The organism is Serratia sp. CY27727, assembly GCF_052169275.1.
Lineage (GTDB): Bacteria > Pseudomonadota > Gammaproteobacteria > Enterobacterales > Enterobacteriaceae > Serratia > Serratia sarumanii.
Genome location: NZ_JBJNLB010000004.1, coordinates 1 through 57671, shown reverse-complemented (window position 1 = coordinate 57671; position 57671 = coordinate 1). Strand labels below are relative to the sequence as shown.

General features: G+C 61.6%; 45 protein-coding genes and 1 riboswitch (1 of these 46 running past the window's edge). Of the genes, 17 read left to right on the top strand and 28 right to left on the bottom strand.

Annotated elements, in window-relative coordinates; translation table 11 throughout:
* From ACJ8HB_RS12865 to ACJ8HB_RS12850, 4 genes are all read left to right on the top strand, one after another.
* Positions 1-1417, top strand: the 3' portion of a protein-coding gene (locus ACJ8HB_RS12865) for an efflux transporter outer membrane subunit (RefSeq protein ID WP_060428258.1). The gene continues 62 nt to the left of window position 1, outside the view; only the last 1417 of its 1479 coding nucleotides appear in the window; the start codon falls outside the window, past its left edge; its stop codon occupies positions 1415-1417.
* A 62-nt stretch (positions 1418-1479) separates the two neighbouring features.
* Positions 1480-4035 carry a heavy metal translocating P-type ATPase gene (locus ACJ8HB_RS12860; protein ID WP_094860085.1) on the top strand — a complete coding sequence of 852 codons (2556 nt, stop codon included), beginning with the start codon at positions 1480-1482 and terminating at the stop codon, positions 4033-4035.
* A gap of 12 nt (positions 4036-4047) precedes the next feature.
* Positions 4048-4518: a Cu(I)-responsive transcriptional regulator gene (gene cueR, locus ACJ8HB_RS12855; protein ID WP_047567418.1), complete on the top strand. Its 471-nt coding sequence runs from the start codon at positions 4048-4050 to the stop codon at positions 4516-4518.
* Between the two features lie 74 nt (positions 4519-4592).
* Positions 4593-4790 (top strand): heavy-metal-associated domain-containing protein, encoded by a 198-nt coding sequence (locus ACJ8HB_RS12850; protein ID WP_170943490.1) that lies wholly within the window; start codon positions 4593-4595, stop codon positions 4788-4790.
* A gap of 8 nt (positions 4791-4798) precedes the next feature.
* On the opposite strand, the gene ACJ8HB_RS12845 is transcribed toward ACJ8HB_RS12850, so the two are convergent.
* The 6 genes from ACJ8HB_RS12845 to ACJ8HB_RS12820 form a co-directional block, all read right to left on the bottom strand.
* Entirely contained in the window at positions 4799-5158 is a 360-nt protein-coding gene (locus ACJ8HB_RS12845) for a DUF1493 family protein (protein ID WP_047567415.1), read from the bottom strand.
* Positions 5159-5315: 157 nt separating this feature from the next.
* On the bottom strand, positions 5316-6758 hold the full coding sequence (locus ACJ8HB_RS12840; RefSeq protein ID WP_033634579.1) for an efflux transporter outer membrane subunit: 1443 nt from the start codon (positions 6756-6758) through the stop codon (positions 5316-5318).
* Between the two features lies 1 nt (position 6759).
* Positions 6760-9897, bottom strand: a complete 3138-nt coding sequence (locus ACJ8HB_RS12835) for an efflux RND transporter permease subunit (protein ID WP_094860086.1) — start codon at positions 9895-9897, stop codon at positions 6760-6762.
* A gap of 1 nt (position 9898) precedes the next feature.
* Positions 9899-11041, bottom strand: coding sequence for an efflux RND transporter periplasmic adaptor subunit (locus tag ACJ8HB_RS12830; protein ID WP_033634581.1), 1143 nt, complete (start codon positions 11039-11041; stop codon positions 9899-9901).
* Positions 11042-11256: 215 nt separating this feature from the next.
* Positions 11257-11937: a class I SAM-dependent methyltransferase gene (locus ACJ8HB_RS12825; protein ID WP_041035165.1), complete on the bottom strand. Its 681-nt coding sequence runs from the start codon at positions 11935-11937 to the stop codon at positions 11257-11259.
* 85 nt (positions 11938-12022) lie between these two features.
* Positions 12023-13153: an agmatine deiminase family protein gene (locus ACJ8HB_RS12820; RefSeq protein WP_043147488.1), complete on the bottom strand. Its 1131-nt coding sequence runs from the start codon at positions 13151-13153 to the stop codon at positions 12023-12025.
* A gap of 143 nt (positions 13154-13296) precedes the next feature.
* Here ACJ8HB_RS12820 and ACJ8HB_RS12815 point away from each other — a divergent pair, with 143 nt between their 5' ends.
* From ACJ8HB_RS12815 to ACJ8HB_RS12805, 3 genes are all read left to right on the top strand, one after another.
* Positions 13297-14160 (top strand): LysR substrate-binding domain-containing protein, encoded by an 864-nt coding sequence (locus tag ACJ8HB_RS12815; protein ID WP_033634584.1) that lies wholly within the window; start codon positions 13297-13299, stop codon positions 14158-14160.
* Positions 14161-14321: 161 nt separating this feature from the next.
* Entirely contained in the window at positions 14322-15995 is a 1674-nt protein-coding gene (gene ggt, locus ACJ8HB_RS12810) for a gamma-glutamyltransferase (protein ID WP_049196918.1), read from the top strand.
* A gap of 206 nt (positions 15996-16201) precedes the next feature.
* On the top strand, positions 16202-18496 hold the full coding sequence (locus ACJ8HB_RS12805; protein ID WP_094860087.1) for an FdhF/YdeP family oxidoreductase: 2295 nt from the start codon (positions 16202-16204) through the stop codon (positions 18494-18496).
* A gap of 72 nt (positions 18497-18568) precedes the next feature.
* On the opposite strand, the gene ACJ8HB_RS12800 is transcribed toward ACJ8HB_RS12805, so the two are convergent.
* The 3 genes from ACJ8HB_RS12800 to ACJ8HB_RS12790 form a co-directional block, all read right to left on the bottom strand.
* Complete coding sequence (locus ACJ8HB_RS12800) at positions 18569-19339, bottom strand: DeoR/GlpR family DNA-binding transcription regulator (protein ID WP_039566063.1); 771 nt, start codon at positions 19337-19339, stop codon at positions 18569-18571.
* Between the two features lie 112 nt (positions 19340-19451).
* Complete coding sequence (locus ACJ8HB_RS12795) at positions 19452-20675, bottom strand: FAD-dependent oxidoreductase (protein WP_094860088.1); 1224 nt, start codon at positions 20673-20675, stop codon at positions 19452-19454.
* Complete coding sequence (locus tag ACJ8HB_RS12790) at positions 20665-22068, bottom strand: NAD(P)/FAD-dependent oxidoreductase (RefSeq protein WP_039566058.1); 1404 nt, start codon at positions 22066-22068, stop codon at positions 20665-20667. The genes ACJ8HB_RS12795 and ACJ8HB_RS12790 overlap by 11 nt, the downstream gene beginning before the upstream one ends.
* Before the next feature lie 257 nt (positions 22069-22325).
* On the opposite strand from ACJ8HB_RS12790, the gene ACJ8HB_RS12785 reads away from it, so the two are divergent.
* The 3 genes from ACJ8HB_RS12785 to ACJ8HB_RS12775 all read left to right on the top strand — a co-directional run bounded on the left by ACJ8HB_RS12785 (position 22326) and on the right by ACJ8HB_RS12775 (position 25469).
* Entirely contained in the window at positions 22326-23786 is a 1461-nt protein-coding gene (locus ACJ8HB_RS12785) for an FGGY-family carbohydrate kinase (protein WP_094860089.1), read from the top strand.
* Positions 23779-25011 (top strand): ethanolamine utilization protein EutH, encoded by a 1233-nt coding sequence (gene eutH / locus ACJ8HB_RS12780; protein WP_039566054.1) that lies wholly within the window; start codon positions 23779-23781, stop codon positions 25009-25011. The genes ACJ8HB_RS12785 and eutH overlap by 8 nt, the downstream gene beginning before the upstream one ends.
* A 101-nt stretch (positions 25012-25112) precedes the next feature.
* Positions 25113-25469: a DUF1937 family protein gene (locus tag ACJ8HB_RS12775; RefSeq protein WP_039566053.1), complete on the top strand. Its 357-nt coding sequence runs from the start codon at positions 25113-25115 to the stop codon at positions 25467-25469.
* Positions 25470-25507: 38 nt separating this feature from the next.
* Here ACJ8HB_RS12775 and ACJ8HB_RS12770 read toward each other — a convergent pair whose 3' ends face one another.
* Both ACJ8HB_RS12770 and ACJ8HB_RS12765 read right to left on the bottom strand, forming a co-directional pair.
* The gene (locus ACJ8HB_RS12770; protein ID WP_094860090.1) at positions 25508-27433 is read right to left on the bottom strand and encodes a DUF3857 domain-containing protein; all 1926 of its coding nucleotides are present in this window, start codon (positions 27431-27433) and stop codon (positions 25508-25510) included.
* A gap of 123 nt (positions 27434-27556) precedes the next feature.
* The gene (locus ACJ8HB_RS12765; RefSeq protein ID WP_033634588.1) at positions 27557-28126 is read right to left on the bottom strand and encodes a helix-turn-helix domain-containing protein; all 570 of its coding nucleotides are present in this window, start codon (positions 28124-28126) and stop codon (positions 27557-27559) included.
* 129 nt (positions 28127-28255) lie between these two features.
* Between ACJ8HB_RS12765 and ACJ8HB_RS12760 the strand changes: the two genes are divergently transcribed.
* On the top strand, positions 28256-29149 hold the full coding sequence (locus tag ACJ8HB_RS12760) for a DMT family transporter (protein WP_094860091.1): 894 nt from the start codon (positions 28256-28258) through the stop codon (positions 29147-29149).
* Positions 29150-29358: 209 nt separating this feature from the next.
* Here the strand turns inward: ACJ8HB_RS12760 and ACJ8HB_RS12755 are convergent, their stop codons facing one another.
* The 4 genes from ACJ8HB_RS12755 to ACJ8HB_RS12740 form a co-directional block, all read right to left on the bottom strand.
* The gene (locus tag ACJ8HB_RS12755; RefSeq protein ID WP_033632999.1) at positions 29359-29964 is read right to left on the bottom strand and encodes a nitroreductase family protein; all 606 of its coding nucleotides are present in this window, start codon (positions 29962-29964) and stop codon (positions 29359-29361) included.
* A gap of 69 nt (positions 29965-30033) precedes the next feature.
* Positions 30034-31332, bottom strand: coding sequence for a c-type cytochrome (locus tag ACJ8HB_RS12750; RefSeq protein WP_094860092.1), 1299 nt, complete (start codon positions 31330-31332; stop codon positions 30034-30036).
* A gap of 27 nt (positions 31333-31359) precedes the next feature.
* The gene (locus ACJ8HB_RS12745) at positions 31360-33618 is read right to left on the bottom strand and encodes a xanthine dehydrogenase family protein molybdopterin-binding subunit (protein WP_094860093.1); all 2259 of its coding nucleotides are present in this window, start codon (positions 33616-33618) and stop codon (positions 31360-31362) included.
* Positions 33615-34088, bottom strand: a complete 474-nt coding sequence (locus tag ACJ8HB_RS12740) for a (2Fe-2S)-binding protein (protein ID WP_033634592.1) — start codon at positions 34086-34088, stop codon at positions 33615-33617. The genes ACJ8HB_RS12745 and ACJ8HB_RS12740 overlap by 4 nt, the downstream gene beginning before the upstream one ends.
* Before the next feature lie 486 nt (positions 34089-34574).
* On the opposite strand from ACJ8HB_RS12740, the gene ACJ8HB_RS12735 reads away from it, so the two are divergent.
* Both ACJ8HB_RS12735 and ACJ8HB_RS12730 read left to right on the top strand, forming a co-directional pair.
* Entirely contained in the window at positions 34575-35309 is a 735-nt protein-coding gene (locus ACJ8HB_RS12735) for a MurR/RpiR family transcriptional regulator (RefSeq protein WP_033648369.1), read from the top strand.
* Between the two features lie 130 nt (positions 35310-35439).
* Entirely contained in the window at positions 35440-36876 is a 1437-nt protein-coding gene (locus tag ACJ8HB_RS12730; protein WP_094860094.1) for a 6-phospho-beta-glucosidase, read from the top strand.
* Positions 36877-36946: 70 nt separating this feature from the next.
* Here ACJ8HB_RS12730 and ACJ8HB_RS12725 read toward each other — a convergent pair whose 3' ends face one another.
* The 3 genes from ACJ8HB_RS12725 to ACJ8HB_RS12715 all read right to left on the bottom strand — a co-directional run bounded on the left by ACJ8HB_RS12725 (position 36947) and on the right by ACJ8HB_RS12715 (position 41214).
* Positions 36947-38125: a 4-hydroxybenzoate 3-monooxygenase gene (locus ACJ8HB_RS12725; protein WP_060428237.1), complete on the bottom strand. Its 1179-nt coding sequence runs from the start codon at positions 38123-38125 to the stop codon at positions 36947-36949.
* A 4-nt stretch (positions 38126-38129) separates the two neighbouring features.
* Entirely contained in the window at positions 38130-39485 is a 1356-nt protein-coding gene (locus ACJ8HB_RS12720; protein WP_094860095.1) for an MFS transporter, read from the bottom strand.
* Between the two features lie 385 nt (positions 39486-39870).
* On the bottom strand, positions 39871-41214 hold the full coding sequence (locus ACJ8HB_RS12715; RefSeq protein WP_094860096.1) for a D-serine ammonia-lyase: 1344 nt from the start codon (positions 41212-41214) through the stop codon (positions 39871-39873).
* 81 nt (positions 41215-41295) lie between these two features.
* Here ACJ8HB_RS12715 and ACJ8HB_RS12710 point away from each other — a divergent pair, with 81 nt between their 5' ends.
* A complete protein-coding gene (locus tag ACJ8HB_RS12710; RefSeq protein ID WP_170943488.1) occupies positions 41296-41478 on the top strand; it encodes a hypothetical protein in 183 nt (60 codons plus the stop codon).
* On the opposite strand, the gene ACJ8HB_RS12705 is transcribed toward ACJ8HB_RS12710, so the two are convergent.
* From ACJ8HB_RS12705 to ACJ8HB_RS12695, 3 genes are all read right to left on the bottom strand, one after another.
* Complete coding sequence (locus ACJ8HB_RS12705; protein WP_033634598.1) at positions 41475-41948, bottom strand: VOC family protein; 474 nt, start codon at positions 41946-41948, stop codon at positions 41475-41477. The genes ACJ8HB_RS12710 and ACJ8HB_RS12705 overlap by 4 nt on opposite strands.
* Before the next feature lie 11 nt (positions 41949-41959).
* Positions 41960-42310, bottom strand: a complete 351-nt coding sequence (locus tag ACJ8HB_RS12700; RefSeq protein WP_094860097.1) for a DUF1428 domain-containing protein — start codon at positions 42308-42310, stop codon at positions 41960-41962.
* A 105-nt stretch (positions 42311-42415) separates the two neighbouring features.
* On the bottom strand, positions 42416-43858 hold the full coding sequence (locus ACJ8HB_RS12695; RefSeq protein ID WP_094860098.1) for a GGDEF domain-containing protein: 1443 nt from the start codon (positions 43856-43858) through the stop codon (positions 42416-42418).
* 632 nt (positions 43859-44490) lie between these two features.
* On the opposite strand from ACJ8HB_RS12695, the gene ACJ8HB_RS12690 reads away from it, so the two are divergent.
* Complete coding sequence (locus tag ACJ8HB_RS12690; protein WP_223307152.1) at positions 44491-44658, top strand: hypothetical protein; 168 nt, start codon at positions 44491-44493, stop codon at positions 44656-44658.
* 48 nt (positions 44659-44706) lie between these two features.
* Here ACJ8HB_RS12690 and ACJ8HB_RS12685 read toward each other — a convergent pair whose 3' ends face one another.
* On the bottom strand, positions 44707-47136 hold the full coding sequence (locus ACJ8HB_RS12685) for a DUF3772 domain-containing protein (RefSeq protein ID WP_170943487.1): 2430 nt from the start codon (positions 47134-47136) through the stop codon (positions 44707-44709).
* A 450-nt stretch (positions 47137-47586) separates the two neighbouring features.
* Here ACJ8HB_RS12685 and ACJ8HB_RS12680 point away from each other — a divergent pair, with 450 nt between their 5' ends.
* Positions 47587-49317, top strand: a complete 1731-nt coding sequence (locus ACJ8HB_RS12680) for an ABC-F family ATP-binding cassette domain-containing protein (protein ID WP_047567374.1) — start codon at positions 47587-47589, stop codon at positions 49315-49317.
* Positions 49318-49505: 188 nt separating this feature from the next.
* On the opposite strand, the gene ACJ8HB_RS12675 is transcribed toward ACJ8HB_RS12680, so the two are convergent.
* Both ACJ8HB_RS12675 and ACJ8HB_RS12670 read right to left on the bottom strand, forming a co-directional pair.
* Positions 49506-50138: a TetR/AcrR family transcriptional regulator gene (locus tag ACJ8HB_RS12675; protein ID WP_047567372.1), complete on the bottom strand. Its 633-nt coding sequence runs from the start codon at positions 50136-50138 to the stop codon at positions 49506-49508.
* A gap of 22 nt (positions 50139-50160) precedes the next feature.
* Entirely contained in the window at positions 50161-53265 is a 3105-nt protein-coding gene (locus tag ACJ8HB_RS12670; protein ID WP_047567371.1) for an efflux RND transporter permease subunit, read from the bottom strand.
* A 178-nt stretch (positions 53266-53443) separates the two neighbouring features.
* Between ACJ8HB_RS12670 and ACJ8HB_RS12665 the strand changes: the two genes are divergently transcribed.
* Complete coding sequence (locus ACJ8HB_RS12665; RefSeq protein WP_047567369.1) at positions 53444-54289, top strand: inositol monophosphatase family protein; 846 nt, start codon at positions 53444-53446, stop codon at positions 54287-54289.
* Here the strand turns inward: ACJ8HB_RS12665 and ACJ8HB_RS12660 are convergent.
* From ACJ8HB_RS12660 to ACJ8HB_RS12645, 4 genes are all read right to left on the bottom strand, one after another.
* Positions 54232-55608, bottom strand: a complete 1377-nt coding sequence (locus ACJ8HB_RS12660; RefSeq protein ID WP_047567368.1) for a cation diffusion facilitator family transporter — start codon at positions 55606-55608, stop codon at positions 54232-54234. The genes ACJ8HB_RS12665 and ACJ8HB_RS12660 overlap by 58 nt on opposite strands.
* 26 nt (positions 55609-55634) lie before the next feature.
* A complete protein-coding gene (locus tag ACJ8HB_RS12655) occupies positions 55635-55814 on the bottom strand; it encodes a hypothetical protein (RefSeq protein ID WP_033634607.1) in 180 nt (59 codons plus the stop codon).
* A 109-nt stretch (positions 55815-55923) separates the two neighbouring features.
* Entirely contained in the window at positions 55924-56007 is an 84-nt protein-coding gene (gene mgtS, locus ACJ8HB_RS12650) for a protein MgtS (protein ID WP_369803928.1), read from the bottom strand.
* 140 nt (positions 56008-56147) lie between these two features.
* Complete coding sequence (locus ACJ8HB_RS12645; RefSeq protein ID WP_033653108.1) at positions 56148-57170, bottom strand: magnesium transporter; 1023 nt, start codon at positions 57168-57170, stop codon at positions 56148-56150.
* Between the two features lie 77 nt (positions 57171-57247).
* Positions 57248-57421, bottom strand: a riboswitch (M-box (ykoK) riboswitch).
* Positions 57422-57671 lie beyond the last annotated feature (250 nt).

Sequence of the window (57671 nt, the reverse complement as noted above, 5' to 3'; positions counted from 1 at the left end):
TGCGGCGGTGGGCCCCGATTACTCGCCGCCCGTCGCCCGTCACCCTGCCGGCTTCGGCCAACCACCGGCGGGGCTGAGTGCCGGAAATGTCGAACTCGCCTGGTGGCGCCTCTTTGACGATCCTGCTCTCACGGATTTGGTTCAGCGCGCGTTGGCGGCGAACCATGATGTCGGCATCGCCGTCGCCCGAGTAGACGAAGCCAGAGCCCTGTTGCGTGAACAACGGCAGGATTTCCTGCCGCGCGCCGGTGCCGCGCTGAGTTATGAGACGCGGCGACTGGGTGAAGCGGAGAAGCTGGCCGCCCAGCCACGCCATACGCAAACCTATCGCGGTGCGATTGATTCGACATGGGAAATCGATCTCTTTGGACACGTTCGGCGCTCGATTGAGGCCGCTCAGGCGCTGGCGGGAAGCCGCGTAGCGTTGCTGCGTGGCGTTCAGGCGGGCGTCGCTGCGGAAGTGGCCGCCACCTGGCTAGAACTCCGAGGTTTAGACGCCGAACTTAAGATGGTCGCCGAAATTAGCCACAGCCAGCGTGAAAGTTTGGTGCTGGTAAAAAAACAAATGAGCGCCGGTGTCGCCAGCGAATTCGACCGATTGCGCGCCGAGGCGCTATTGCGCAACGTCGAAGCGGCGACGCCAGAGCTGGAACGCCGCCGAGCCGCCGCCGTCAACGCATTGGCGACGCTGCTTGGCGAAATGCCCCAGACATTCCGCCCCCCTTCCGCCGAATGGGGAAGCCAGCCGCCAGTGCTGCGGACGATCGCCGTGGGCACGCCCGGCGCCCTGCTCGCCCGGCGCGCCGACATTGTGGCGGCTGAACGGGAACTTGCGGCAGCCACCGCCATGATTGGCGTGGAAACGGCGGCGCTCTACCCGCGTATCGAAGCGCGAGGTTCGATCGGGCTGGTCGCCGGCAACCTCGATGCGCTGACTGGCGCCGGTGCGTTCTCCGGTGTGATCAGCCCAGTGATTCGCTGGGCATTTCTCGATATCGGGCGCGTACGCGCCCGGATCGCCGCCAGCGAGGCGCGAACACAACAGGCGCTGTTGATTTACGAGCGGACGTTGCTGAGCGCGCTGCGCGAAACGGACGATGCTTTCAAAACCTATGCTGAGGCGGTCAGCACGTTGGATCTGCGGTTACTTGAGGCGGCGGCGAATCGCGAAGCGGCCCGGCTCGCCCAGACGCGTTTTGCCGCGGGCGAAGGCATTTATCTGGAGGTGCTCGAGGCAGAACGGGCCGACTTCGCCAGCCGGCGCGCATTGACGCAGGCCGGCACGCGTCAGCGGCTTGCCGTGGTAGGCATCTACAAAGCGCTCGGCGGCGGCTGGGAGACGTGCGCGGCGGCAAAAAACGATTGCCGCGGCGCGACCGGTTCGTTCATGACGGCAAAAATCGGCGATGAACCTTGACCTTCCCCCGATGGGAAGCTCTAGCCTTGCTGATACCAGCCACTCCTTTAAGGGCACATAACATGAATTCATCCAATGCCAACTTCCCCCAGCCTTCGTCCGTGCGTCTGAGTCTGCCGGTTGAAGGCATGACCTGCGCCTCCTGCGTCGGTCGCGTCGAGCGGGCCTTGACAGCGGTTCCCGGCGTGCAGGCGGCAACGGTCAATCTCGCCACCGAACGCGCCGACATCACGTTTACCGGCCAGGCGAATCCGCAGGCGGCGGCCCGCGCCATCGAAGGCGCCGGCTATACCGTGCGAGAAGAAACCACTGAGCTGGCGATCGAAAATATGACCTGCGCCTCCTGTGTCGGGCGGGTGGAGAAAGCGTTGAGCCAGGTCGCCGGCGTTACCGAAGCCAATGTCAATCTGGCGACCGAACGCGCGCGGGTGCGCTATCTGGCCGGCACCGTATCCCTGGAAGACCTCGCCGCTGCCGTCACCCGCGCCGGTTATACGCCTCGCCGCCTGACGGCGGATAGCCCCAGCGCGGACGACCAGGCCGCCGAACGGCGCGAAAATGAGTCACGCGCGTTGCGGCGCGCCCTGTTCGGCGCCGCCCTGTTCACCCTGCCGGTATTCCTGTTGGAAATGGGGTCGCACCTCATTCCCGCCATACATGAGTGGGTCATGGAGGGGTTGGGCGTGCAGACAAGCTGGTATATCCAGTTTGTCCTCACCACCTTGGTCTTATTTGGCCCCGGCCTGCGCTTCTTCCGCAAAGGCGTTCCTGCGCTGCTGCGCGGCGCCCCCGACATGAACTCGCTGGTTGCGGTCGGCACGGCGGCGGCCTACGGTTATTCGCTGGTCGCCACTTTCGCCCCCGGGGTGTTGCCGCAGGGCACCGCCAACGTCTATTTCGAAGCCGCCGCCGTGATCGTCACGCTGATCCTGCTCGGACGCGTGCTGGAGGCGCGCGCCAAGGGGCGCACCTCACAGGCCATCAAACGGCTCGTCGGCCTTCAACCCAAGGTCGCACGCGTTGAACGGCATGGCGAAACGGTTGAAATCCCTCTCGAACAGGTGGTTGCCGGTGATGTGGTCTTCGTCCGGCCGGGGGAGAAAATCGCGGTGGATGGCGAAGTTCTGGAAGGCGCGTCTTATGTCGATGAAAGCATGATCACCGGTGAACCGGTGCCGGTCGAGAAAACCGTGGGGGCCGATGTGGTCGGCGGAACCATCAACAAAACCGGCGCGTTCAGTTTCCGGGCGACAAAAGTCGGCGCGAATACCGTCCTGGCGCAAATCATTCGATTGGTGGAGGAAGCTCAGGGTTCCAAACTGCCGATTCAGGCGTTGGTCGATAAGGTGACGATGTGGTTTGTTCCGGCCGTCATGGCGGCGGCGGTACTGACCTTTCTGGTTTGGCTGTTCTTCGGGCCGTCGCCCGCGCTGACCTTCGCGCTGGTGAATGCGGTCGCCGTGTTGATTATTGCCTGCCCTTGCGCCATGGGCCTGGCGACGCCAACCTCTATCATGGTCGGCACCGGGCGCGCCGCCGAGCTGGGCGTGCTGTTTCGCAAGGGCGAAGCGTTGCAGGCCCTGCGCGATGTGGGCGTTATCGCCCTCGACAAAACCGGCACGCTGACCAAAGGCCGCCCCGAGTTGACCGATCTGGTGCCCGCTGACGGTTTCGAATACCACGAAGTACTGGCCTTGATCGCTGCGGTCGAGACACGGTCCGAACACCCCATCGCCGAAGCTATCGTCGCGGCGGCAAGAGAGCAGAATCTTACGCTCGCCGCTGTCGACAGTTTCGACGCCACACCCGGTTTCGGCGTAACGGCGCGCATCGGCCAACGCCGGATCTCCGTTGGCGCAGATCGCTTCATGATCAGGCTCGGGCTTGATGTGACACGTTTTCAGCCCGTCGCCGAGCGCCTCGGCGCCCAGGGGAAAAGCCCGCTTTATGCCGCCATTGATGGCCGTTTGGCTGCGGTGATCGCGGTTGCCGATCCGATTAAGGAAACAACGCCGGAAGCTATCGCTGCGCTGCATGCGCTTGGGCTCAAGGTTGCGATGATCACCGGCGACAATGCCGCGACGGCGGCGGCGATCGCCCGGCAATTGGGGATTGACGAAGTCGCGGCCGAAGTGCTTCCCGAAGGCAAGGTGGCGGCGTTGAAATCCTTCCGCAACAGCGGCGCGAAAGTCGCCTTCGTCGGCGACGGCATCAACGATGCGCCGGCACTGGCGGAGGCGGACGTTGGGCTGGCTATCGGTACAGGCACCGATGTGGCGATAGAAGCGGCCGATGTGGTGCTGATGTCGGGCGACCTGCGCGGCGTAGCCAACGCCATTGCGCTCAGCCAGGCGACGATCCGCAACATCAAGCAGAACCTGTTTTGGGCCTTCGCCTATAACGCCGTCCTGATCCCAGTGGCAGCCGGCGCGCTTTATCCCCTGAACGGCACGCTGCTTTCGCCTATTTTCGCCGCGGCCGCGATGGCGCTTTCCAGCGTTTTCGTCCTTGGCAATGCGCTGCGGCTCAAACGTTTCCAGGCGCCGATGGCCGTCGAGAGCCGCGCTGAAGCGGCGGCGGCAACCGCGCCACCCGGCGGAATATCGGCATCATCGTAACAGGAGGACAGGATGAACATCGGACAAGCAGCCCGGTTATCCGGCGTTTCGGCGAAGATGATTCGCTATTACGAGCAAATAGGCCTGATCCCGAGAGCGGCTCGCTCCGATGCGGGATACCGCCACTACGGCATGTCGGACGTGCATGGCCTGCGTTTTATCCGGCGCTCACGCGACCTGGGTTTTTCCGTTGAGCAAATATCTGCGTTGCTGATGCTGTGGCACGACCGCGAACGCGCCAGCGCCGATGTTAAAGCCGTAGCGCTATCCCATATCGCCGTGCTGAAAGCCAAGATTGCGGAACTGCAGACGATGGCGCAAACGCTGGAACGCCTTGCCGGCCATTGCCACGGCAATACGCGCCCCGACTGCCCTATTCTGGCGGGTTTAGCGCAACCGGTGGCGCTCATCGTGCCGCGCCAAACGCCGCATTTCGGGGTGATGCGCGAGCCGAAACCACGACGACCGAGTGAATCGTCATAAAAAGAGTTTGACCCTGTCACGCTGGCAAGCTTTACCGTTATCAAACACCGTAATCGACGAGGAGAGTAAAAATGATTCGTTTTCATATTCCAGCCATGACCTGCGGCGGCTGCGCCAGTTCCGTCACCCGGGCGTTGCTGAACGTTGACCCGCAGGCGCGCATTCAAACCGATCCGGCCAGGCGGGAAGTGTTCATCGACAGTGCGTTGCAAAGCGATGCCTTCGGCGCCGCGCTGGACGAAGCCGGTTTTCCTCCGTCCGAGCCGGATTAAGCGGCGCATCAGGCCTGGCGCAGCTGTTCGATAAGAAAGTGGATATCGTACAACCAGCGTTTGGCGCGCGCGGAACGCACCAGCATCGACACGCACAGTGGCCGGGGATGCTCTTTGCAGGCGGAGGGGGAAAACCAGCGGCCGGTGTTAGTCGGCGGCTGGAAATACAGCTCGTGGTTATAGTTGCCGCTGTCGACGCCGAAGGTATCGAAGTAGCGGCGCATCAGCGTATTGGAATCGCTGAACGACAGGTTGAGCGCGGTGTTGATCTCGGTTTCCGGGGTGATGACCACGCCCTTCTTCAGCCGCCCTGATGCGTTGAAGGCGGCGATAAGCGCGATGACCTGTTGCTGAATGTCTTCTGCCATGACGACCTCGAGCCGGTATGAATAAAAGAGGAATGCGGTTCTCTGTCTGACTCTGCCTGCCCCGGCGAGTTCTGGCCGCCGGCCGGGTTTTCCGTTTCTTTACACTTTCCATAAAAAAACCGCGCACAGCCACACTCCCGGCGCGCGCGGTTGACGGTTAGCGGCTGAGCGTCGTCTTGTCGGCGATGACGCCGTCCCCCTGCCGCTCGGCGGCAACGCCGCCGCCCAACACTTTATACAGGGTGGCCTGATTGTCATACGCGGTCTGCTGCGCGGCGATCAGCGCCTGCTGCGCCGTGTACAGCGTGCGCTGCGCGTCCAGCAGCGTCAGGTAGCTGTCAACGCCCTGGCGGTAACGCAGCTCGGCCAGGCGATAATATTGCTGCGCCGCCGCCACATAGCCGGTCTGCGCCGCCAGCTGCTCCTGCAGCGTGGCCTTGCGCGCCAGCGCGTCGGCGGTTTCCTGAAATGCCGTCTGCACCGCTTTCTCATAGGTGGCGACATACAGGTCTTTCTGCGCCTGGGTGTAGTTCAACTGAGCCGTGTTATAGCCGCCGCTGAAGATCGGCAGGCTGATGCTCGGTGCGAACGACCAGACGCCGGCTCCGTGACTGAACAACGAGGAGAGTTCACCGCTGCCCACCCCGCCGCTGGCGGTCAGGCTGATCGACGGGAAGAACGCCGCCCGCGCCGAGCCGATATTGGCGTTGGCGGATTTCAGGTTATGCTCGGCCTGCAGTACGTCCGGCCGCTTCAGCAACACTTGCGAAGAGACGCCGGCCGGCAGATCGCGCATGATCCCGCCGAGCGCCTCGATGCCGCTCGGCAGCAGGCTTTCCGGCACGCTTTGCCCCACCGCCAAATCCAGCGCGTTTTTCGCCTGCGCGGCGCTGGTAGCGTAGCTGGCGGCATCCGATCGCGCCTGCTGATAGACGGTTTCCGCCGACGCCACGTCAACCAGCGACGCAATCCCATGCTGTTGATTGTTGCGCGTGACGTCCAGCGACCGTTTGGCGCTCGCCATCGTCTGCTGCGCCACCGCCAGATTGCTGCGCTCGGCCGCCACCGCCACCCAGTCGGTGACGATATCGGCGATCAGCGTCAGGCGGGTGCTTTTCGCCGCCTCCGAGTTCGCCAGATAGGTTTCGAACGCCGCGCGCGACAGGCTGGCGTTTTTGCCAAACAGATCCAACTCGAATGCGCTGACGCCGGCCGCGGCTTCGTAGCTTTGGCTCAGCGCGGTGGCGTTGCCGCTGCCGGTCAGTGCCCGCCCACGGCTGCCGTCGGCGGTGGCGTTGATCGTCGGGAACAGCGCCGAACGCTGCTCGCCGTACAGGGCGCGCGCCGACGCGATATTGGCGATCGCCTCGCGCAGATCGCGGCTGCCGTTCAGCCCCAGCGCCACCACCTGGCGCAGCCTGGCGTCCTGGACATAGTCGCGCCAGGCGACGTCCGGGTAGCTCAGCGCCCGGTTGCCGCCGGCCTCGCCCTGCGGCAGGTTGGCGGGCACCGGCGCCGCCGGGCGCTGGTAGTGCGGATCCAGCGACAGACAGCCGGTCAGCAGCAGCGGTAAAGTTAACATCATGACTCGTTGCAACACGTTATTCTCCTGCCTGTGACGGCGGGTTGGCGGGCCGACGGGTAAACATGCGGCGCACCAACACATAAAACAGCGGGACGAAAAAGATCGCCAAGGCGGTGGCGGTGATGGTGCCGCCGATGATGCCGGTGCCGATGGCGATGCGGCTGTTGGCGCCGGCGCCGCTGGATACCGCCAGCGGCAGCACCCCGGCGGTGAACGCCAGCGAGGTCATCAGGATCGGTCGCAGGCGCATGCGCGCCGCGTGGACCGCCGCGCCAATCAGCGTTTCACCCCGCTGGTGCATCTCCTCGGCGAACTCGACGATCAAAATGGCGTTCTTCGCCGACAGGCCGATGATGGTGAGCAGCGCCACCTGGAAGTAGATGTCGTTTTCCAGCCCGCGCAGGGTGATCGCCAGCAGCGATCCCACCACGCCCATCGGCACCACCAACATCACCGCGAACGGAATCGACCAGCTCTCATACAGCGCCGCCAGGCACAGGAACACCACGATCAGCGAAATGGCGTACAGCGACGACGCCTGGCCGCTGGTCAGCCGCTCCTGATAGGACAGCCCGCTCCAGGAATAGCTGCTGCCGGCGGAGAATGTTGCCGCCAGCTTCTCCATCTCGCTCATCGCCGTACCGGAGCTGACGCCGGTGGCGCCCTGCCCGGTGATCTCGAACGACGACAGCCCGTTATAGCGCGACAGGTTTTCCGGCCCGTAGATCCAGTGCGAAGACGCGAAGGCGGAGAACGGCGTCATGCTGCTGGCGCCGGACGCGTTGGTGCCGCGCACAAACCAGCGGTCGAGATCTTCCGGCTTGGCGCGGTACTGCACGTCGCCCTGCATATAGACTTTTTTCACCCGGTTGCGATCGATAAAGTCGTTGATGTAGGTGCTGCCGAACGCGCTGCTGAGGGTGCTGTTGACGTCGGCGGCGCTCAGGCCGAGCGCCTGCAGTTTGCCGTTGTCGATCTCCACCTGCAGCTGCGGGGTATCCGGCAAGGTATTGGCGCGCACCGCCAGCAGCGCCGGGTTGTTGCTGGCAGCGGCAACGATCTGGTCGCGCATCGCCTGCAGCTCGGCGCGGGTGGTCGCCCCTTTGGCCTGCAGCTCGAAGGTGAAGCCGTCGGACTGGCCGAAACCGTCGATCGCCGGTGGGCTCATGGAGAAGACCTGGGCGTCGCGCAGCGTAGCGAAGTGCGCCATGGCGCGTTTGGCGATGGCATCGGCGGTGTTCGCGCTGCCGCTGCGCTGGCTCCAGTCTTTGAGGCTGACGAACGCCATGCCGGCGTTTTGCCCGCTGCCGCTGAAGCCGAAACCGTTAATGGTAAAAATGGTGCTGACGTTGGCCTTTTCCTGGTCGAGGAAATAGGCGGTCACCGCTTCGCTCACCGCCGAGGTGCGCGCGTTGGTGGCGCCGGCCGGCAAGGTGTACTGCACCATCACCGTGCCCTGATCCTCGTTGGGCAGAAAGCCGGTCGGCAAACGCAGGTACATCACGGCGGCGGCGATCAACAGCAGGCCGTACAGCAGCAGATAGCGCGTCGGCCGGTGGATCACTCCGCCGACCTTGTCGGCGTACTTCTCCTGCAGCCGGTCATAGCCGCGGTTGAATTTGCCCAGCCAGCCCTTGTCGGTCTGCGCGTCGTGCGCCGGTTTCAGCAGCGTGGCGCACAATGCCGGCGCCAGCGTCAACGCCAGCACCACCGACAGCACCATCGAGGAGACGACGGTGATCGAGAACTGGCGGTAGATCACCCCGGTGGAGCCGCCGAAGAACGCCATCGGCAGAAACACCGCCGACAGCACCAGCGCGATGCCGACCAATGCGCCGGTGATTTCACGCATCGATTTCTCCGTCGCCTCGCGCGGCGGCAGCTTATCCTCCCGCATCACGCGCTCGACGTTTTCCACCACCACGATGGCGTCGTCCACCAACAGCCCTATCGCCAACACCATGCCGAACAGCGTCAGGGTATTGATCGAATAGCCGAACGCCGCCAGCACGCCGAAGGTGCCCAACAACACCACCGGCACGGTGATGGTCGGGATCAGCGTGGTGCGCAGGTTTTGCAGGAACACGAACATCACCACCACCACTAACGCCACCGCTTCGAACAGCGTTTTCACCACCTCCTCGATCGAGATGTTGATAAAGTCGGTGCTGTCTTTCGGGTAGGCCACCTTGTAGCCCTGCGGCATCGCGCTTTGGTATTCCGCCACCTTGGCCTTCACCAGCTTGGCGGTGTTGAGGGCGTTGGCGCCCGCCGCCAGCTTGACCGCGATCCCCGCCGCCGGGTGGCCGTTGAGGCGCGCGCTGGCGGAGTAATCCTCGTTGCCCAGCTCAATCCGCGCCACGTCGCCCAGCCGCACCAGCGCGCCGCTGCTGTCGCTTTTCAGGATGATATTGCGAAACTGTTCCGGCGTTTGCAGCCGCGACTGCGCCTTTACCGTGGCGGTCAGCTGCTGATCGGCGGCGGCCGGCAGATCGCCGATCTTGCCGGCGGACACCTGGGTGTTTTGCGCTTCGATCGCCGTCTGCACGTCGGAAGGCATCAGCGCATAGCTCGCCAGCTTGGTCGGATCCAGCCAGATGCGCATCGCGTATTCCGAGCCGAACACCTGCACGTCCCCTACACCCTCGATGCGCGACAGCGGATCCTGCAGGTTGCTGACCAGATAGTCGGAGATATCGGCCATCGTCGCCTTGTCGCTTTCGTCATACAGCCCGACGATCAGCAAGAAGCTGCTCTGGGATTTCTTGACCGTCACGCCCTGCGCGGTAACCGCGCTCGGCAAACGGCTTTCCGCCTGCTGCACCTTGTTTTGCACCTGCACCTGAGCGATATCCGGATCGGTACCCTGATCAAAGGTGACGTTGATGCTGACCGAGCCGCTGGAGCTGCTGGTCGAAGAGAAATACAGCAGGCCGTCCAGGCCGGTGAGCTGCTGCTCAATCACCTGCGTGACGCTGTTTTCCAGCGTTTCCGCGTCCGCGCCCGGGTAGGTGGCGGAGATGGAGATCTGCGGCGGCGAGACGTCCGGATACTGCGAAACGGGCAACGAATTGATCGACATCAGGCCGCACAGCATGATGATGATGGCGATCACCCAGGCGAATACCGGCCGCCGGATAAAGAACTGCGCCATATCACTGCTCCCCGCGTTGGGTTTTGTCGACCGAAACCTCAACCGGCTTCACCGCGGCGCCGATCGTCACCTTGCTGGTGCCTTCGACGATCAGGCGATCGCCTTCGTTCAGCCCGCTGCCGATCAGCCAATTGCTGCCCACCACCCGTTCGGCGCTGACGGTGCGCTGCGCCACTTTGTTCTGTTCGTCCACCACCAACGCGGTGGCTTCCCCTTTGGCATTGCGGGTTATGCCCTGCTGCGGCGCCAGAATGGCTTTGGGATCGACGCCGTTAGCCACCGTGGCGTGGACATACATACCGGGCAACAATTCATGTTCGGGGTTGGGGAACACCGCGCGCAGCGTGACCGAACCGGTGGCTTCGTCCACCGCCACCTCGGTCAGCTCGAGCTTGCCGGCGTGAGCATAAGGCGTGCCGTCCTCCAGCTTGATGGCGACCGGCGTGACCGCGCCGCGCTGTAACGCCGCCTGCTGGCGCCGCAGTTTAAGCAGCTGGGCGCTGGACTGGGTCAGATCAACATAGATCGGGTCGAGCGCGCGGATGGTGGCCAGCGCATCGCTTTGGCTGGCGGTGACCAGCGCGCCCGGCGTCACCGACGAGATGCCGATACGCCCGGCGATCGGCGCCCGCACCTGGGTATAAGCGAGGTTGATGCGCGCCGTCTCCAGCGCCGCCTGATATTGGGCCACCGACGCCACGGCCGCCAGATAGGCGGCTTTGGCATCGTCCGCATCCTGCTGAGAAACGCCGTTCTCTTTCACCAGCGCCGCATAGCGCTGCGATTTGAGCCGGGTAGATTGCACCGTGGCCTGGGCGTTTTTCAGCTGGGCCGCGGCCTGATCGTAGCTGGCCTGATAGCTGGCAGGGTCAATTTGATACAATACCTGCCCGGCCTTGACCTCGGCCCCTTCGGTAAACAGCCGCTGCTTGATGATGCCGTCGACCTGCGGCCGCACGTCGGATGTCATGGTGGCGTTGACCCGGCCGGTCAACTCGCTGCTCAGGGTCACTGACTGGCCGCGCAGCGTGACCACGCCGACCTCCTGTTCTGCGCCCGCGCCGGCTGGCGCACCGGCGTTTTGCCCATCGCAGGCGGCCAACAACAGCGACAGCCCGAGCACCAAAAGCGTTTTCCTCTGCATTGCAATACGATCCTGTTGAGAATGACTATTCTCAATATATCGAATGCCGACATTCGCTTCTGAAAGGGTTGCGTAAGGATTCGGTAAAATCTTGTCGAAGTGGGAAACGGTGGAGCAATATCGCTTCAGCGTGGTTTCAGCAAACTGGCGCAGCGGTTTTTAGCCAATGCAATAAAGCGTTCCACTTCAGCCGAGGGCTGCGCCACGTAGGATTTTTAGGGTTTAAGCAGCCTGAACACCGTTTTGGTGTGCCAATAGTAGTCGATTGCCGCCGCGATATCCGGCATCCACCCGTCCGACTCATAGGGCACGAAGCCGGAAAAGCCCAGCCTGCGGGCAGAGACCTGGAACCCCGCGGCGGAGAAAATGCGCGCATAGTCGGCCAGCGACCGATCCTGCACCACGGTATGGGTATCTGCAGCAACCCGTTCACGCCACTGCGGCCACAGCGGGTTGCCGGTGTGGCAACCGGTCACCGCATAGTAAACGCCGCCCGGCTTCAGCACCCGCAGTATATCGGCAGCATGCTGGGCAATATCGTCGATCAGATAGATGACCTCATGACTGAAGGCGATATCGAAATGGTCGTCCCAGCCGTTCAGCCGCGTATCGGTTTGATAAACCACCGGCAGATGCCCTTTCAGCCGGTTGGCTTCATCGACGGACCGGCGAGCGATATCAACGCCAAGCCCCTGCTGAAATGGGCGGAGCTGGTACAGCAGGCGCAGAAAACCGCCCTGATTGCAGCCGAAATCCAGCACCTTCACGCCGGACAGTTCGTTTTCCGGTACCAGGCCGATAAGATGGCGCCAGATGGGCGCATGGCCATCGGCCATGGCCTCTTCCGCGCGCGGATCCCGATACCAGGTGGGAATGGTCGAGGGTGAATCGGTCATGATTTTCTCCTTGTGTCAGCGCTAAGCCAACCACAGCCGATCGTGACAAACAACCCGGTGCGCATTTTTTGAACATTGCGCGGTATTACCGACCGTGCCTTGGCAGTTGGCTGGTCACGCAGTGAATGCCGCCGCCGCCGGCCGCGATGGCGTCGATCTCCAACTGCACCACCTTGCGCTGCGGATAGAGCGCCGTCAGCAGCGCAAGCGCCGCCCGATCCGCCTGCGGATCGCCAAACTCCGGGGCGATCACCGCGCCGTTGATGACGAAATAGTTGATGTAGCCCGCCGCAAAATCCGGGTTGTTGCGGCTGAATCGGCTGTCGCGCGGCGCCAGCGGCGGCGAAAGCGTATGCACCTGCAGCCGGCGGCCGTCGGCGTCGGTCGCCGCCTTGAGGATCGCCAGATGTTGCTGGGTAACCGCATGGTCATAAGAGGCCGGATCGGTGTCCAGGTTGGCCACCACCACGCCCGGCCGCACGAAGCGGGCGTAAAAATCGACGTGGGCGTCGGTGATGTCCCGGCCTTTAATGCCCGGCAGCCAGATAATTTTGCGCAGGCCGAGCATCGCTTTCAGCTCCTGCTCCACCCGGTCCCGGCTCCAGCCCGGATTACGGTTCGCATTCACCCAGCTGCTTTCGGTCATGATGCCGGTGCCGTGCCCGTCCACTTCGATACCGCCGCCTTCGCCTGTCAGTGCGCTGCGGCGCAGTTGAGCGGCACCGTAGCGGTTGGCGGCAAACGCCGCCAGGCGCGCATCCCTGGCATGCCGCTGCTTATTGCCCCAGCCGTTGAAGTTGAAATCCACCGCCCCGAGTTCGCCGGCGCCGTTGACGACGAAATTGGCGCCGAAGTCGCGCACCCAGATGTCATCCAGCTCGGTGACGACATAGCTGACGTTGTGACTGCCGCAGGTGGCCTCGGCCAATTGCCGTTCATTGCCGCGGCAAAATACCGTCACCGGCTGAAACTCGGCGATGGCGCGGGCGATACGCCCCTGCGCCGCCTGCACATCCGCCGTGAATTCGCCCCAGATGGCCCGCTGCGCGCCGAAGGCGAGAAACGCCCGCTGCTGCGGTTCCCCTTCGTCGGGCATCCGCCAGGCCGGATTAAGCGCAGCTTCTGCGTGACTGCGTAACGGAATGCCTAACGAGGCCGTCAAACCGACCCCGGCAACGGCGGAAAGCTGTTTAATAAACACGCGACGAGTTGACATTGAAGACCTCTTTTAATCATTTATAATTCAAAAAGTTAAACGAATAATTCACGTTTATGCGGTTGAATCTTATGCTAGTCTTCCCCTGGCACCGCGACAAACGATATATTTAGCGGATATCTGATTAGACAGGCTTATCGATAATGTTAAAACACTGGCCCCCTTTGAGCGCGCTGCGCGGTTTCGAAGCGGCGGCGCGCCTGGGCAGTTTTCATCAGGCTGCCGAAGAGCTGCACCTTACCCAGTCGGCCATCAGCCAGCAGATCCGCAGCCTCGAAGCGTTTCTGGAGCAGCCGCTGTTCTTCCGCACCGGCCGCAGCGTGGCGCTGACCGACGCCGGCCACGATCTGTTCAGCACCGCGCAGGTGATGCTGCAACAGCTGGCGGTCGGCATTCGCCGTTTGGATCAGTACCGCAAACCCAACCAGCTGATCGTCAACACCACCCCGGCTTTCGCCCGCCACTGGCTGACGCCGCGGCTGGGCGACTTCAATCGGCAGCATCCGCAGGTCGACCTGTGGCTGTTCACCAGCTTTGAACCGCCGAATATGGCGACGGACAGTATCGATCTGGCGATCCGTGACGATCTCAGCGCGCAGGCGGACTGCACCTTTAACCTGCTCTGCAGCGACCGGCTTTATCCCGCCTGCCACCCCAGCCTGCTGGCGTTGGCGGCGGAGCAGCGCGTGACCCTGCACGGCGAACGGGAGATGGACTGGAGCCACTGGACGGTGGCGGGCGGCGCGCACGTCGGCCAGCGCGACAGCGGGCTGAACTTCTCCGATCCCGGTCTGCTGCTGGACGCCGCCTGCAATGGCCTCGGCATCGCGTTGGTCAGCCAACTGCTGGCGCAGCACGCGCACGACGCCGGGCTGCTGCAACCGTTAACCGAGCAACGCGTGCGCGGCGCCAACTGGGCGTGGCTGCTGCACCGCGACAGCGAACACAACCCGCTCGCCCGCCACTTCTGCCAATGGCTGCAGTCGGCGCTGCCCGCCGGCGCATAACGCGCCACGTCACGATTCGCTACTCTGGTCAGGCGGCCCCGCCTGACCGCTGCTACCTTCAATAAAGCGCCGCAACAGCCCGAAGAAAACGCGCTAACCTGCTGTTTCAAAATAATTAGTTGAATTCACCTGATAACTGAACATCGCTAAAAGGATCGTCTATGTCTGCCGGTTTATTGAAAACGATAGCTCTGAGCGTGGCCCTGGCCTGCCCCCTTCCCGCCGCCTTTGCCGCCGATCTCACCGCCGGTGCGGTCGCCGCCCCGGATCGGTATGGCGCTAACGTCGCCGCGCACATTCTGCAGGCCGGCGGCAACGCGGTCGACGCAGCGGTCGCCACCGCCTTTACCCTGGCGGTCACCTACCCTGAAGCCGGCAATATCGGCGGCGGCGGCTTTATGACGCTGTACGTCGACGGCAAACCCTATTTCCTCGACTACCGCGAAGTGGCGCCCAAGGCCGCCGGCAAGACTATGTATCTGAACGAGAAAGGCGAAGTGATCGAAAATCTTAGCCTGGTGGGCAGCCGCGCCGCCGGCGTGCCGGGCACCGTGCTGGGGTTGTGGGAAGCGCATAAACGCTTCGGCAAGCTGCCGTGGGCCGAACTGCTGACGCCGGCGATCGGCTACGCCCGGCAAGGTTTCACCGTGGCGGATCAGCAGTATCAGTACCGTGAAGACGCCAACAAGCTGTTCGCCGGGAAAACCAACTTCGGCGACTATTTCGGCGCCATGAAGCCCGGCGCGGTGTTCAAACAGCCGGAGCTGGCGGCCACGCTCGAGCGCATCGCCAAGTCGGGCGCCGACGATTTTTATCACGGCGAAACCGCGCGCCTGCTGGTGGCGCAAATGCAGCGCGACAATGGGCTGATCGGCGCGGCGGATTTGGCCGACTATCGGGTGAAATGGCGTGAACCGATGCGCATCAGCTGGCGCGGCAACACCGTATATACCGCCCCGCTGCCCAGCTCCGGCGGCATTGCGCTGGCGCAGCTGCTGGGGATAAAAGAGGATCGCGCCGCCGATTTCAAGGGGGTGCCGCTGAACTCGGCGCGCTATATCCACCTGCTGGCGGAAATCGAAAAACGCGTGTTCGCCGATCGCGCCGACTACCTCGGCGACCCGGATTTCACTCACGTGCCGGAAGCGCAGCTGATCGCCCCCGACTACCTGAAGAAACGCGCCGCCGAGATCAACCCGACGGCGATCTCGCCGACCGAACAGGTGCGGCCGGGGCTGGAAACCCACCAAACCACCCACTTCTCGATCGTCGATGCCGCCGGCAACGCGGTCAGCAACACCTATACGCTCAACTGGGACTTCGGCAGCGGCGTGGTGGTCAAAGGCGCCGGCTTCCTGCTCAACGACGAGATGGACGACTTCAGCGCCAAACCCGGCGTCGCCAATGCCTTCGGCGTGGTGGGCAGCGACGCCAACGCCATCGAGCCGGGCAAACGCATGCTCTCCTCGATGAGCCCGACCATCATCACCCGCGACGGCGAGGTCAGCCTGGTGATCGGCACGCCGGGCGGATCGCGCATCTTCACCTCGATCTTCCAGGTGATCAACAACCTCTACGATTATCACCTGCCGCTGGCGCAGGCGGTGGCCGCCCAGCGCGTGCACCATCAGCTGTTGCCGAAGGACACCCTCTACTATGACAGCTTTGCGCCGCTGACCGGCAAACCGGCGGACGAGCTGAAAGCCATGGGCTACACCCTCGAAGACCAAGGCTGGAACATGGGGGATATTCAGGCCATCCGCATCGATGGCCGCACGCCGGAAACCGCGTCCGATCCGCGTGGCCGCGGCGTCGGCCTGGTGGTGAACAAGTAACGCCCCGGCGGCCCGCCTCCGGTTAGACGGGCCGCCGCTCTCCCCGAACAGACTGCCGCTGCCTCCTTTTTCACTCATCTATACTGAATCGACAGGCCCGCGTTTAACGGCGACGGCGCCTGGGTTCCGTTTTGGACGATAAAGATAATATTCATGATAAATCAATCACCTGCAATTATCGTAAGCGATGTCGGAGGCAAGCAACCATGGCGAAAAGACGAGCAGTACCTGGAATTCATCCTTACGATGGGCCCGCCGGCGGTTGGGGCGCGCTGAAAGCGACGGCCATCGCCGTGCGCACGCAGATGGATACCTTGGAAGCGCCGGTGACGCTGATGCGCACCAATCAACCCGACGGGTTTGATTGCCCGGGATGCGCATGGCCGGATAAAGAACATCGCTCCACCTTCCAGTTTTGCGAAAACGGCGCCAAAGCCGTGACCTGGGAAGCAACCAGCAAACGCGTGACGCCCGAATTCCTGGCGCAAAACACCGTGACGTCGCTGTTGCAGAAAACCGATTATGAGCTGGAGGATTATGGCCGCCTGACCACGCCCCTGATCTATGACGCCGGAACGGACACCCTGCGCCCGCTGGCCTGGGACGAGGCGTTTCAACGCATCGCCGCCGTGTTGCAGACGCTGCCGCCGGAGCAGGTGGAGTTTTATACCTCCGGCCGGGCGTCCAATGAGGCGGCCTACCTGTTCCAGCTGTTTGCGCGGGAATTCGGCAGCAATAACTTCCCCGATTGTTCCAATATGTGTCATGAGCCGACCAGCGTTGGCCTGCCGCAGTCCATTGGCATCGGCAAAGGCACCGTCTCGCTGGACGACTTTGACAGCGCGGAGCTGATTATCTCCATCGGGCACAATCCGGGCACCAATCACCCGCGCATGATGGGCACGCTGCATGAGCTGGCGCGCAAAAAGGTGCCGATCATCGTGTTCAACCCGCTGCGCGAACGGGCGCTCGAGCGTTTCACCGATCCGCAAAACGTCATTGAAATGGCGACCTACAGTTCGACCCCTATCGCTTCAACCTACTATCAGGTCAAAGCCGGCGGCGACGCCGCGGCGCTGAAAGGCATTGCCAAAGCGCTGCTGCAGCTGGATGAAACACAAGGCAATGCCGTGGATCACGCCTTCATTGCCGAGCACACGGAAGGGTTTGCAGCTTTCGCCGCCGATCTGACGGCCACCCGTTGGGAGGGCATCGAGGCGGAGAGCGGCCTGACGCGTCAGGATCTGGAACAGGTCGCCGCCGCCTACGCAAAATCCAACGCCACCATCGTGACCTACGGCATGGGCATTACGCAGCACAATAAAGGCACCGCCAACGTGCGCCTGATCGCCGATCTGCTGCTGCTGCGCGGCAATATCGGCAAACCGGGCGCCGGCATCTGCCCGCTGCGCGGCCACTCCAACGTGCAGGGCAACCGCACCGTCGGCATCACCGAAAAGCCCTCGGCCGATTTTTTGGCGAAGCTGGAAGCGGTGTTTGGCTTCACGCCGCCCAAAGCCCACGGGCATGATGCCGTGAAGTGCATGCAGGCGATGATCGACGGCGCCTCGAAAGCGTTGATCTGCCTGGGCGGCAACTTCGCCGTGGCGCTGCCGGACCCCGAGCAGAGCTTCCCGGCGATGAAAGCGCTGGAATTAAGCGTGCATATCGGCACCAAACTCAACCGCAGCCATCTGTTGGTGGCGAAACAAACCCTCATTCTGCCCTGCCTGGGGCGCACTGAGCTGGACATGCAGGCCGGCGGGCGGCAATCGGTGACGGTGGAGGATTCGATGTCGATGGTGCATGCCTCGTCCGGCAAACTCAAACCGGCGTCGGAACTGCTGCGTTCGGAACCCGCCATCGTCGCCGGCATGGCCAAAGCGGTGATGCCCGCCAGCAAGGTGCCCTGGGATGAGCTGATCGAAGATTACGATGTGATCCGCGATCTGATCGAAAAAACCATTCCGGGCTTCGACGATTACAACGCGCGCATTCGTCAACCCGGCGGTTTCCGCATGCCGTTGCCGCCGACCGAACGCCAGTGGCCGACGGCGACGGGCAAAGCGATGTTTTCCGTGTTCAGCGGGCTGCATGAAGACGCGGCCATCGCAGAGAAAGACACGCTGCGGCTGATTACGCTGCGCAGCCACGATCAGTACAACACCACCATCTATGCCCTGGATGATCGCTACCGCGGGGTTTTCGGCCGGCGCGACGTTTTGTTCATGAATGACAGCGATCTGCAACGTTTGGGGCTGGAGCATGGCGACGTGGTCGACCTGGAAACGGCGCTGCCCGGCTGTACTCAGCGCCTGGAGGGCATCACGGTGATCGCCTACAACATCTCGGCCGGTTCGGTCGGCGCCTACTATCCGGAGGCCAACGTGCTGGTGCCATTGCATTACATCGATGAGGAGAGCGGCACGCCTTCGTACAAATCGGTGCCAGTTCGCGTGACGCTGAGATCCAAAGAGGTGCGTGAGGTCAAGATCGCCTAGCGGAAAACGGTTTGAAGGCCTTCTCCGGGTTGCTCGGCCCGGAGAAAGGCTGCTCATAACCCTTTATACCTGTTATACCTGTGCGACCAACACATTGACGTTGGCCGGGAAAACCAGCCCCTCCAGCGCGTTGCCGCTGTCGGAGGTCACCAGATAATCGATCTCGGGCCATTTGGCCACCAGGGTCATCGCATGCCCGCGCAGCTTGTTTTCATCCGCCAGCACGATGCATTTGCGGCTCTGCGCAATCATTTTGCGCGCGATGGCCGCCTCATTGACGTTTTGATCCATCACCCCGGTCTGCACATTGACCGCGCCGGCGCCGATGATGGCGTAATCGGCGAAAAACGCCTCAATGTTATTCAACGCGATCGCCCCCAGGCACTCCATTTTGGAGCCGATGAACTGCCCGCCGATCAGCACCACGTCGATGGAGTCATTTTCCAGACAGACGTTGGCGATCAGCGGCGAATTGGTGATGACCGTCAGCTGATCGACGGTCGCCAGCTGCCGGGCGAACTCCAGCGTGGTGGAGCCGAAATCCACGAACACCGTATCGCCCGGCTGGATCAGCGTCACCGCTTTCTCCGCGATGGCGCGCTTCTCGGCCTCGGCGATTTTGGCCCGTTCGTTGAATTCATGCTCGAATTTGAACTGGCTGCTGACCGCGCCGCCGTGGATCTTCTTGATCAGGCGATAATCTTCCAGCTTGTTCAGATCGCGCCGAATGGTTTCCTGCGAAACCTGGAATTTATCCGCCAGCTCATTCACGTAAACCCGGCCGTTGGCCTGGATCAGCGCCAGTATTTCATTGCGCCTATCCACGGAATTAGAGATATCCATTCACATTACACTCGCTGCCTTAAGTAAGAGTGACTGCCTCCGCCGGACTCGCGGCGTCAACTGACCGAATACTACGGGTTTCATGGCGTTAGACGCAAGCCGTTGCCGTCGTTCACCCGGCGGATTCGATGCTGATGTGCAGCGCGTCACGCTCGCCGTCGGCCGGCAAAGCGATATTGCGCAGCAGGATCCGCCGTTCCGGCAGGCAGCGATGCGTTTTGCGATACAGCACTTCCTCGCCCAGCCGCACCACCACCGAACCGGACACCGCCCGCTCTACCCGCATATTGATCGTGACCGTGCTGGGTTTGCCGATCAGCGCCACGTTGGCAGGCGCGATCAGGCGGATCCGCTCGTCGTGCCGCACCGGAAGCATTTGCCGCGCCGGCGGCAGCGTGCGCCGCAGCGAACGGGCAACGGCTTCGCCAACGCGCAACCCTTCCTGATAACACTGGTCGCCCATGTCCGCCGGATGCAGCATGTTGCCGACGGCGAAATAGGCGGCGTCGGAACAGCGGCCGAACTGATCGGTCAGCGGGCAGCCGCTGTCCGGCCGCTGCGCCAGGTGGCTCTGGCGGATCAGCGTATACTCCCCGGTGAAGCGGCCGGTGAAGATCAGGCTGTCGCAGGCGATGCGCCGTTTCTCCCCGCGGCGGTTCTCCACCTCGATGGATTCGACCCGATCGCGGCCGGCAATATCGGTCACCCGCGAATAATAATGAATCGGCACCCCCATCAGGCGCGCATAGAGCGCGCTCAGCCGCCAGGCGACGGGTCTGCCGCCGCTTTCAATCATGGCGACGGCGCGCACGCCGGCGTTGCGCAGCGTCCACAGCGCGGAGAAACTGACCAGCTCGGTGCCGACCACCACCGGCGCCTTGCCCGGCTGCAGCCCGCGCAGATAGACGAACTGCTGCAGCGCGCCGGCGGTCAGCACGCCCTGCGGCCGCAGGCCGCTCACCAGGCGCGGATGGCGCGGCGTCTCGCGCACGCCGGTCGCCAGGATCACCCGCTGCGCTTTCAAGGTGCTGACGCCGTGGCGATCCGTGATGGTCAGCTCGCCGTCCGGCTTGATGGCGAGCACCGTCACGCCGGTGCGGATCTCCACCTGCCCGGCGCGCGCCAGTATCTTATCGACATAGGTGGAGCCGAGCATCGGCCGGTAAAACGTTTGCAGCCCGAAGGTGGGGTGCCGGCAGTGTCTCGGCACGCCGCCCGCTTGCTGCTCCCGTTCCAGGAGCACCACATCCTCGATCCCCGCCTGCAGCAGCGCGGTCGCCGCGGCGATCCCGGCCGGCCCGGCGCCGACAATCGCCACCTGATACTCAGTTTTCATCAATGCTCCCTACGGCCAGCGTCTGGCCAAAACGATCGCCTACCATTTCCGCCACCCGGCTGCTGCAATAAAAACCGTTGCAGCGCCCCATCATCACGCGCGTGCGCCGCCGCAGCCCGCCGATGCACTCCGGCGGCACGGCGGAATCGAACGCCGCCTCGATTTCCCGCTGGGTCACCAGCTCGCAATGGCAAACGATGCCGCCGTTGTCCGGGCGCGCGTAATCGCGCAGCGCGTAGTCGGCAAGCATCGGCATCTGCGGCCAATGCACGGTCTGCGGCGCCGTCGGCGTGAAGCACGGCGTAAAATGGTCGCGGTAAAGCTGCTCCACATATTGCGCGATGCCGAGCGCCGCCGTCAGGCCGGTGGAACGAATGCCCGCCACGCAGATCCACTGCCGCTCGGGATAGTGCTGAATGCGATAGTGTTTCTGCTCTGTCGCCGGGCGCAATCCGGCATAGCTGGCGGTCACGCTGTAATTTGCCAGCGTGGGCAGCAGCCGCGTCCCCTGTTCGATCAGCTCGCGCATTTTGGTTTCGTCCACCGTCGCCGTCTCGCGATCCTGCTGTTCTTCGGCGGTCGGCCCCAGCAACAGATTGCCAAAGATGGTTTTCGACAGCAGCACCCCTTTGGTGATCGCCGTCGGTACCGGCAAGATGATGGCGTTGACCTGCCCGGCGGCGGCCTTGTCGAACACCAGGAACTGCCCTTTGCGCGGGCGGATTTCAAACTCGGGCTGATGGCAGAAACTTTCTACCCGGTCGCCCTGATTGCCGGCGCAGTTGATGACGATTTTGCCGTGAAACTCGCCCCGGTTGCTGGTTAGCCGCCAGCCGGTCGGCAAGCGTTCGGCGCCGGTCACCTCGGTATTGAAGCGATAGTCGCCGCCGTGTTTGACGCCCTGCGTCAGGTAAGCCAGCGGCGTGCTCCAGGGATCGATCACGCTCTCGCCCGGCACCTCTACCGCCGCCAATGCGCCGGGCGCCAGCTGCGGCTCACGGCGATACAGCTCGGCGGCGTCGATCTGCGCCACGTCCGGCACGCCGTTGTCATGCGCCTGCTGCACGATCGCGGGCAGCGCCGCCAACTGCTGCTCGTCCCAGGCCACGACCAGCGCGCCGGTGGGCAGCAGCGGCAGATTCATGCGCTCGCGGATGGCGATAAATTCCCGGTAGCCGGCCTGCATGCAGCGCAGCTCCAGGCTGCCGCTGGGCGCATCGAAGCCGGTATGCAGCAGCGCGCTGTTGGCTTTGCTGGCGCCGGACAGGATATCGCCCCCCTTTTCCAACAGCAGCGTACGGGCGCCCATCAGGCAGAATTTGCGGAATACCGCACACCCGACCACACCGCCGCCAATCACGACAATGTCCCAACCCGTTTGTTCTTCCATCATGCTGATGTCCCGTTTTGATGTGATAACCACAATAAAACCACACAATAACCGCATTTGAAATGACAAAAACAACATAACTCCCAAAAAAAAGCGGCAGAATGGGGTGATAAGCAAAAAGTATGAGGTCGATCACGCGGGGTTATTTTATCTTGTGATTTATGTTGCTTTAATGTGTGAAATTGAAGATAGATTATTAAAACAGTCACACAACCAACACCAGGCACAATAAAAAACAAAACCTATAAGAGAGCGAAGCAATGATGAATCAACGTTATGCCGCGATTGATCAGGGAACCACCGGCACCCGGGTCGTGGTGTTCGGCGAAGACGGCAGGCACCATTCGCCGGCCAGCATGCCGCACAAGCAGATCACCCCCAATCCGGGCTGGGTGGAACACGACGCCCTGGAGATTTTGGCGAATATCCGCCGCTGTCTCAGCCAGTGCGACATGGTGGACGCCATCGGTTTGGGGCATCAGGGCGAAAGCCTGCTGGCCTGGGACGCCGACAGCGGCCTGCCGCTGTACAACGCCATCGTTTGGCAAGATCAGCGCACCGAGCCGGAGATCCAGCGCCTGAAACGCGAAGGCGTCGAACCGCTGGTGATGGCGAAAACCGGCCTGCCGCTCGATACCTACTTCTCCGCCAGCAAGATGGGCTGGCTGATGAACAACGCCCCGGGGGCCAGGCAGCTGGCGCAACGCGGCCGCCTGCGGCTCGGCACCATGGACGCCTTCTTCCTGTTCCACCTGTGCGGCCGGCATCTCACCGACTATAACTCGGCCTCGCGCACCTCGTTGTTCAACATCCATACCCTGCAGTGGGACGAGGAGCTGTGCCGTTTGTTCGGCGTGCCGATCGACAGCCTGCCCGAGGTCAGAGACAACATCGGCCACTTCGGCGACGTGGCGCTCAACGGCAAGCCGGTGCCGCTGTCGGCCTGCATCGTCGACCAGTTTGCCGGCACATACGGCCACGGCTGCCATCAACCGGGGCAGATGAAGATCACCTTCGGTACCGGCGCCTTTTTACAGGCGATCACCGGGCCGCGCCCGATCGACGCCGGCGAGTCCGGCCTGTTGCCCACACTGTGCTGGAAGCTGCCCGGCAGCGAGCCGGTGTATGGCTTGGACGGCGGCGTTTATAACGCAGCCTCCGCCATTAACTGGGCGAGAAAGATCGGCCTGTTCAACGACTTCGATGAATTCGGCGATTTTCCGGCCCAGCCGGCCATCGCGCGCGGCCTGGCCTTTGTGCCCGCGCTTTCCGGGCTGGCCTGCCCGTATTGGGATCGCTCCGCCGCCGGGGTGTGGGCCGGCCTGTCGCTGGAAACCGAACGCAAGGATCTGCTGCAGTCGATCCTCGAAGGCATCGCCATGCGTTCCGCCGAGGTGATCAACGCCATGGATAAGTTGAAACCGATCGGCGACAGCATTTCGGTGGACGGCGGTCTGTCCGCCAACCGCTATTTCACGCAGTTCCTCGCCAACCTGATCCAAAAGCGCATCGTCACGTCCGCCAACAAAGAGATCACCGCTCAGGGCGTGGCGCAGTTGGCGCGTAAAGGGCTGGGTATGGAACAGCCGCTCAAGGTGCTCAACCGCTATGAAGTGACGGAGCCCGCCGAGGTCGATATGGCGGTCTGGTTCGCCCGCTATCAGGAAATCATCGCGCGCTCGCGCGGCTTACGTTCATCGCAGGAGGAGCACCATGGCTGAGTTCGGTAATTTCATCATCTATATCATCATGGCCGGCACCCTGATCGGCGCGCTGGCGTCGATCGTCAAACCGGAAGGTGAACTGGGGCGCGAGTTCGTCAACGGCATTCACGCCATCGGCCCGGTGTTTCTCGCCCAGGCAGGTATCATGGCGGCGATCCCGATCATCTCTTACCTGATCATGCACAGCATCGGCCCCTTCTTCTCGGCGCTGGGCTCCGACGCCTCAATCGCGGCGTTGGCGGTGATCGCCGTGGACATGGGCGGCTATCAGTTGGCCGACGCCATCGCCGCCAACCGCGACATGTGGATCGTCGCCATGCTGGTGGGGTACACCTCCGGCGCCAGCATCGTGTACCTGATCCCGGTCGGGCTTATCATGCTGAACCGCGACGACCATAAATATCTGGCGCTGGGCGCGATGGCGGGCCTGATCAGCATTCCGTTCGCCGTGCTGATCGCCCTGGTGACCATCACCTTCAATAACCTGCCGGTCAGGGAGATCATTTCCACCACCTCGCCCGCCGCGCACTACCTGCAGCTGGACTTCCTGCAGGCGCTGCGGCTGCTGTCGCCGCTGTTCGTCCTGTGTTTCCTGCTGGCGCTGGGCCTGAAGCTGCGGCCGGCGGCCATGGTGAAGGGGTTCCTGATCTTCGGCAAGGCGGCGGACGCCTTTATCAAACTGGTGCTGGCGCTGTGCATTATCGAGCATTTCACCGGCGTGTTTAAAAAGGTCTTCGGCGGCTGGGTATTCGATCCGTTATTCGCCGACAAAGACGAATTATTCCGCGCCATCGAGATTGCCGGTTACATCGGCATTATGTTGGCGGGCACATTCCCCATTTGTTATTTGTTCCAGCGCTATTGCCGCAAGCCGATGCATTTCATCGGCAAAAAACTCGGCTTATCAGATACCGGCGCGCTGGGCTTTATTATGGTGTTGGCCAATATCATCGCGGTTTATCACCTGTTCAAAGGCATGCGGGCGCGCGATAAGGTGCTGTGCGTCGCCTTCGGCATCTGTGCGCAGGCCACGTTGGGCGATCACCTGGCGTTTACCGCCAACTTCCAACCTTCGCTGGTGCTGCCGATCATGATGGGTAAATTCCTCGGCGGCATGATTGCCGTGCTGATCGCCATCAAGATCTCGGTGCCGGAAGCCGAATTGCTGGAAAAAGAACAGACGCAAAGGCAAGCGACGGCCATCGCCGCCGCCGCTCGCTGAATTTATCCCTGCACCATAAAAAATAAACGGGGCGCCGCCTCACGGGAAAGCTGCGCCCTTTTTTTCCCCCCACGTTCTAGTTATTGAGAGAGAAAACGGTAATGAGAAAGATATTTTTGGCCTGCCCCTACAGCCACGCCGACGCCAACGTCGTGCAGCAACGCTTTATAGCGTGCAACGAGGTCGCCGCCGCTATCGTGCGCGCCGGCAGCGCCGTTTTTAGCCAGGTCAGCATGTCGCATCCGATCAACCTGTGTTTGCAAGAGCTCGACAAAACCGCCATCGGCAGGCTGTGGGCGCCGATCGACGCCCTGTTCATGGCGGCGATGGATGAGTTGATCGTGCTCGATTTGCCGGGTTGGCAAGAGAGCGGCGGCATCAAGCGCGAAATGGACTATTTCGCCGCACGCGGCTGCCGCGTCAGCCTGTGGTCCGAGGTCGCGGGCGAGTTCAACTGAGGCGTGCGCCCCGCCGCTTAGCGCGACGGGGCATCGGCTTACTTGCCGGTGGCCAATTCGCCGTACACCACCTGGCCGCGGAAACCGCGCCGCACCTGCTGGAACAGCTCGCGGAACGCCGGGTAATCCTGCGCCTGGCACAGCGCCTCCTTGCCGCGAATGGCGTTCACCTGCAGCTGATGATTGACGATCACCTGCTGCCCGTCGCGCCGCCACGCCACGCGATAGTCGCCCGCCGCATTGCGGAACTGCCTGTCTTGCGGAATGGCGATGATCGGCACGTTGGCCGGCAGCTGCAGACGGTAGGTTTCGTCGTAGCGCTGCGCGCTGCAGTAGAACGGCGTTTCGTTGCCCGGCGCCGCCGTGGTGGTGTACAGCGTGCGGAACGATTTGCCGCCGGGCGGATTCGGCAGCGTCATGCCGCCCACCACGCCGAAATCGACGTAGTCGTCCGCCTTGAAGCGGAAGCGGTAACCGAACTGTTTTTTGAGATCCAGCGGATCGCTGTTCATCGCCACCTCGCCGCTGCCGTCGATGCCGGAGGCGGACATGATAGACGCTTCGGCCTGCGCCCGGTTCTGCCGGTTGATCTGCGAGAAGTAGCCCCGCAGATCAATCTCTTCCACTTCGCTCAGCCGACGCTCGGTTTGCCCGTGCAGATTGCCCGCTTTGTCGAACACGAAATCGACGCTCAGCGCGCTCTTGACCGGCTGCTCGTCGCTGCCCGGCGTACGCGCCAGTTTGGCGTCGCGCGTCAGCAGCACCGGCGCCCCCAGATCGCCTTCCGGCAGTTGCCCGAAGCGCGCCCACGGATTGGTGGAATCCAGGTACAGTTTGAATTCCGGCACGTAGGTGATGGCGTGATTAAAGCGGCTGAGCAGCGGCACTTTAGGCAGTATCGGGCCTTCGTCCATGCCGATCAGCACCGGCGAGCTTGCAATGCCTTTGGCGGCGAGCAGCGCCTCCAGGATCACCACGTGATCCTTGCAGTCGCCGTAGTGGTTGTCGAGAATGCTCTGCGCCGAATTCGGCTCCAGCCCGCCGTTGCCCAGATACACCGCCACGTAACGAATGTTTTGCGCCACCCAGCGATAGAGGGCCTCCGCCTGCTCGCGCCGATCGCTGATGCCGGCGGTGATGTTGTCCGCCAACGCCTGGATGCCCGGCGTCACCTGCGCCGCCGCGCCGGCCTTCAGCTGGTAGGCCTTGGCCAACTGCGGCCACTCGCGGTAGGTGCTGGCCATGATGGTCGGGCTGAAGGTCCAGCTGTCCGCCGCCCAGTTTTGCGATTTCATCGGCGCGCTGCGTGAATAATGCCAGCGCCAGTGCGCCTGCCCGTCACGGATCTGCGGCTGGTCTCCGCCCGCCACGCCGCGCGTGAAAATATGCATCGGCAGCTTGGCCGGCGCCTGCAGAGTCACTTCGGCATCGTCGAACTGATCGAAAACGCTGAACGTCTCCCACAGGCCGAAATAGTCGGGGAAATACGGCGTGTTTTGCGTGCGGCGCAGCTCATACACCACGCGCGATCCCGGCGCCAGGTTGGAGAACACGATGACGCGCACTTTACGGTCGGCATACAGCGGCGCCGTGGCGCTGGAGTAACTCTCCTGGGTATAGATGCGATCGGGCGCCACGTCGTGGCGCTGGCCGTCGGCGGTCAGCGTATAAGCGGCGACCACCTCCAGCGTTTCCATTTTTTCACTGTAGCTCAGGCGGATCTGGCTGAATTTCTCGACCGCCGCCTTGGTCTTCAGCAGCACTTCGTAGCTTTCCGTCTTCACGTTGGTGGCGTTGGCGTTGACGCGGTAATCCGCGCGATAGCGCACGAAGCTGAAATCGTTGTTGGCCGTGTCGTTCTGGCCCTGATCCGCCGCGGCGGGCGGTGCGACGGCCAACACGGTGGCCGGGTGCGTCGCCGTCAAACCGGCGAATAACAGCAGGGAAGGAATAGCGATTTTCATCTTCGGTCCTTGAAGGGCAATAAACGGCGACGCCGGGCTACGCGCCCGTCCCGGCGTCAAAACAGGCGGGCACACTAATATAATTGAGAATCATTTTCAATAAACGAACCGTCAACGCCCAGGTTAGCCCTGTTCGATCAGCATCACGGCGGTGGTCTCCGGCTCCAGCGCTTCGAAAACGTGCTCGCGATCGGCGGAATAGCTGATGTAATCGCCGGCGCTCAGCTCCTGCGGCTGGTCTGCCGGCCCCAGGCGCGCGCGCCCGCTGCTGATAATCACATGCTCGACGGTGCCGGGAGGATGCGGCCGGGAAAGCTTGGCTTCTCCGGGCTGCACCCGCAGCCGGTAAATGTCGCGCTGCGCCCCCGGCGGGCAGGTGGCCAGCAGCGTGGCGGCGTAGTTGCCCTGCTCCGACAGCGCCGGCGTACCCTCATGGGCGCGGATCACCTGCACCTGCCTGCTCGGCTGTGAAATCAGCCGGCTGACCGGCACATCCAGCGCCATCGCCAGCGCCCATAGCGTTTCCAGGCTGGGATTGCCGCTGCCGGCTTCCAGCTGCGACAGCGTGGACTTGGCGATGCCCGCGCGCTTCGCCAGTTCGGTGACGGACAGGTTCACTCGCTCCCGCTCGCGGCGGATCGCCGCCGACAAGAGGCCGATCGGCGTGATGTTCTGCATTAGGCTATCGCTCATTGTTCGCTATACCATCCATTTGTTCGACTTGACGAACGCTCGTATTCATGTTCATCATAATGTTCGATTGTTCATTTTAATGATTGAACCGCTTTGCCGCAAGTGCGGGCAGGCAACGAGGGAAACCACATGAAAACGAAAACGCGCGGCGCAGTGCAAATGATCCTCGCCATGACCATCTCCGGCACCGTGGGGTGGCCGGTGCTCGTTTTAGGGCAGCCGCCCGCGACGGTGGTGTTTTGGCGCTGCGCGTTCGGCGCGCTGGCCATGCTGGCGACCTGCGCCGCACTCGGTCAGCTGAAATCAGGCGCGATCAACCGGCGCCAGCTGAGCTTCGCCATTCTGGGGGGGATCGCCCTGGTGCTCAACTGGACGCTGCTGTTTGCCGCCTATGCGCATGCCTCGATCGCGGTCGCCACCGTTACCTACCACGTTCAGCCGTTCATGTTGGTGGCGCTGGGGGCGCTGCTGTTCGGCGAAAAGCTGACGGCTAATCGGCTGGGCTGGCTTCTGCTGGCGTTCGCGGGAATGGTGTTGATCGTCACCGGCCGGCAAAACGGCGGCGGCGATGACTATCTGCTCGGCGTGGCGCTGGCGTTGGGCGCAGCCCTGATGTACGCCATTGCGGCGGCGATCGTCAAACAGCTGGCCGCGCTGCAGCCGCAGCTGATCGTGTTGATTCAGCTGACCGTCGGCGCGCTGGTGATGGCGCCGTTCGCCGGCCTGGCCACGCCGCCTGCGGCCCCGATCGACTGGCTGCTGCTGGCGACCCTCGGCCTGGTGCATACCGGCTTGATGTCCACGCTGCTGTACGGCGCCATTCAGAAGATCCCCACCTCTCTGGTCGGCGCCCTGTCGTTCATCTACCCGGCGGTGGCGATCGTGGTGGACTGGGCGGCGTTCGGCCACCGCCTCAGTCTGTTACAGCTGCTGGGCACGCTGGCGATCCTGGGCGCCGCAGCGGGCATGAACTTCGGCTGGCGGCTCTCGCCGGTCGCCCGGCGGGCTGATAAAACCGGTTAATCCCGTCCGGCGGGCAAGCTATGCACAATAAGGCATTCGTCTTGCGCCCGGCGCGGTGTTATTTATTTACACCGTGTAGGGTAGAAGGAGTTGGCCATGTGGTATCACCGCCTGCAACGGCGCATCCGTTTCAGCTACTGGAACGAACTGTGCGTCGCAATAAAATAAGGGAAGGCGCAAGCCTTCCCTTTTGTCATTCACCGCCCAGCTCAGAAGCGATCGGTTTTCACCACCTCGTCGAACGGCAGTTTGCCGATGCGCGGATAAGGCTGCCCCGCCGCCTTGCCGATGGCGACCATCAGCGCGATCTGATAGTGCGCCGGTTTGTTGATGATCTCGCCCACGGCGTCGAAATCAAACCCGTCCATCGGGCAAGAGTCGTAGCCCTGCGCCTTGGCCGCCAGCATCAGCGTCTGGGCGAAGATACCGCTGCTGCGCATCACTTCGTCGCGCTGCACCTGCGGCTTACCGCGATAATACTGATCGACGGCCGGGATCATGAACTGCTGTACCGGCTCCGCCGCCTCGGCCCAGACGTTTTTTACCTGTGACTCCCAGCTCGACAGATCGCCGCACAGCACGACCAGCATCGACGCATCGGTGACCTGTGCCTGCCCCCACGCCGCTTCGCGAATTTTCTCGCGCTGGGCGCGATCTTCGATCAGCAGCGGGCGCCAGTGCTGCAGGTTAAAAGCGCTGGGTGCGCCCTGCAGCGCGATAGTCAGCAACGCTTTTTTCTCTTCGAGCGTCATCACGTGCTGCGCATCAAACTGTTTGGTGGCGCGGCGCTGGCGGATTGCGTCTAACGTATTCATTTTACTGCCCCTGTCCATGTGAAAGATCCTATTGTCGCCAACGCGACGCGGCTGTCCAGCCCCCGGCGGCTATTTCTGCGCGGTTTCGGCGCGCAAACGGCTGACCTGCGCGGTCAGATCGGGCCACGGTGCCTGACCGGCGTAGTGCTGCCGCAGATAGTTGAGCAGGATGGCGATCTGCGCGTCATCCAGGTTATGGCGGAAGCCCGGCATATAGCCCAGTTCGGCGTTCGCCGGCCGCTGTATGCCATCCAGCACCACGCGAATGGCGTTGTCCGGCGCCTCGGCGAACAGGTTGGTGTTCAGCGCCAGAGAAGGCCACACCCCCGCCATCTGCGCGCCCTTTTCCTGCGCATGACAAGCCATGCAGGCGCCGGAAAACAGCCGCGCGCCTTGCGAGCTCAGGGGCTCCACCTGCCGCTCCGCCTCAGCGTTCAACGTGGCCGCCGTCGCGCCCGCCGCCGTTTCAGGATGATAGCTGCGCAGATAGACGGCGATCGCCTGCAGATCGGCCTGCGGCAAGCGGGACAACCCTTCTTCGATCACCGGCGCCATTGGGCCGGCGGCCACGCCGTGGTTGGCCGAGTAGCCGGTACGCATGAAATCGACCAGATCCTGCTGCGTCCAATCGAGCGGCGCGGGCGAGCGGCCGGTCAACGCCGGCGCCGTCCAGCCTTCCGCCACGCCGCCGGCCAGGTGGTCGCTACCGGTTTTCTCGCCGAACAGCACGTTGCGCGGCGAGTGGCAGGCGCTGCAGTGCCCCAGCCCTTCGGCCAGATAAGCGCCGCGGTTCCAGGCGGCGCTTTGGGCCGGGTTTTCCTGCATCGCGCCCGGCGTCAGGAACAGCAGGTTCCAGGCGAAGATGCCCTGGCGGATATTGAACGGAAAGTGCAGATCGGTGGCCGGCGGCCGATAGTTGACCGGCGGTTGCGACATCAGGTAGGCGTACAGCGCCTGCAGATCGTCGTCACTCGTGCGGGTAAAGGCGGTATAGGGAAACGCCGGATAAAGGTAGCGGCCCTGGCGATCGACGCCGTGGCGCATGGCGCGTTCAAACGCCGCGTAGCTCCAGCTGCCGATGCCGGTTTCCACGTCCGGCGTGATGTTGGTGGTGTAAATGGTGCCGAAGGGGATCGCCATCGCCAGCCCGCCGGCGTTGCGCTCGCCGCCCGAACGGGTGTGGCACACCGCGCAATCGCCAAGATCGGCCAGCGTTTTGCCGCGCGCGATCTGCGCCTCGCTGAAACTGTGCGTCGCGTCGGCGGCGAGCGGCGCGATTTCCGGTTGCCAGCTGGCGACAACGCCGGCCACCACCACGGCGAGCACCGTAACCCCGCCCCACCCGGCGATCTTTTTCATCTTACTCATCTTTGCTGTCCTTGTTCGTGACGGGGATTAATGGCCGGCCTGGGCGCGCAGCGCGGCAAACACCCGCGCCGGCGTAAACGGCACCTCGCGCAGGCGCACGCCGAGCGCGTCAAACAGCGCGTTGCCGATCGCCGCCGCGCTCGGCACCGAGGCGGATTCACCGGCGCCCATCGGCGCTTCCTCCGAGCGATCGATCAGCTGGATATCGATCTGCGGCAGTTCGTCGAAGCGCAGGATCGGATAGCCGCCCCAGTCTAATGACGTCACCCCCGTCTCGTTGAAGGTCACAAACTCTTTCAGCACCCGGCTGGCGGACTGGATGACGTTGCCGTGCACCTGATGGCGCACCCCGGCCGGATTGATCATGCGGCCGCAGTCATGCGCCACGAAGATTTTATCGAGCGTGATCTGCCCGGAGCGGCGGTTGACGCTGAGATCGCACACCCAGGCCGCCCAGGCGGCGCCGAAGCCGGGGAATTTGCTGTGAAAATAGCGCGCATAGGCGAAGCCGCGGCCGCTCACCACTTCGGCGCCGGCGGCGCGCGAGCGGTGCGCCGGGCCGTCTTGCCAGTTCGCCTGCCGTTTCAGGGCTTCAATCAAGGCCACCGCGCGCGGATCGTTCAGATAGCGCAAACGAAACGCGATCGGATCCTCGCCGGCGCGCCAGGCCAGCTCGTCGATCCAGGACTCATGGGCGAACACGTTGGGCAGCGCAGAAACGCCGCGCATCCACGAAGCCCGCACGATCGGCGCGGCGTCCTGGCAGATCACCCGCATGTGCGGATACTCGTATTGCGGAATGGCGGTGCGATCGCCCATCTGCTGCACGTCGGCTCGGTTGGCTACTTTGCCGGTCAACACCAGCGGCAAGGTCACGGCATTGTTGGAGGGATAGCTGGTTTTCAATTCGTAGGCCGCCACCCGGTTTTGCGCGTCGAGGCCACCGCGCACCCGAATCAGCTGGCCGGTGCCCTTCGGCTCCCAACCGGATTCCTGTTCGCGCATCAGCTGCACGCGCACCGGCCGGCCGGTGGCCCGCGCCAGCAGCGCCGCGTCCGCCGAGACGTCGTCGGCGCAGTTGCGGCCATAGCAGCCGGAGGCCTCCATGCGGGTGATGTGCACCTGCCCAGGCGGCAGCTCGAGCAGCCTGGCGATGTCTTTGCGCAGATCGTGCGGGTTTTGCGTGCCGGACCACACCTGCGCCCGCCCGTCTTTGACTTCCGCCACCGCGCAGGAAGGGCCGATCGAGGCGTGCTGATGGTAAGGCCAGACATAGTCGGCCTGCACTGCGGTATGCAGCAATGCCAGCGCGGCGTCAGTGCCCGCGTCGTCGCGCAGCACGCGGTCGGTTTTCGGATTGGCCTCCAGCGCGGCGGGCAGCGCTTCCGGCGACAGATCCGGCAACCCGGCCCAGGGTTTCCATTCGGTTTTCAGTTGGCGCATGGCGGCGATCGCCTGCTCCTCGCGCTCGGCCACGATGCCGATGAAATCGTTGATCACCACCAGTTTCACGATGCCCGGCAGGTTCGCGATCGAGCTTTCATCCACCGACAGCAGGCCGCCGCCCAACGGCGCGCTGCTGTCGGCGCCTACGTATGGCGGGCGCACCACGCGGCCATGCAGCATGCCGGGCAAGCGCAGGTCGTGGACGTAGGTCAGCCCACCGCTGACCTTGGCCGGAATATCGACCCGGGGCACGGCGCGGCCCACATAGTGGTTCTGCCGTTCGCTGTTCAACTGCACGTTTTTATCCAGCATCACGTGCAGATTTTGTCCACTCGCCAGCTGCGCATAGCTCAGCGATCGCCCTGGGTTCCTGGTCACAAATACCTGCCCCGCCGCCGCCGTCAGCTGTTCGGCCGGCAGTTCGAAGGCTTTGGCCGCCAGCGCCGTCAGCAGGTGCCGCACCTGCGCCGCCGCCTGCCGCAGCGGCACTGAGGTCACCTGAAGGGTGGCGCTGGCGATGGTCGGCCCCTGATCCGGCGTGCGTTGCGTATCGCCAAGGATCATCGTGACGTGATCAAACGGCACGCAAATTTCATCGGCGACGATCTGCGCCAGCGCGGTGCGAATGCCGGTGCCCAGATCGACGTGGCCGTTGAACGCCGTCACCCGGCCGTCGGCGCTGAGGCTGATAAAGCTGTCCACCCGATCCAGCGGCAGATCGGCGGGCGATGCAACCGACTCGGCGGCGAAGGCGCTCAATGGCGCAGGCAGCAGGCTGCTGACCATCACCACACCGCCGGCCTGCAGCAGCTGGCGGCGGGTCAGTTCGAGGCGGCTCATGCTTGCCTCCGCGCGGCCAGCAGATCGCGGGCGCGCTCGGCGGCGTGCAAGATCTCGATATGCGTGCCGCAGCGGCACAGGTTGTAGGCCAATTCTTTCTTGATGGTTTGTTCGTCGGCCTGCGGCTCCCGTTCGAACAGCGCGACCAGCGTCATGATCATGCCGTTGGCGCAGTAACCGCACTGCGCCGCCTGCTCATCGATAAACCCTTGCTGTACCGGATGCGGCGCTTCCGCGGTGCCCAGGCCTTCCAGCGTGGTGACGGATTTGTTTCCTACGGCGGACAGCGGCATTGAGCAGGAGCGTGCGGCGACGCCGTCGATCAGCACCGTGCAGGCGCCGCACTCCCCCAGGCCGCAGCCGTATTTGGGGCCGTTCAATTGCAGATCGTTGCGTAAAACATACAGCAGCGGGGTCTCGGGCGAGATATCGCCGAGTGGAACCACCCGGCCGTTAACATTGATTTCCATGGTGAAACTATCCCTTAAGCAAACGGATTTAATCCGTAACATCACTGCGACGAATAATTGCACAGCGTGCTAATAATTATCATCAAAAGACTTGATAATGTTAAGGGAATGTAGCCGTCATGGCTTTAACGAAAAGTGGGTATTTTCTATAAATTTCCTATAGATAAGCTCGGTTTTATGATTGCTCCCCGTGATTATTGGCGTTCGCCAACGCGGCCTCGGCGCCATAACTTTGCCGATCTTTCACTTTAGAAAGCAGAAACCGGCATTTTGCCGCCGGGATCCGCTGACTTATGCTAACCCGGTGTGATGAAACGCGTTTTCATGGCATGTCTTCCGGAACGTTTTGCTTTATTTGTTCGTCGTGAACCCTGGGCCGCGCCTGACTGGTGCGGCTTTTCTTTTTGCCCGGCAGTGCCAGCGGCGGTGAATTTTGCTATGTTAAGCCGCAGATAAGCTTCCCGTTTTCAGCCGCCGGACCGACTCATGTTTACCCATAAAGCAATCGCCGAGCTCAACGCCCTGGAGCTGATGGTTTATAACTACGTCAGCAAACACAAGAATCAAGTCATGTACATGACCATCCGCGAGCTGGCCGAGGCCGCCGGCGTGTCCACCACCACCGTGCTGCGGTTTTGCAAGAAAATGGGCTGTGACGGCTATTCGGAATTTCGCATCCGTTTCAAGCTGTATCTCGAACAGAGCGATGCGCCGCCGGTCGATTCCGGCATCGGCGAAATCCTCAGCTTTTTTAAAAGCGTCAGCAACGATGAGTTTAATCAGCTGATCGATCAGGCGGTGCAGCATATCGCCGCCGCCGAGCGAATTATTTTCGTCGGCATCAGCACCTCAGGCGCATTGGGGAAATATGGCGCGCGCTTTTTTTCCAACGTTGGGAAATTCAGCACTCATATCGACGACCCTTATTATCCTGTCAACAGCGACATGTATAAAAACGCGGTGGCGATCGTGCTGTCGGTTACCGGCGAAACCGAAGAGATCCTGCGGCTGGCCAGCCAGTTCAGCCTGCACCACTGCAAGATCATCAGCATTACCAACAACGAAACCTCTTCGCTGGCGCGGCTGGCGGACTTCAACCTCTCCTACCACGTTCCGCAGCATTTGATCGGCGGGCATCACAATATCACCACGCAGATCCCCGTGCTTTACATTATTGAAACCATCGGCAAACGGCTTGGGCATATTAATTCGGCCAAATAAAACAGGCTGTTTTTTTATTGTGACAAATCACTTTCCACGGTAATTTGTTATATCGTGACATTTCTTTCGCTCTTGCTACTCTATTCTCAACGCAGCGTTATTACCCTTCATTAAATAAACCGATGAGACATTGACGATGAAACAGTTGCCGAAGGATTTTCTGTGGGGGGGCGCGGTCGCCGCGCACCAGGTTGAAGGCGGTTGGGATCGGGGCGGCAAAGGGCCCAGCATCGCCGACGTGCTGTCCGGCGGCTCGCACGGCGTGGATCGCGTGATGACTGACGGCGTGCTCGACGGCTATCGCTACCCCAACCACGAAGCGGTGGATTTCTACGGCCGCTATAAGCAGGACGTGGCGCTGTTCGCCGAGATGGGCTTCAAATGCTTCCGCACCTCCATCGCTTGGACGCGCATCTTCCCGAACGGCGACGAAGCGGCGCCGAACGAAGCCGGCCTGCAGTTTTACGACGACCTGTTCGACGAACTGCTGAAATACGGCATCCAGCCGGTGATCACCCTGTCGCACTTCGAAATGCCTTACCATCTGGTGAAGGCCTACGGCGGCTGGAAAAATCGCCGGGTGGTGGAGTTCTTCGTGCGCTTCAGCGAGGTGGTGATGCGCCGCTACCGCGAAAAAGTGAAGTACTGGATGACCTTCAACGAGATCAACAACCAGAGCAACTACCGCTATCCGCTGTTCGGCTACTGCTGCTCCGGCGTGGATTACACCCGGGAAGACAACCCGGAACAGGCGCTGTATCAGGTGCTGCACCACCAGTTCGTCGCCAGCGCGCAGGTGGTCAAACTCGGCCATCAGATCAACCCGGAATTCAAGATCGGCTGCATGCTGGCCTGCGTGCCGTTCTACCCGTACTCCTGCAAGCCGGACGACGTGATGTACGCCGTGGAAGCGATGCACCAACGCTATCTGTATACCGACGTGCAGATGCGCGGCTACTACCCAAGCTACCTGCTGCGCGATTGGGAACGCAAAGGGCTGAAGATCGAGATGCAGCCGCAGGACGCGCAGATCCTGCGCGAGGGCTGCACCGACTACATCGGTTTCAGTTATTACATGAGCAACGCCCTGCAGGCTAACGCGGTGGACGGCAGCGACGGCATGTTCGGCTTCCCGGGCAACGTGCCGAACCCGCACGTCAAGGCCTCCGACTGGGGCTGGCAGATCGATCCGGTCGGGCTGCGCTATTCGCTGAACGTGCTGTATGAGCGCTATCAGAAGCCGCTGTTTATCGTGGAGAACGGCTTCGGCGCCTTCGACAAGGTGGAAGCGGACGGCCGGATCAACGATGACTACCGCATCGACTATCTGCGCGCCCATATCGAAGAAATGAAGAAAGCGGTGATTGAAGACGGCGTAGACCTGATCGGCTACACGCCGTGGGGCTGTATCGACTGCGTGTCGTTCACCACCGGCGAGTACAGCAAACGCTACGGCTTCATCTACGTCGACAAACACGACGACGGCACCGGCACGCTCGAGCGCTCGCGCAAGAAGAGCTTCGACTGGTACCGCCGGGTGATCGCCAGCAACGGCGAACAGCTGTAACCGCACGCAGGCAATCAGGGGGCCCTGCTCGCCGCACGCCGCCCATGCCTCACGGCATGGGCATTTTCGTTTATAGTGCCGGGAATGGCGCCCCGACATAATTCTCCGCCAGCATCGTCATGGCGCTGCGCGATTTCACCGTGTACTGCAATTCTGACAGTTGCAGCCGATGCTCGAAAGGCGTGTCGTCCCGACGGGTATGCAGCATGTGGGTCATCCACCAGGAAAAATGCTCTGCGCGCCAGACCCGCTGCAAGGCGGTGTCGCTGTACTCGTCCAACCGTTGCCAGTCGCCTCGCCGGTAAAACGTTTCCAGCGCCTGGGACAACAGGCAGACATCGGCCATCGCCAGATTCAGCCCTTTGGCGCCGGTCGGCGGCACGATATGCGCCGCGTCGCCCGCCAGCAGCAGGCGCCTGTAACGCATCGGTTCTGTAACGAAGCTGCGCATGCCGACCACGTTTTTCTGGAAGATACGGCCCTTTTTCAGCGCCCAGCCTTCATGGTTTTCCAGCCGCTGTTCCAGTTCGTGCCAGATGCGATCGTCCGACCATTGATCGACCTGTTCCGCCGGATCGCACTGAAAATACATGCGCTGTACACCGGCCGAACGGGTGCTGATCAGCGCAAAGCCGCGCGGATGGCTGGCGTAGATCAGCTCGTCGCTGGACGGCGGCGCTTCGACCAGAATGCCGAACCAGCCGAACGGATAGATGCGGGTGTAATCCTGCCGCAGCCCGCCGGGCATCGCCGCGCGGCTGATGCCGTGGAATCCGTCGCATCCGATGACGAAGTCACAGCGGAGCTGGCGCGGCTGGTCTCCGTGACGGTAGTGAACCTCGGGCTGCGCGCTGTCCAGCGCCTTCAATTCAACCTGCTCCACCTCGAAAAACAGTTGCCCCTGCGCCGCCACACGCGCGGCGATCAGGTCTTTCAAGACTTCGTGCTGGGCATAAACGGTGACGGCGCGGTCGGTCAATCCCGCCAGATCGATGCGGTGCTGACGGCCACCGAATGCCAGCCGGATCCCCTGATGCCGCGCCCCTTCCCGCCGCATCCGCTCTCCCAATCCGACCTGGTTGAGCAGATCGACCGTCCCTTGTTCGAGCACCCCGGCGCGAATGGTCGATTCCACCGCCGCCCGGCTGCGCGTTTCCAACACCACCGATTCCACGCCATGCAGATGCAGCAGATGAGACAACATCAAGCCGGCCGGGCCGGCGCCGATTATCGCAACCTGTGTGCGCATAGTATTACTCCCTCACAGCATTTTTATTGAGCGGCGCCGACAGCGCCGGGTAGCCGGAAAGGTGCTTGGCGATCAACGCCAGCGCCGCGATCAGCGCCGGGATAGCCAGCAGTGTGAATATGGTGCTGAACGACAGCTGCATCTGCATCAGCGCACCACCGCTCATCGCCCCCAGAATGCCGCCAAAACGCCCGAGACCGAGCATCCATGCCACGCCGGTCGCCCGGCTCTGGGTGGGGTAAAATCCGGCTGCCAGGGCCGGCATGGATGACTGCGCGCCGTTCATGCAGGTGCCGGCGATGAACACCGTGATCGCCATCAGCGGCGGGTAGCTATAGACAAAGCCGATGATGCCGACGAACAGACCGGTGAGCAAATAGCCGACGGCCACCACCTTGTGCGGGTTCATGCGATCCATCAACCAACCGATAATCAATACGCCAAGCCCCCCGCCGAGCGGAAACAGCGCGGTGATCAGCGACGCCTGCGTGACGGAAGCGCCGGTTTCACGAATCAACAGGGGCAGCCAACTGGTCAGCAGATAGAAAATCATCAACCCCATAAAGTAAGTCAGGCACAGCATCAAGGTGCCCAGCAGATAGCGACGGGAAAAAATCATCCCCAGCGGCGAGGCCGCCTTTATCTGCCCCTCTTCCTGCAACATGAAATGCGGCGTCTTTGGGAGTGGCGCAATGCGCTTCAACACTTTGGCGATGCGTTCTGCGGCATAGCCGCGCGCAACCATAAAGCGCGCGGATTCAGGCAAGGCGGCGATCAAGACCAGCGCCAGCAGCAGCGGCATGACGCCACCCAGCACCATCACGCTCTGCCAGCCGAAATGCGGGATCAGCCAGGCGGAAGAAAAGCCGCCCAGCGATGAGCCGAGAGGAAAACCGCAAAACATTAGATTCACCATCAAAGCCCGGCAGCGCTGAGGCGCATATTCCGACATCAGCGTGGCGGCATTGGGCATGGCCGCCCCCAATCCCAGCCCCGTCAGGAAACGCAACAGCGTCAGCGTCGACAGCGAGCCGGCGAAGGCAGTCAGCAAACTGAAGCCGCCGAACAGCAGCAGCGAGATCACCAGCACTTTCTTACGCCCGATGCGATCCGCCAACGGCCCGGCGGCCAACGCGCCCACCGCCAGGCCGACCAAAGCAGCGCTCATCACCGGCCCCAGAGAGGTTTTTCCTATTCCCCATTCCTGCACCAGCGACGTGGCAATGAAACCGATAATGGCGGTATCGAAGCCGTCCAGCGCTACCGCTAAAAAACACAAAACCAGTATCAACCACTGGTAGCGAGAAAATGGCTGGTCATCGATAAACCCTCGGATTTCTACGTTGTTATCGTGTGGCATGGCTTGCTCCTCAGGGGGTGCGGCAACCCTCACCGCACAGAACAACCGGTTGCGTACCGGCAAGAGGGTTAATTTGTGCGATTATCGGAACATAGTTCGTTAATCGACAATTAAATCAAACCACCCCACGGCGAATGCTTCAATATTGTTAAAACAATAAGCGTGCGATAAACGAACATCAGAGGACGGTAAATAAAATAATTTTATTTACTATTAATGGGATGAGGTTATTTTTGCCGTCACCACAGAATGAGGGTTTGTGATTCAATTAACATTTCAGAAACATTGGCGCTACTCTGTTTGGCGCTGACCATCGGCCTGAAGGCACAGACGCTTTTCGAAAGGCGCTCGCCCTCTAAAAAGGGAGCGAGCGCAATAAACGCCCTTATTGACTCAGAGACGCCTGCCCGGCGGCGAGGTACTTCGCCATTTCCGCCGGCGGCACCATGCCGCCACCGGTCGCCCACACCAGGTGCGTCGCCTGCGTCAGGCTCTCTGTGCTCACGCCTTGCTCGCTGAGCTGCCGCGTCTGGGCCGCAACGCGCCACGGCCCGGCCATGCCGGCCAGCGCGGACGGCTCCAGCTGGATATGCTCGTGCTTGTCCAACAGCCCGAGCAGCGCAAACATCTCTTCGTCGCTCAGGGTGTAGAATGCGCTCAACAGGCGCTCCATCGCCCGGCCGACAAAGCCGGAGGCGCGCCCCACCGCCAGCCCGTCCGCCGCGGTGCGGTTATCGATGCCAAGATCCTGCACCGCAATGCCGTCGTGCAGCCCGCTGTAAACGCCGAGCAACATGCAGGGCGAATGGGTCGGCTCGGCGAAAACGCAGTGAACATGGTCGCCGAAGGCCAGCTTGAGGCCAAACGCCACGCCGCCCGGCCCACCGCCGACGCCGCACGGCAGATACACGAACAGCGGATGCTGTGCGTCCACCACGATGCCCTGTTGGTCAAACTGCCGCTTCAGGCGGCCGCCGGCCACCGCGTAGCCGAGAAACAGGGTTTGCGAGTTTTCATCATCGATAAAGAAACAGCGCGGATCGCTCGCCGCCTGCTTGCGCCCCTGCTCGACCGCCACGCCGTAATCTTCGGCGTACTCCACCACCGTGACGCCGTTGTCGCGCAGCTTTTGCTTCTTCCACGCCCGCGCATCCGCCGACATGTGGACGCTGACGTCAAACCCCAGTCGGGCGCTGATGATGCCGATAGAGAGCCCCAGGTTGCCGGTCGAACCGACGGCGATGCGGTACTGGCGGAAGAACTGGCGAAACTCGTCGGAAAACAGCCGGGCGTAGTCGTCGCCGATCTGCAGCAGCCCCGCCTCCAGCGCCAGCGTCTCCGCGTGCGTCAGCACCTCGTAAATGCCGCCGCGCGCCTTGATTGAGCCGGAGATCGGCAGATGGCTGTCCTTTTTCAGCAGCAGCTTCCCGCCAAGCCGCAGCCCATAGCGCAGGTCCAACGCCTGCTGCATGGCGGGGATCGCCACCAGCTCGGATTCGATGATCCCCTTTGTCGGCCGGGTTTCCGGGAAGGCCACGGCGAGATAAGGCGCAAAGCGCGCCAGGCGCTGCTCCGCGGCGGCGACGTCGGCGGCGGTCAGGCCGACATGGGGCAAGCCTGCGGCCAGCGTTGTCGCGCGCGGATTGAACCAGGTGATAGGCTCAAGGGCGACCATTCGTTGCAACAGCGGATGCTGCGCAACCCACGGTTGAATCTGTGATTTTTGCATAAGTGTCCCTGACTGATTTGGCGTTGCCGTCACCATGCCGCGAACGCCGGCGGCTGACAAATGATAAATACTGAGCTTGAGATGCAACAGATTGATGCAAGCGCGGCGCTACCCGGCCGCGACGCCAAACCAGATCAGAATACCCGCCACGCCCGGCAAAATCGGCGCACCGCCGGTTTTCGCGGCGATGCCGCCGGGAATGCCGAGGGAAACCAGCGCCGATGCGTCACGTGCTGCGCTCTTGATGCATCTTTTATCCGCTAACCCCGCGCCGCCGCTTCCAGGCCGGCGATATCGATTTTGCCCATCAGCAGCATCGCTTCCGTGACCCGCCGCACGCGGGCGGCGTCAGGATCGTTCATCAGTTCGGTCAGGCGCCGCGGCACGATCTGCCAGCACAACCCCCAGCGATCGCGCAGCCAGCCGCACTGCTCCGCCTCGCCGCCCACGCACAACGCGTCCCACAGCCGGTCGACCTCCGCCTGATCGTCGCATTCCACCATCACGGAGAAGCTGTGGTTGAACGGATCCAACGGCCCGGCTTCTATCGCCGCATAGCGCTGGTCGCCCAGGGTGAAGGAAGCCAGCTTCACGCTGCCGGCCGGGCCGCTCGGCGTATCCGCCGGCAGATCGGAAAACCAGTTCACGGACGAACCGGGGATCAGCGCGACATAGCAATTCAGCGCCGCCTCCATGTCTTTTTCAAACCACAGATGTTGCGTAATTCTGGCCATCTGCGCCTCCTTCAGGTATCGAGGAGCGGCGCGAACCCGCCAAAGATCATGCGCTTGCCGTCAAACGGCATCTCGCCCAGCGCCTTCATGCGCGGATCGTTCATCATTTTCTCGTTGGCGGCGTCGCGCACCGCCTTGGAGGGATACTCTATCCAGCTGAACACCACCACTTCGCCTTCCTGCGCCTTCACCGCGCCGCGAAAGTCGGTAAGTTTGCCGTCGGGCACGTCATCGCCCCAGCACTCCACGACGCGCGTGGCGCCAAACTCTTTAAACAGCGGCGCCGCTGCGGCCGCCAACCGGTGATATGCCTCCTTATTGGCGGCCGGCACCGCCACCACAAACCCGTCTACGTATTTCATTCTGATATCCTCTTGTCTGATTAAGGACAGTCGGTTCAGCGCGGGCAAAGTAGTCCGCGCCCCCCTACCAGTTTAGACGGCGGGCGCGCGGCCCGGATCGGAAGTTCAGCGGTCAGGATCGTTCGGCGGGCAAGATTCCGGCGTGGCGACCCGGTTACGGCCGGCGTTTTTCGCTTTGTATACCGCCAGATCCGCCAGTTTGAGCAGGTCGGCCAGGCTGTGGCCGGAACCGCCCGGGCAGGTTACCATGCCGATGCTGACGGTGATCTGCAGCGGATGGCCGGCCGGCATGGTGATCGATTCCGCCTCAATGCGTTGCCGCAGCCGTTCGGCCAGCTGCACCCCCTGCTGCGGCTGGCCGAGCGTCGAGACGATGGCGAACTCTTCCCCGCCCATGCGGCCGAACAGATCATCGACGCTCAGATCGGCGGCAATCGCACGGGTAAACGCCATCAGCGCCTGATCGCCACCGGCGTGGCCGAAACGGTCATTGATCGATTTGAAGTAATCGATGTCGAGCATCATGACGCACACCAGCTCGCCTTTCTGGTCTATCACTCGCTCGCCGCGCTGCATAAACGCATTGCGCGTCAGCACGTGGGTCAACGCATCGTGACTCGCCACGTGCTCCAGCGTGCGCAACAGCGCGTTGCGCGCATAGTTCATGCTGGCGACGGCAATCGGCCCCAGCGCCAGCAGCGCGATGCCCAAACGCATCGATACCGTGTTCTGCAGTACCTTCATGTCGAGCGTGGTGCTCAGCAACCCGAAATCGATCGCCAGATGGCACCACAGCACATAAACCAGCACCGCGATCATGGTGCTGAACAGCGAAAAGGACATCGCCAGCCACAGCAGCACCGGCATGGGAAAGATCACCGCGCCGGGGCCGCCGATCAGCACGCTGCAGACCGCCGCCAGCGCCAGCAGCGCCAACACCGCCATTTTCCGCCCCGCCTGCGGCCATTGGCTGCGCTGCGTCAACATGGCGCAGGCCACGCGCAGGCGATAGCGCCAATCAGCGGGAAACACCAGAATAAACGGCATCAGCGTGACGTAGTTGGTGAATTCGGACGAGAACCACAGCGCCAGCGAGGTTAAATAGGGCCTGCCGAACAGCCACTGCGAGACTCCCGCGCCCACTACACCGGTCGCGGCGGCGGCGGCCAGGCAAATACCGAACAGGTACATGCTGGAGGCGCCGCGCTGTAGCATGCGCGCCGGCGGCGACAGCCGCATGAACAGCAGATACCCCACCACCACGCCGGTCAGATTGGCAGCGTTCAGCAGCAACGCCTTTTGCAGCGAGCTGCCGGTCAGCAGATCCGCCGCCAGATACCCCAGCACCGCCATGCCCCAGCCGGCGCGCGTAGCCCACTGCGGGCAGCGCACCAGAACCGCCAGCAGAACGGCGTTTACCGGCCAGAATACCGCCAAAAATCCGACGGGACGGCTGACGATGCCCAGCAGGCAAGCCGCGAACACCAACAAAAAGACGGTGAGTGCGGGCCAGATTTTCCGGGTTTCGGACAACGAGGTGGTTTGCATCTTGGATCCAGAGACTTCTGCTGTGTAAGGTGACAATCTGTTCGTGTCACAACCGTCGACGATGAGGAGAAGATAAGCGGCCGACCCGCCTATTATTGCCAGTTTTAGCGGCCCGAGCACCTGTTTATTCATCAAGGGAAAATATATTTGTGTATCAATGTATTGACGGCAGTTGCTCGTCTGGCGCAGAAACTGCTGAAGCAGCCACGCCCAAGCCGGCCTGACACCGGCAAAAACCGCCGTCTTGTTCCTAAAAAGTAAAATAAGATTGGGTGATGTGCGGAGACATTTATAGTTGGAAATATTTATCGATACCAAGAATAGTTCTTCTTAACACTCATTGAAGGCTACACCAGCGAGAAAATCCATCAGCGCACGGTTGAACAACGCCGGCCGCAGCAGCGACGCGAAGTGACTGGCGCACGGCAGCGCCGCCAGACGCGCGCCGTCATAGTTGACACAGCCCTGCCTGGAAGCGGGTCAACTCGTCGTCGGTTTGCATCTTTTCCTCCTCATTCGCCGACGTTGTGCGCCAACAAGGCATCGAAGGATGTATAGATCGCACCGCCGAGCGGTGCCGTTCGCTTTCCCGACATATACTTAAGGGAGGAATCGCAATGGAGGACGGTGAGATGAAGAAGATTACTCTCGTGTTTTTGATGCTGATGCTGAGCGGGTGCATCGGCGGCGGTGGCGGCCCGTCGAATGCGCCTTCGGCCTCGCCGAATGAGCCTTATACCTGCACCAAATCCAGCGCCAACAGCGACTGTTCGCAATCGGTGGAGCCGTCGATGTATTAGCCGCATTCGGCGGGCCGTCGCTTAACGGCCCGCCGCCTCAGGGCTGAGCTAGGAGGAGTGTTCCTCTTCGTCGGCCTGATATCGCGTCGCCTGCTGCTTCATAAACACCACTTCCTGCGGGCTGGACAGGCTGACACGCTGCGCGCGCAGCAGCTTGAGGATGTTGAACAGCAGTTCGCTCTTGGTCGCGCCGACCATGCGCGGGCTCGGCACATAGCCGGTCACGCTCAGGATAATGCCGTCCGGCCCCAGCTGGCTGAAGCGCACGTAAGGCGCCGGCGTTTCCAGGATGTTTTCGTATTCGTGGTAAGCGTTAAGCAGAATATTGCGCACCTGCTCCGGATCAATGTCGGTCGGAAACGTCAGCGCGATGGTCACCACCCCTTGCGCGTTGCCCATGGTGGCGTTGCGCACGTTCTGCGAGATCAGCTGCGAGTTCGGTACGATCATGGTGGAGCGGTCGCTGAGCTGGATTTCGGTGGCGCGCACGTTGATGCGCCGCACGTCGCCTTCCACGCCGCCGATGCCGATCATATCCCCCACCTTCACCGGGCGCTCGGTCAGCAGGATCAGGCCGGAAATAAAGTTCTTCACGATCTCCTGCAAACCGAAACCGATGCCGACCGACAGGGCGCTGACGATCCACGCCAGGTTGCTCCACTGGATGCCCAGCGCCGCCAGGGTGATCAGTATCACCAGCACATAGCCGATATTGCTGAACAGCGTCACCAGCGAGGCGCGAATGCCGACGTCCGAGATGGTTTTCGGCAGCAGTTCAGATCCCAGCCAGCGCCGCACCGCGCGCAGAATATAGATGCCGATCGCCAGGCAGATCACGGCGTTGAGCAGGTTGCCGGGCACGATGTTGAAACGCTGCAAGCCTTCACCGGTCAGGATGGAGACGATTTTCTCCATCAGCGAACCCGGCGTGGTGCTGCCGAACGAGCCGTTGAACAGCGAGACAATCATCAACAGCAACAGCGAACATTTGGCCAGCGCAGTGGTGATGATCGCCATCTGCTCCAAATGGCGATCCTTGAAGCTGAGCGTTTTTTTCAGCATCTTGCCGCTGACGGTCTGCGGCGAAAACAGCGCGGCGCACAAATCGGTGGCGAACAGCACCATAAAATAGAACGCCATCAGCACCAGCACCACCCAGATCAGTTGGTAGGTCAGGAAGCGGGCGAAGGCGATGTAGCCGATAAGCAGGGAAAACAGGATCACCACCGAACAGACCAGGGTGACGAGGTGCACCAGCCCGCTGACCAGCGTGCGTTTTTCCAGGTGCGCGCCCTGCTGTTCCAGCCGGCGCCGAATGCGCTGGCCGCGCAGCGGCGCCGCCAGCAGCACCATGCCGATCAGCCCCGCCACCAGGCCGTTGCCGAAGATGGTGGTGGCCAATGAGGCGCTGACGACGTTGTTGATCAGCTCCACGGTGCCGAATGCCAACGCCAGGCCGGCCAGCAGCGGCGAGAAGTAACGCAGCCCGGCGGCCACCTCGTTATCCATGGAAGCCAAGCGCCACGATGGGCGATTCAGCGACAGCGCCGCACGCCCCAGCCCGGCGATCAGCGCGCAGAAAATCCCCAGACGGTTAAAGCCTTCGGCGAAGTCCTCCAGCATCACCGGCAGCGGCTGCACGCGAACAAAGACGTAATACAGCAGGTTCAGCGCGATAGAGGTGGTGATCACCGTCACCACCACGGTGACGAGCGCCATAAAGCTGCGGCGCAGACGCCCGTCCGGCAGGAAACGGATGCTGACCCAAGCGAGGAAACGCTCGGAGAAATAGCGCCCCCAAGACCAGACAATCACCGCCAGCGCCAACAACGCCAGCGTGCCGTAACGCCACTCCTCCTGCCAACTGGCATCCCAGGCCGCTTTCATCTCGGCGTTGAACTGATCCAACCGCTGCACGTCATTTTCGGACGGCTGCAGCACCGGCGCCCAAAATTTGATGCCCAGAATGCTGCCGGTATTCAGCGCCAGCTGGGTTTTAAACGCCACCCGGCGCAGATCGCCGATCTGTTGCCCGAGCTCGAAGGCGCTGGTCTTGATGGCCTGAGCGCGTTTTACCGCATCGTCCAGCTGTTTCTTGCTGTTGTTCAGCGCGTTGCGCTGCTGGGCCACCGCCGGGGTTTCAGGCAGCGCGCCGGCCGCCGGGGCCGGCCCCAGGACGTCCAGCTGCGCTTTCAGTTTGTCCTGCTCGGGCTGCAGATCGGTGGCGAGCTTTTCCATGCTGGCGACCAGATCGTCGGTCGCCAGCCGCAGTTTGCTGAGCTGTGTATCGGTGGTCGCTTTGGAAACCAGCTGCTTCATGCTGTCCAACTGCTTTTGCGCGGCTTTCAGCTGCGTAGCGGGATCGGGCGCGCTTTCGGCGGCGGGATCATCCTGGGCGGCGGCGACGGCGCCGAACGGCGTCAGTTGCAAACCAAACAGCAATAACAACAACAGCAGGAACGGGCGAGGCTTTAACATAAATTCAGTGCTCAGCATCATTATCTGATAGACAGACGAACAGGCGGCGGATGAACCGTCGCTTAACCATAAACGCTAATTATAATAGCTGCTTAATGTCGGCCGAAATACAGTAATTATTCCCATTGTGTGCCACGCGCGCGCGCCCTCCTTAGCCTGCTGATTATTCAGGCGCTTTTACACTGGCGATACGGCACAAGGCGCTCTATACTCCAGCCACCGATTAACCTGCAACCAATAAAAGGAGACTTACTATGCTGACGTGTGAATTGTTTTTTCACTCACACTTCTTTGGTAATCGTCGCCGCTCAAGCATTACCGGTATCGTGCTGCGATAACCCAGCTTGAGCGAAGCTTACTAAAATCCAGGATCTTCCCTCCGGCTTACCGGGTTGTCGTCAGCGATGTTTGACGATAGGCATTGTCATGCCTGTAACTCTTGAGTAAGCAATGAGCACACTACTGTCTGCACAATCTGTCGGTTACGACAACGCGTTCGGCGTCCTGCTGAGCGAGATTTCCTTCACCCTGAAAAAAGGCGATCGCATCGGTTTGATCGGCGACAACGGCTGCGGCAAAAGCACCCTGCTGCAACTGCTCAGCGGCGCCCTGCCCATCCACAGCGGAACGGTGACATTGTCACAACAATGCCTGATGGCGCGCATCGAACAACACTTGCCGCCCGAGCTGCACGCCTGCACTCTGCTGGATGCGGTGCTGGCGCGGCTTCCGGCGAGCCAACACCTCAGCGAACGCTGGCGCTGTGAAGCGCTGCTCGCCGAGCTGGGGTTTGAACCGGCGAGCTGGACGTTGACCGCCGGCACCCTCAGCGGCGGCCAGCACACCCGCCTGCTGCTGGCGCGCGCGCTGATCCGTCAGCCCGATCTGCTGCTGCTCGACGAGCCCAGCAACCACCTGGATCTGCCCACGCTGCTGTGGCTGGAGCAGTTCTTGCGCAGCTGGAACGGCAGCTTCGTGCTGGTGTCGCACGATCGCTATCTGCTCGATCAGGTGACCAACTGTACCTGGATCCTGCGCGACAAAACGCTGCAGTTTTTCCGCTTGCCCTGCTCCGCCGCACGTCAGGCGCTGGCAGAACAGGACGCTGCGGACGAGCACCGCCGTCGGGCCGAGCAAAAAGAGATAGACCGGGTGGAAAAAAGCGCCAAACGTCTGGCGACCTGGGGCAAGGTCTATGACAACGAAGATCTGGCGCGCAAAGCCAAGCAAATGGAAAAGCGCGTCGATCGGTTGAAGGAAGAACAGACCACCCTGACCGCCGGCAGCCCGTGGCGGCTGCGACTGCAGGGAGAGGCGCTGGACGCCGATCGCCTGCTGGCGCTGCCGCAATGGGCCGTGCGCCCGGCGCCGGAGGCGCCGGTGCTGTTCAGCCTGGCACATCTGCGGGTGAAAAGCGGCGATCGCATCGCCATCGTCGGGCGCAACGGCTGCGGCAAATCGTCGCTGCTGCGCTTGCTGTGGCAGGCGTATCAGCAGCCCACGGAACGCCCGGCGATCTTCCACCCGCGCGTGCGCATCGGCTATTACGATCAGAGCCTGCAACAGCTGCGCGATGAAGACACGTTGAGCGAAGCGCTGGCGCAGTTTGCGCCGCTGACCGAGGAACAGCGGAAAATGGCGCTGATCGGAGCCGGCTTCCCTTACCTGCGCCATCATCAGCAGATCCGTTCGCTGAGCGGCGGCGAGCGTTCGCGGCTGCTGTTCGTCGGCCTGACGCTGGCCAACCATTCGCTGCTGCTGCTGGACGAGCCCACCAACCACCTGGATATGGCGGGCAAAGAAGAGTTGGCGGAAACGCTGCGCCAGTTCGCCGGCGCCGTCATGTTGGTCACCCATGACCGGATGCTGATCGAACAAAGCTGCAACCGCTTTTGGCTGATCGACCAGCAAAAACTGGAAGAGTGGCACGATCTGGCGCCGGTGTATCAGCGCCTGGCGGGCGAAACGCCGGCGCTGCCGACGGCGGGCAAGGCCACCGCAGACGGCCCGACGCCGCACGAGCGGCTGGAAGACGAAGAAGCGCTGTTGGCCGCGCTGTTGGCCCTAGAAAGCAAACTGGAGGACGACCTGGCGCGCAAGCCCAAGCACCAGAAACCGGCGCTGCAGGCGCGCTGGCGCCGCGAGATTGCCGACATCACCGCCCGGTTGAATCTGGGTTAACCCCACAGGCCGCCGAACGGCGGCCTGTTTATTGATGTATTGATGGAAAGCCGCTTGTCGCTTTCCCTTGGTTCGCACGGCATCCCGATTGCTGGTCACTGTCGGCCAGCCAGGATAATCCGCGCGGGCGGCGATACCGGCCGTGGCCCTGCGTATGCAGCAAAGCGCCAGGATCACGTTCCCTTTCGTTATTCGGTAATGGCAGGCGGCGAATATCGCCAGGCTAAAAGAAACGCGGTGATAGCCGCTTCGGCCATCTGTTGCAACTGTTCCGGCGTCGGCCACTGGTCGGATAACAGAGCCGCCGGCAACGGATACCCCATCACCGCGCCCAGAAATGCCATAGCCTGAGGCTGCGCATCAGCAAATTGGACTTGCCCATGTTGCCGCGCCTGTTCCAACATTTTCACAAATGCCTGCAGCACCCTTCCGGCATTGCGTTCACGCAACGTGGCGTACAACTCAGGTTTCTGCAACAGCAGTTGCACCATCAGCCGCTGAAAATGCACGTTATCAACGCTGAAAAAATGCGCCTGCACCACCGAAGCGAAACGCGCCAGCACCTGCGGTAAATCCATACTCTCCTGAGCCAAAATGGCGGCGATCGGCGGCTGCATCTTCTCGATAAGATGGTTGAACGTCTCCAGCACCAGGGCGTCTTTGCTCGGGAAGTGATTATATAAGGTTTGACGGGTGGTTCCCGCCTCGTTGGCTATCTCGTCCAACGAGATATCCAAGCCCTGCTGCAAAAACAGAATGCAGGCGGTTTCCAGTATCCGTGGCCTGGCCTTCATCGGCCGTCCCGGTTGGCGGTTGATCATGCTCTCTCTCCAGCCCAGAGGCTCATTTTCGCGCCTTAAGTCGTGCCAACCCTTGTTTGGTCAGAACAAAAAACAACGGTACGAACAATAATGTCAGCAGTGTGCCAGAAATCATGCCGCCGATCACCGCAATCCCGATTTCGCGCCGGCTGGCGGCCCCGGCACCGACAGAAAGCGCCAGGGGGATCACACCCGCGACAAACGCCAATGAGGTCATCACGATGGGCCGCAGACGCAGTCGCGCCCCTTCCAGGGTCGCCTGCAACAAAGCGGATCCCGCTTTGAGCCGCGTTTCAACAAACTCGACGATCAGGATAGCGTTTTTCGCCGACAGGCCAATCGTCGTCAACATTCCCACCTGGAAGTAAATATCGTTTTCATACCCCGCAAGGCGCGCGGCGACAACGGCTCCGATAATCCCGAGGGGAATGATCAGCATCACGGACAATGGGATAGACCAACTCTCGTACAGCGCGGCCAGGCAGAGGAAAATGAACAACACCGAAGCCAGATACACCAGCAATGTTTGCCCGGCGGCCAATTGCTCCTGATATGAGAGCCCGCTCCACTCAAGGCGGTAGCCGTCTACACCGCCGATGATGCTCTGCATACGCGCCATCGCGGTGCCGGAGCTTTCGCCCTCGGCTGCCGTCCCCTGTAACTGTGTGGCCGACAGCCCGTTAAAGCGCTGCAGCATTTGTGGCCCTGAGAGCCAACGCGTAGTCGCGAAGCTGGCAAAGGACGCCATGCTGCCGCTTTCACCACGTACGAACCAATTATCGATATCATCCGGCGCCGATCGCCAGGCCGCGTCCCCCTGCATGTAGACCCGCTTTACGCGGCCGCGATCGATAAAATCGTTAATATAAGCGCCCCCCCAGGCGGCAGAAAGCGTGTTGGTGATGTCAGCCTGCTGCAGCCCTTGTGCGCTGGCCTTTTGCTGATCGATATCGACCTGCAATTGTGCTTTATCTTCGAGGCCATTGATGCGTACCGCCGTTAACAACGGATCTTCGGCAGCGGCGGCGATCACTTGCCTCTGCGCAGCTTGCAGTGCGTCATGCCCAACGCCGTTTTGATCCTGTAACCACAGTTCAAATCCACTGGACTGCCCCAATCCGCGCACCGCCGGCGGCGACAACACATTGATCTGCGCGTCGCGATAGTTTTTGAAATGGCGATTGGCGCGGCTAATAATCGCCAGCGCGTTATTCTCATTACCGCTGCGCAGCGACCAATGTTTAAGTTCGGCAAACGCCATGCCGACATTCTGACCACTGCCGGCGTTATTGCGCCCGACAACCATGAAGATCACATTCAGGTTATCCCGCTCTGCGGTCATGAAATAGTCGACGATAGCGTCAGCAGTCTGTTGCGTTCTGGCCATCGGGGCGCCTGGCGGCAGAGAAAACTGGACCATTACCGAGCCCTGATCCTCGACTGGGAGAAAACCGGTAGGCATCCGCAGATATTGCCAGATCATGAAACCGACCAGCAGCAGCGCCAACATGCAAAAACGCCCTTTGCGCGCCATCACATGGTTCAATCCCAACCCATAACGCCGCTGTCCGTATTCCACCAGGCGGTTAAAGCCGCGAAAAAAGCGGCTGCGCGGCCGCTGCACCGACGGTTTTAGCAAACCGGCGCACAATGCCGGCGTCAAGGTCAACGCCACCAACACCGACAGCACCATCGCAGCGACGAGCGTGATGGAAAACTGTCGGTAGATTATGCCGGTTGAACCGCCGAAAAATGCCATCGGAACAAATACCGCCGAAAGTACCAGCGCGATGCCGATCAGCGCACCATTGATCTCCCGCATCGAATGCAACGTCGCCTCGCGCGGCGGCAATTGCGCTTCCTCCATCACGCGCTCAACGTTCTCAACCACCACTATCGCGTCATCCACCAACAGGCCGATCGCGAGCACCATGGCGAACAGTGTCAAGGTGTTTACGCTGTAACCCAACAGCGCCAAAATGCCGAAAGTGCCGAGCAGCACTACGGGTACCGTAATGGCGGGGATCAATGTGGCGCGCCAATTTTGCAAAAACAGATACATCACCACAATCACTAGCGCGATCGCTTCCAACAAGGTTTGCACGACGCCTTCAATGGACACCAGTACGAACGGCGTGCTGTCACGCGGATAAGCCACCTGCAGCCCCGGCGGAAACTGCGGCGCCATGCGCTCCACTTCAGCCCGCACCCGTTCGGCAACCTCCAGCGCATTGGCGCCGGAAGCCAGTTGAATCGATATGCCGGCCGCTGGGTACCCGTTGAGGCGCGTTTGGTTTTGATAGTTTTCCGCACCGATCTCCACGCGCGCAACATCGCGCAAATACACCGCCGAACCGTCGGTATTGGTGCGCAGAATAATATTCTCAAACTGCTCCGGCGTTTCCAGCCGCGATTGCGTGGTCACGGTCGCGTTCAGCGCCTGGCCATCCATCGTAGGCAATGCGCCGATCTCACCGCTGGTGACCTGGGCATTTTGCGCTTCTATCGCGGCTTGCACGTCAGATGGCATCAGGCCATAACCGCTCAACTTGATCGGATTGAGCCAAACGCGCATCGCATATTGAGCGCCAAATACCGTCGTCTCCCCGACGCCATCCACCCGGCTCAGCGGATCTTGCAGCGAACTGACCAGAAAATCATTAATATCAACGCTGTCCATGCGGCCTTGCGTGTCGTACAGGGCGACTACCATTAGGCTATCGCCCTGCGATTTTGTCACCGTTATCCCTTGCTGCTGCACTTCTTGCGGCAATCGCGACGTTGCCTGATTGACCGCATTTTGCACTTGAACCTGAGCAATGTCCGGGTCGGTTTGTTGTTCGAAGCTAAGGCTGATGCGAGCCTGACCCGCCGAACTGCTGGTTGATGAGAAATACAACAGGCCATCGATCCCTTTAATTTGCTGTTCGATAATCTGAGTTACGCTGTCCTCTACCGTTTTGGCCGAAGCGCCGGGGTAATTGGCGGTCACCGTGACGCCAGGTGGGGCGATGTCGGGATATTGCTCAACCGGCAATGTCCAGAGCGCCAGTGCGCCCGCCGCCATAATGCAGATGGCCAGCACGGCCGCAAATACCGGTCGAAAGACGAAAAAATGCGCTAGCATGCCTGACTCCTCTGATTATCTCGCTTACGGATGCTTTGATGATGCATCTAATGACTCCAATTACTTTACAGTAAAGTAAATAAATTAAATCAAATCTGAAATCAAGCAGGAATCAACACCGTATTGTCATCTGACTATGGCACCCTGCACGCTAAACTTTGTTCGGAACATTGCCGCCATGACTTCACTTTCCCCACGGGACATCGAGGCGCGCTACCGCTTCGCGCGTGAGATCGCCCGCGCCGCCGCCGATCTCGCCTTCAGCTTTTATCAACGGCGGCAAAGCCTGGCTGTCGACTTCAAACAGGGGCTGCAGGACGTGGTCAGCGAGGCCGATCGCCGCGTCGAAGCGCTAATCCGCCGCATGATCAGCCGCCGTTTTCCCCAGGACGGGTTTCTCGGCGAGGAAAGCGGCAGCGCCGGCGAGAATGCCGCCTGCATTTGGGTCGTCGATCCGATTGACGGCACCGCCTGCTTCCTGAACGGATTGCATACCTGGTGTATCGCGATAGGCGTGGTGATCGACGGCGAGCCGACGATAGGCGTGGTCTACGATCCCAACCACCGCGAGATGTTCCGCGCCTGTCGCGGCGGCGGCGCCTTTCTCAATGGGGAGCCGATCGCTGTGCATGCCGGGCGCAGCGTCGCGGATGGCGTGATGGGCGTCGGGATTTCCCCGCGCGCCTCGGCGGCGGAATTCAGCGGCTTTCTTTGTCGCCTGCTGCAGGCGGGCGGGATGTTCGTGCGCAGCGGCTCCGGCGCGTTGATGACCGCCCAGGTGGCCGCCGGACGGCTGCTGGGCTATTACGAACCGCATATGAACGCCTGGGACAGCCTGCCTGGGTGGGTGCTGACGCGCGAAGCCGGCGGCGTTGCGAATGACTTTATGCACAACGACGGGCTGCGACGCGGCAACCCGCTGCTGCTGGCCAACGCGGCGCTCTACCCGCAGTTGGCCGAGCTGATTCATATGCCGGGCTTGATCGGCTCGACGTGCCCTATCGCGCGCGTGATGGCCGGATAAAGCGCGCGCAGCCGGCGCTCGACCCGATCGACCGCATCGTGCGCGGCGGCGATGGTCACCGCCGGCGACACCCGGCAGTGGAAGTTGACGATGATGCCGCCGTCGCTCTTGCGCGCGCGGACGTTGTGTACGTCCTGCACGTTCTCCCCTCGCTCCAGCGCCGACTGCAGGATCCGCCGAATATCGGCCAGCTCCGTCGCCTCGACATCCTCGCTGGTCAGCCAGTGCGGCGTCTGCGGCTCCAGGTGCGTCTCTATCTCGGTGTCTTTACCGATCGCCTGGCGCAGGATCCCCTCTATCTCCGTGGCGATGTCATGCGCCTGCGCCACGCTGGCGTTGGCCGGCACCGCCAAATCCATGCCGATCGCCATGCGCGTCGGCAGCTGCTGCAAGGTCACATTCTGTACCTGCGCGCCGTGGTTGGCGGCGATCGCCCGAATGCGCGTCGCCATGTCTTCATCGCTGCGGGTCTGCGGCACCGCGATGACGGTGAATTCCGCCCTGGCGTAGTGCTTCCGCAGTCGCTCGACGATCTCTTGCTTCAGCGCGTCGATGCGCTCCAGCGGCAAGGTGCGGCACACCGCCACCGTGATCTCGACGAACAGCACCGCGCCGGCATTGCGAATGCGCACGCTGTCGCAGGCCAGCACCGCCGGAAAACGCGTCAGCGTGGCGCGGATCGCCTCAGTAGCCCCGGCCGGCGCGGCATCCATCAGTGAATCGAAGGAGCGTTTACCCAGTTTGATCGCGGCGACAAAGATAAAGCCGGCGACGATCAGCGCGGCGATGGCGTCCGCGCGGCCAAAGCCCAGCAGCACAAACACCATGCCCAGCAGCACCACGCCGGACGAAAGCATGTCGGAGAAGAAATGCAGCGCATCCGCTTCCAGCGCCGCGCTGTCGGTCGCTTTGGCGACGCGGTTGAGCGCCCGCACGCGGAAGAAATCGACGCAGATGGAAATCAACAGCACCGCGATCACCACCGGCGCGGCGACGATCTCATGCGGCTGCCCGAGCAGGCTGCTGCCCGCCTCATAGACAATCCAACCGGCGGCGCCCAGCAACAGCAGCACCTCGAACAGCGCCGCCAGGTTTTCCACCTTGCCGTGGCCAAAGTGGTGATCGTCATCGGCGGGCTTATCGCTGATACGCACCGCCAGCCAGGTGATGCTGGTGGCGATAAAATCAGTGAAAGAGTGGATCCCTTCGGATATCAGGCCAATACTGCCGGTAAAAATGCCGGCGACAAATTTGCCCGTGGCCAGTAACCCGCTGGCGATCATCGAGTTTCTGGCCACGGCCTGTTTTTCATTCTGCATTATGCTGCTCACATTCGGACGGTGATTTATTTTTTTATTTTAGAGGATAATTGCCAGACAACGGCGATCAGCAGCATACTGCCAGAGAATGTCAGCATGAGGCTAGTAAGAAAATTGGATTTCCCGGTGGAATAAAAATAAATCTCATTAACGCCCACCGAGATCATTAAAATGGCGTAGAGCAATCCCAGAATAAGAATCGTCATTATTATCAACTCCCGTATCAGGCCGCGCGTTCGGCGCGCCGCTAAAAATCCTCCCCATAATAAATAACGGTTACGGGGAGGATGCATCTAGGCGGATCTTTTGCGTTCATCAATCATCCCATTTGGTGCTCATATAGGCCGCCAACAGGCCCAGTGAGCTGATCATTGCCAGGAATCCCATAAAAATAGTCATGTTTCCCATTGTTTTTTCCTCAGGTTAAATGTTATCGATAAAAGCCCCTCGCGTTAAATATCGGGGTTGGTCGGTATCCATATTTTTTAACGCCCTCCTCTTTTTTGTCACACTCCCGCCCTTTTTAGAGCGGGAACCGTTTAAATCCCCAAAACGTACTGGGCAATTTTGAAATAAATAATCAGGCCGGTGCCGTCGATAAAGGTGGCGATAAACGGCGCCGACACCACCGCCGGATCGATGCCGAGCCGTTTCAACAGCATCGGAATGATCGACGAGACAATCGCGCTCCACACGGTGATCGCCACCAGCGACAGGCTGACCACCAGCGTCACCTCCATGCCGACGCCCATGATCCAGGCGCGCACCCAGGCCGCCAGGCCGATGGTGACGGCGATCAGCAGCGAGGTCGTGACCTCTTTGCGGATCACCGCGCCAAGATTGCGCAGGCTGACCTCGCCCAGCGCCATGGCGCGCACCAACGTCGAGGTGATCTGGGTGCCGCTGTTGCCGCCGGTGCCGATCAGCAGCGGGATAAAGAACGCCAGCGCGATCGCCGCTTCGAGTTGCTCTTCAAACGCCTTGAGCACGTTGCCGGTGTAAGCCTCGGCGACGAACAGCATCAGCAACCACACCGAGCGTTTGCGCCACAGCGCCCACGGGCTGGTCTCCAGATAAGGCTTGTCCAGCGGCAGGCTCGCGCCCTGGCGCTGCGCGTCTTCGGTGTTTTCAGCCTCGACCAACCGGGCGATCTCTCGCTCCCCCAGCACGCCGACCAGCGTGTTGTTCGCCACGACCGGCACCACGTCCAGGCCGCCCTTGCCGAGCAGATGCGCCACGTCGTTACGATCGTCGTCGGGTGAAACCTGAAAATAGCTGTGATCCATCATCACGCCGACCGCTTTATCCTGCTCGTCGCACTGCAGCAGTTTTTTCACCGACAGCGTGCCGCGCAGATGATAATCGTCCGCGGTAATAAATACCCGGGTGGGAATTTCGTCCGTTTTAAGCTGTGAAAGTAAATATTCCCGGGCATGATTGACCGTCATCGTCGCGGGAACGGTAATAAAATCGGCGTTCATATAGCCGGCGACCGATGTCTCGTCGAGAGTTTCAGTCGCGCTCAGCGCCGGAGAAGAATAGTGTTGATGTGACTTTATCATTTTGTCAGTCCCTATTTCTGTTTTGAACTTCAACAGCGAATCGCATAGGGGCGTAACCACAGAGGGGGAGTGCAGACTGCCTATCTCCGCGTCCAGGTTTTAGCACTATACAACGTATCCGAATTGTTGCTCGGAAGTTACTTTGGGCTGAACCTTAATCCGATAAAGCCTGTCTTAACCTTGGGCATCTCTCGATGTCGTCAGATCAGTAACCTGTGTTTGTATAGGAGCCTCGCCAAACGAGATACTGCATATAAACTACCGGCGCAGTATAGGCGGTGTTTTATCCGGCGGGAAGAAAAGATTGCCCGTCGTTTATGGAGTATTTAGGATAATGTTATTAAACACGAATCTATAAAAGCGGCTGATATAAATCAGCCGCTTTTATTGTAAGCCTTAAACCACCTCCTAAGGAGGTGGTGATTGAACCTGTGAGGCTCTAGCCTGAAGGAAACCCATGCCGGAATATTCCAGCTTACTCACCACAAGTAAGAAGGAAAT

Coding starts and splice junctions, on each gene's coding strand:
- ACJ8HB_RS12750 (WP_094860092.1), bottom strand. CDS start 31,332: ATGAGTAAGATGAAAAAGATCGCCGGGTGGGGCGGGGTTACGGTGCTC.
- ACJ8HB_RS12675 (WP_047567372.1), bottom strand. CDS start 50,138: ATGATCAACCGCCAACCGGGACGGCCGATGAAGGCCAGGCCACGGATA.
- ACJ8HB_RS12670 (WP_047567371.1), bottom strand. CDS start 53,265: ATGCTAGCGCATTTTTTCGTCTTTCGACCGGTATTTGCGGCCGTGCTG.
- ACJ8HB_RS12665 (WP_047567369.1), top strand. CDS start 53,444: ATGACTTCACTTTCCCCACGGGACATCGAGGCGCGCTACCGCTTCGCG.
- ACJ8HB_RS12815 (WP_033634584.1), top strand. CDS start 13,297: ATGTTAAAACACTGGCCCCCTTTGAGCGCGCTGCGCGGTTTCGAAGCG.
- ACJ8HB_RS12710 (WP_170943488.1), top strand. CDS start 41,296: ATGCAACAGATTGATGCAAGCGCGGCGCTACCCGGCCGCGACGCCAAA.
- ACJ8HB_RS12765 (WP_033634588.1), bottom strand. CDS start 28,126: ATGAGCGATAGCCTAATGCAGAACATCACGCCGATCGGCCTCTTGTCG.
- ACJ8HB_RS12660 (WP_047567368.1), bottom strand. CDS start 55,608: ATGCAGAATGAAAAACAGGCCGTGGCCAGAAACTCGATGATCGCCAGC.
- ACJ8HB_RS12700 (WP_094860097.1), bottom strand. CDS start 42,310: ATGAAATACGTAGACGGGTTTGTGGTGGCGGTGCCGGCCGCCAATAAG.
- ACJ8HB_RS12790 (WP_039566058.1), bottom strand. CDS start 22,068: ATGATGGAAGAACAAACGGGTTGGGACATTGTCGTGATTGGCGGCGGT.
- ACJ8HB_RS12800 (WP_039566063.1), bottom strand. CDS start 19,339: ATGGATATCTCTAATTCCGTGGATAGGCGCAATGAAATACTGGCGCTG.
- ACJ8HB_RS12705 (WP_033634598.1), bottom strand. CDS start 41,948: ATGGCCAGAATTACGCAACATCTGTGGTTTGAAAAAGACATGGAGGCG.
- ACJ8HB_RS12685 (WP_170943487.1), bottom strand. CDS start 47,136: ATGTTAAAGCCTCGCCCGTTCCTGCTGTTGTTGTTATTGCTGTTTGGT.
- ACJ8HB_RS12645 (WP_033653108.1), bottom strand. CDS start 57,170: ATGATAAAGTCACATCAACACTATTCTTCTCCGGCGCTGAGCGCGACT.
- ACJ8HB_RS12825 (WP_041035165.1), bottom strand. CDS start 11,937: ATGACCGATTCACCCTCGACCATTCCCACCTGGTATCGGGATCCGCGC.
- ACJ8HB_RS12785 (WP_094860089.1), top strand. CDS start 22,326: ATGATGAATCAACGTTATGCCGCGATTGATCAGGGAACCACCGGCACC.
- ACJ8HB_RS12805 (WP_094860087.1), top strand. CDS start 16,202: ATGGCGAAAAGACGAGCAGTACCTGGAATTCATCCTTACGATGGGCCC.
- ACJ8HB_RS12755 (WP_033632999.1), bottom strand. CDS start 29,964: ATGAATACGTTAGACGCAATCCGCCAGCGCCGCGCCACCAAACAGTTT.
- ACJ8HB_RS12770 (WP_094860090.1), bottom strand. CDS start 27,433: ATGAAAATCGCTATTCCTTCCCTGCTGTTATTCGCCGGTTTGACGGCG.
- ACJ8HB_RS12690 (WP_223307152.1), top strand. CDS start 44,491: ATGAAGAAGATTACTCTCGTGTTTTTGATGCTGATGCTGAGCGGGTGC.
- mgtS (WP_369803928.1), bottom strand. CDS start 56,007: ATGACTATTTTTATGGGATTCCTGGCAATGATCAGCTCACTGGGCCTG.
- ACJ8HB_RS12740 (WP_033634592.1), bottom strand. CDS start 34,088: ATGGAAATCAATGTTAACGGCCGGGTGGTTCCACTCGGCGATATCTCG.
- ACJ8HB_RS12715 (WP_094860096.1), bottom strand. CDS start 41,214: ATGCAAAAATCACAGATTCAACCGTGGGTTGCGCAGCATCCGCTGTTG.
- ACJ8HB_RS12745 (WP_094860093.1), bottom strand. CDS start 33,618: ATGAGCCGCCTCGAACTGACCCGCCGCCAGCTGCTGCAGGCCGGCGGT.
- ACJ8HB_RS12735 (WP_033648369.1), top strand. CDS start 34,575: ATGTTTACCCATAAAGCAATCGCCGAGCTCAACGCCCTGGAGCTGATG.
- ACJ8HB_RS12795 (WP_094860088.1), bottom strand. CDS start 20,675: ATGAAAACTGAGTATCAGGTGGCGATTGTCGGCGCCGGGCCGGCCGGG.
- eutH (WP_039566054.1), top strand. CDS start 23,779: ATGGCTGAGTTCGGTAATTTCATCATCTATATCATCATGGCCGGCACC.
- ACJ8HB_RS12695 (WP_094860098.1), bottom strand. CDS start 43,858: ATGCAAACCACCTCGTTGTCCGAAACCCGGAAAATCTGGCCCGCACTC.
- ggt (WP_049196918.1), top strand. CDS start 14,322: ATGTCTGCCGGTTTATTGAAAACGATAGCTCTGAGCGTGGCCCTGGCC.
- cueR (WP_047567418.1), top strand. CDS start 4,048: ATGAACATCGGACAAGCAGCCCGGTTATCCGGCGTTTCGGCGAAGATG.
- ACJ8HB_RS12720 (WP_094860095.1), bottom strand. CDS start 39,485: ATGCCACACGATAACAACGTAGAAATCCGAGGGTTTATCGATGACCAG.
- ACJ8HB_RS12845 (WP_047567415.1), bottom strand. CDS start 5,158: ATGGCAGAAGACATTCAGCAACAGGTCATCGCGCTTATCGCCGCCTTC.
- ACJ8HB_RS12760 (WP_094860091.1), top strand. CDS start 28,256: ATGAAAACGAAAACGCGCGGCGCAGTGCAAATGATCCTCGCCATGACC.
- ACJ8HB_RS12835 (WP_094860086.1), bottom strand. CDS start 9,897: ATGGCGCAGTTCTTTATCCGGCGGCCGGTATTCGCCTGGGTGATCGCC.
- ACJ8HB_RS12775 (WP_039566053.1), top strand. CDS start 25,113: ATGAGAAAGATATTTTTGGCCTGCCCCTACAGCCACGCCGACGCCAAC.
- ACJ8HB_RS12725 (WP_060428237.1), bottom strand. CDS start 38,125: ATGCGCACACAGGTTGCGATAATCGGCGCCGGCCCGGCCGGCTTGATG.
- ACJ8HB_RS12860 (WP_094860085.1), top strand. CDS start 1,480: ATGAATTCATCCAATGCCAACTTCCCCCAGCCTTCGTCCGTGCGTCTG.
- ACJ8HB_RS12680 (WP_047567374.1), top strand. CDS start 47,587: ATGAGCACACTACTGTCTGCACAATCTGTCGGTTACGACAACGCGTTC.
- ACJ8HB_RS12830 (WP_033634581.1), bottom strand. CDS start 11,041: ATGCAGAGGAAAACGCTTTTGGTGCTCGGGCTGTCGCTGTTGTTGGCC.
- ACJ8HB_RS12820 (WP_043147488.1), bottom strand. CDS start 13,153: ATGTCAACTCGTCGCGTGTTTATTAAACAGCTTTCCGCCGTTGCCGGG.
- ACJ8HB_RS12655 (WP_033634607.1), bottom strand. CDS start 55,814: ATGACGATTCTTATTCTGGGATTGCTCTACGCCATTTTAATGATCTCG.